The sequence below is a fragment of the Mangrovicoccus sp. HB161399 genome, from assembly GCF_013184745.1.
Classification (GTDB): Bacteria; Pseudomonadota; Alphaproteobacteria; order Rhodobacterales; family Rhodobacteraceae; genus Mangrovicoccus.
Genome location: NZ_JAATVU010000005.1, coordinates 112,318 through 164,902 on the forward strand (window position 1 = coordinate 112,318; position 52,585 = coordinate 164,902).

At 69.4% G+C, this 52,585-nt stretch carries 9 protein-coding genes (1 of these 9 cut by a window edge); 2 read left to right on the top strand and 7 right to left on the bottom strand.

The window, feature by feature from the left end:
• Positions 1-318, bottom strand: partial view of a PotD/PotF family extracellular solute-binding protein gene (locus HCC78_RS04405; RefSeq protein WP_172327524.1) — the 5' end (the start) only. Its footprint begins 816 nt before the window's first position; the window shows 318 of its 1,134 coding nt (coding positions 1-318); its start codon is at positions 316-318; its stop codon lies beyond the left edge, outside the window.
• A gap of 215 nt (positions 319-533) precedes the next feature.
• Between HCC78_RS04405 and HCC78_RS04410 the strand changes: the two genes are divergently transcribed.
• A complete protein-coding gene (locus HCC78_RS04410) occupies positions 534-1,526 on the top strand; it encodes a phosphotransferase enzyme family protein (RefSeq protein ID WP_371743774.1) in 993 nt (330 codons plus the stop codon).
• Complete coding sequence (locus HCC78_RS04415; RefSeq protein ID WP_172327525.1) at positions 1,523-2,839, top strand: aspartate aminotransferase family protein; 1,317 nt, start codon at positions 1,523-1,525, stop codon at positions 2,837-2,839. Before HCC78_RS04410 ends, HCC78_RS04415 begins: the two co-directional genes overlap by 4 nt.
• Here HCC78_RS04415 and HCC78_RS04420 read toward each other — a convergent pair.
• From HCC78_RS04420 to HCC78_RS04445, 6 genes are all read right to left on the bottom strand, one after another.
• Entirely contained in the window at positions 2,836-3,609 is a 774-nt protein-coding gene (locus tag HCC78_RS04420) for a DeoR/GlpR family DNA-binding transcription regulator (RefSeq protein ID WP_253949025.1), read from the bottom strand. The two genes, HCC78_RS04415 and HCC78_RS04420, sit on opposite strands and share 4 nt — an antisense overlap.
• Before the next feature lie 82 nt (positions 3,610-3,691).
• Positions 3,692-4,501, bottom strand: a complete 810-nt coding sequence (locus HCC78_RS04425) for an efflux RND transporter periplasmic adaptor subunit (protein ID WP_172327527.1) — start codon at positions 4,499-4,501, stop codon at positions 3,692-3,694.
• 4 nt (positions 4,502-4,505) lie between these two features.
• Positions 4,506-6,503, bottom strand: a complete 1,998-nt coding sequence (locus tag HCC78_RS04430; protein ID WP_172327528.1) for a prepilin peptidase — start codon at positions 6,501-6,503, stop codon at positions 4,506-4,508.
• A gap of 1 nt (position 6,504) precedes the next feature.
• Entirely contained in the window at positions 6,505-8,655 is a 2,151-nt protein-coding gene (locus HCC78_RS04435; RefSeq protein WP_172327529.1) for a peptidase M50, read from the bottom strand.
• A gap of 4 nt (positions 8,656-8,659) precedes the next feature.
• Entirely contained in the window at positions 8,660-10,510 is a 1,851-nt protein-coding gene (locus HCC78_RS04440) for an HlyD family efflux transporter periplasmic adaptor subunit (protein ID WP_172327530.1), read from the bottom strand.
• Between the two features lie 105 nt (positions 10,511-10,615).
• Positions 10,616-52,585 (bottom strand): proprotein convertase P-domain-containing protein, encoded by a 41,970-nt coding sequence (locus HCC78_RS04445; protein WP_216671023.1) that lies wholly within the window; start codon positions 52,583-52,585, stop codon positions 10,616-10,618.

Consider the following 52,585-nt stretch of genomic DNA (forward strand, 5'->3'; position numbering starts at 1 on the left):
GAGCGGCTTGATCAGGCCGGACGGATAGAGCTGGCCGCGCGCCCAGGGCTGGTTGAGGTTGATCAGGTCCCAGACATTGACCTCGCCGGCGCGCAGCTTGTTGATCATGTCCGGGTCGGAGGTGCCGGATTCCGCGCGCACGGTGGCGCCCGGGTTCAGGTCGCGGAACGGGCCCAGCACGTCATCGGTGTTGTAGCCTTCCCAGCACAGGATGTTCAGTTCGTCGGTGCGGGCGGCGCGGGCGGCACCGGGATGCATCAGGGGGGCAGCGCCGAGGGCAGCCAGCCCCGCGGTGAAGGACCGTCGGGAAATCGTCATCTGGGTCTCCATCTCTGTCGGACCCGCAGGCGGAGCTGCGGCTTTGTCTTGGCGGATGCTGGCCCGCTGAGCGGATGCCTGCAACCTGGCGCTTTTGGCACGCCCTGGCTGCAGGCTTCCAAATTAATGTGGTTCTAGCAAGACAAAATGTTGCAACTTCCAGATTCTATCTCTAGCGATGGAGAGGCAAGCACCAAGAACGGAGATCTGCCGCCGTGCTGTACCAGGACGCGTTCATAGACCGCCTATCATCCGGGCTAGAAAGCCTTCTTCCCGAATGGAATCTCGGCAAGGATACGTCCGTCTCGCTGCTCACCGTGTCGGAGAATGCGACGTTCATCGCCCGCGACCCGGCCCGCGCCAATCCAGTGATTCTGCGGATTCACAGGCCGGACTACCACACGGCGGCGGAAATCGAGTCCGAGCTCGCCTGGATCGAGGCCCTGCGGCTTTCCGGCGCGGTGGAGACCCCGGCGCTGGTTCCCCTCGCCTCCGGCGGCCATCTGGCGAGCTTCCGCGACGGCGTCGACACCCGCCACGTGGTCGGCTTCGAGTTCATGGAGGGCAAGGAGCCCGACGCCGATGCCGGCCTGGTTCCGGGCTTCCGCCTGCTCGGCGCGATCTCGGCGCGGCTGCACGGCCACGTCGAAAGCTGGACGCCGCCCGAGGGCTTCATCCGCAAGACCTGGGATTTCGGCAGCGCCTTCGGGTCGGAACCGCTCTGGGGCGACTGGCGCGCGGCGCTCGGCCTGGAGCCCGACGGGCAGGCACTGCTGGAACAGGTCTGCAACAAGCTGGAGGCGCGGCTCGCCGCCTACGGCAAGGGCGCCGACCGCTTCGGGCTGGTCCATGCCGACCTGCGGCTGGCGAACCTGCTTGCGCGCGACGACGGGCTCGGGGTGATCGATTTCGACGATTGCGGCTTCTCCTGGTTCATCTACGATTTCGCCGCGGCGATCTCCTTCCACGAGCTGAACCCGATCGTGCCGGAACTGCAGGCCGCCTGGCTGGAAGGCTACCGCTCGGTCCGGCCGCTGGGCCCGGAGCACGAGGCCATGATCCCCGATTTCGTCATGTTCCGCCGGCTGCTGCTGACCGCCTGGATCGCCAGCCATTCCGAGACGGAGACCGCAGCCGAGGCGGGCCACGCCGCCTATACCGAGGGCACGCTGGAGATCGCCCGCGGTTACCTGGAGGCGGAGGCATGAGCAGCGAAACGGCCGAAGTTCGCCAGATCCTCGACATGAATGCCTTCCGTCCCGGGGACAGCGCCGAAGCGGCCGTCGACCGGCGGCTGGCCAATCTCGGCGCGGCCTCGGTCCTGTTCTACCGCCGCCCGATCGAGATGGTCGAGGCGAAGGGCGCGTGGATGACCGCGAAGGGCGGCACGCGCTACCTGGATTTCTACAACAACGTGCCGTCGGTCGGGCATTGCCATCCTAAGGTAGTTGCCGCCGTGTCGGACCAGATCGCGCGGCTGAACATCCACACCCGCTATGTCGTGGAGGTGGTGGACGACTACCTGGAGAAGCTGAAGGCCACCCTGCCCGCCCAGCTTTCCAACGTCGCGATGACCTGCTCGGGCAGCGAAGCCAACGACCTTGCCATCCGCATCGCCCGCGCGGCGACCGGCGGGACGGGCGTGATCGTCACCGAGACCGCATACCATGGCAACACGGCGCTGGTGACCGAGGTGTCGCCCTCGGCGCTGAAACGCGGGTCGCTGCCCGACTGGGTGATCGCCGTTCCGCCGCCTTCGGCTGCGCATCACGGGGACGACATCGCCGACGGCTTCCGCGCCAGCGTCGAGGCGGCCCTGGCCGAGTTCGCCGCCCGCGGCATCCGTCCGGCGGCGCTGCTCGTCGACTCGATCTTCTCCTCCGACGGCATCTTCGCGGATCCGGCGGGCTTCCTCGCCCCGGCGGTGGAGGCCATCCGCGCGGCGGGCGGCAGCTTCATCGCCGACGAGGTGCAGCCCGGCTTCGCCCGGACCGGCGCGTCCTTCTGGGGCTTCGGCCGCCATGGGCTGACGCCCGACATGGTGACGATGGGCAAGCCGATGGGCAACGGCATCCCGATGGCCGCGGTCGCCGCAAAGCCCGCGGATCTCGCCGCCTTCTGCGCCGATACCGGCTATTTCAACACCTTCGGCGGCAACCCGGTGGCCGCGGCCGCGGGCCGCGCGGTGCTTGAGGCGATCGAGGAGGACGGGCTGCAGGAGAATGCCGCGCGAATCGGCGCGCTGCTGCTGGACCGGCTGCAGGACATCGCGGCGAAGGACGGACGGGTCTCCGGCGTGCGCGGCGCGGGGCTCTTCATCGGCATCGACCTGGCTGGTGACAGCGGACGTCCCGATCCGGACCTGACCGTACGGGTGATCGACGCGATGCGCGAAAGGCGGGTGCTGATCGGCGCCGCCGGGCGCTACGGCAACACGCTGAAGGTGCGCCCGCCGCTCTGCCTGACCGAGGACGAGGCAGCGATCTTCGCAGCCGCCTTCGAAGCGTCGCTCAACGCCTAGCGCAGCGGCGCCACCAGCATCTCGACCTCGCCGCGCCCGAGCGCCCGCGCAAGCGGCCCCTCGGGCGCCGCATCGCTGACCACCAGCTCGATCTCGCTCCAGGACGCGTAGCGCGCCGAGGCCATGCGGTCGAATTTCGTGTGGTCCGCGACGATCATGTTGCGCGCGCTCCGGCGCAGCATGGTGGCATAGACGTCGCCAGCCTCGATCAGCGCGTCGCTCGGCCCGTCCGGCGACAGCGCGGAGGCGCCGAGAATGGTCCAGTCGGCAGTATAGTCCTGCAGGAAGCGGATCGCCGCGCTGCCATGCATCGCGCCCTCGCCCGCATGGTAGTCGCCCGGCACCATCAGCACCCGGATCGTCGGATTCTGCGACAGCGCCGTCGCCACCGCGAAGCTGTGGGCAATGACGGTGAGATGGTTCATCTCGAAGGCGATGCGCTTGGCCAGGATCGCCGTGGTCGCGCCCGAGCCGATCATCAGCGTCTTGGCCCGCTTCAGCCGGGGCTGCGCCGCCCGCGCGATTGCCTCGCGCTCGGCGACCAGCTGCCGCTCGCGCTGCGACAGCACCGGCTCTGCAGGCGCGCGCAGCATCGCGCCGCCATAGGTCCGGCTGATCAGCCCGCGCTCGGCCAGGTCCTCCAGGTCCCGGCGGATCGTCTCGGTCGTCACCTCCAGGGCCGAGGCCAGCGCCTTTACGCGCATGGTCGGCTCGTCGGCCAGCGTGGCAAGGATCCGGCCCTGGCGCATGTCGCGTTTCGTCGGTTTCAAGCGGCGGCTCTCCCTGTCGGCGCAGGGCATCCTAGAGCCTTGCCTCCGCGGGGAAAAGCGCCTCGGCCCTGCCCGGCCGGAATCAGTTGCCGCTGCCGAGAGAGACCGCGCAATCGACCCCGGCCGGCAGGGCGTGATCCGGGTTTGGCAGCGACAGGCGGATGCTGAACGTGTCCGAGGCCGCGTCGAAGACCTGGTCGATCGACTGGATCACCGCCTCGTAGCTGCCGCCGATCGGCTCGGCCGGCAGGACCGTGGCGTTCTGGCCGATGCGGACGCTGCGGTAGATCGAGGTCGGCAGGAAGACATCGACGTAAAGCGGATCGATGGCGGCGATCTGGGCAATCTGCGCCTGGGAATGCGCGAATTCCCCCGGCCCGATCAGGCGGCGCAGGATGATGCCGTCGATCGGCGACTTGATGGTGCGCATCTCCAGGATGGCCGCCGCCCGGTCGCGGCTGAGCGCGGCAAGCTCGCGGTCCTCGGTCGCGGCGACCATCTCCATTTTGGCGGTCTTCAGCTCGGCCTCCGCGATGTCGAGATCGCTGACCGTGCCGACGTTGCGGCTGACCAGTTCGCGCGCGCGCGCCGCCTCCTTCTGCGCCAGCTCCACCCGCGCCTCGGCGATGCGCACATCGGCATCGGACTGGGCCTGCCGCTCGGACAGCGCCAGGTTGGCCTCCTCGATGGTCGCTTCCAGCCAGGCGATCGGATCGCCCTTCCGCACCGCTGCGCCGCGCGGCGCCTCGATCCGCTCGACCACGCCCTCGACCGGCGCGCCGATCTCCACAACCATGGCCGGCTCGATCACGCAGTCGCCGTAGACATCCGCCGCCGCGGGCAGTCCGGTTGCGGCCAGCAGCGCCGCGGTGAGCATGGGTCGCATCGTCATCCCCTCATTCCGTCTGCCCGGAAAAGGCGAGCAGATCGTCGATCGTGTCGTCGTATTTCAGCAGGCTCCGGCGCAGGCGCGAATTGCGCCGCTCCGCCGCGGCCTGGGCGATTCGGAAGACCGGGCGCGCCAGCAGGCCGGGCACCTCGCCGCCGGGACCGGCCAGCCTGCTGGCCAGCCGCGCGGTCCGCGGACCGAAAGTCTCGCGGATGATCTCGTCCTCGAAGCTCGGCATCATCGCGTAGCCGCCCGGATCGCCCTGGCGGCCGCAGCGCCCGTAGAGCTGCCGGTCGATCCGCGCGCTGTCATGCAGCTCGGACCCCAGCACGAAGAGCCCGCCCGCCCCGGCCACGCCCGCCCCCAGCTTGATGTCGGTGCCGCGCCCGGCCATGTTCGTGGCCAGCGTGATCTGCCCGGGCTGCCCGGCTTCGGCCACGATCTCGGCCTCGTGCTCGTCCTGGCGGGCGTTCAGCACGCGGTGGCGCAGGCCGCGCTCGGCCAGGATATCCGACAGCGTCTCCGAGGCGGCGACGGAGCGCGTGCCGATCAGAACCGGACGCCCGGTGGCATGGATGTCGGCCACCCGCGCGGCGATCGCCTGCCATTTCTGCGCCTCGGTCGCGAAATGGCGGCGCGGCTCGGCGCGGCGGCGCGACGGCCGGTTGGTCGGCACGCGCGTCACCATCAGCCGGTAGACCGACCAGAATTCGCCAGACAGCTCGCGCGCCGTGCCGGTCATGCCCGAGACCTTCAGGTAGCGGCGGAAGAAGCGCTGGTACGAGATCCGCGCCAGCGTCTCGTTGCGGCCGGTGATCTCGACGCGTTCCTTGACCTCGATCATCTGGTGCAGGCCGCGCTCCCATTTGCGGTCGCCCATGATCCGCCCTGTATACTCGTCGACGATCTGGATGGTGCCCTCGCGGAGGATGTAGTGCTTGTCGCGCTCGTAGAGATGCAGCGCCGTCAGCGCCTGCTGCGCCAGCTCCTCGCGGTGCACCTCGGCCGCCCAGACCCCGCCCCAGCGTTCCGACAGCCAGCGGATCTGCGCCTTGCCCAGGTCGGTGACGGTGATCCGGCGGTCGCGCGCGGAAATGACGAAATCGCGCGGCGCCTGCAGCCGGCGCGCCAGCGACACCGCCTGGCGGTAGGTCTCCTCCATGCCCGACAGGTCGCCGGGCCTCGAGATCACCAAGGGCGTGCGCGCCTCGTCGATCAGGCAGCTGTCGGCCTCGTCGACGATGGCGAAGCACAGCCCGCGCATCAGCGCCCGCCCGGTGCGCGGCGTGCCGTCCTTCAGCCCCTCGACATCGAGATGCAGCTTGCGGGTCTCCCGCTCCAGGATCAGCCGGTCCTTGAGATAGTCGAAGGCCAGCTGCTTGTTGGTCACATAGCAGATGTCACAGCCATAGGCGGCGCGGCGCTCCTCGGCGCCCATCCCCTCCAGCACCAGCCCGGTGGACAGCCCCAGCGCCTCGTAGAGCGGCGCCATCGTCCCGGCGTCACGACCGGCGAGGAAGTCGTTCACCGTCACCACATGGACCGGGATGCCGGCAAAGGCCGCGGCCACGGCAGGCAAGGTCGCGGTCAGGGTCTTGCCCTCTCCGGTATCCATCTCGGCGATCCGCCCCGAGAGCAGGATGCGCCCGCCGGTCAGCTGAACGTCGAAATGGCGCATGCCCAGCGTGCGAATGGCCGCGACCCGCGTGGCGGCGAAGGCCTGCGCGATCCCCGCGGCATGGAGCCCGCGCCGGTTCAGCTCGCCGCGGATCGCCGACGCCTCGGCGCGGAACTCGTGCGGCATCAGCGCGCCCAGCCGCGCCTCGTGCCGCGCCACCGCCTGCAGGAAGCCGCGCCGCCCCATCGGCAGGCGGTTGCCCAGGCGGCGCATCCCGCCCTCCAGCCCGGCGAGCATCCGGTCGAGCATCGGCAGCCGCTCGTCCTCCCGCTGGGGATAGGCGCCGAAGACCGGGCCGGGGCGGGGATGGTGCAGCGCCGGATCCATCTCAGACCCCGTAGAGCCGCAGGAAGAGCTGGCGCAGCGAGCGCCAGGCCTGGAAGCCGATCGGTTCGTAGCCGTGGTCGATCTTGACCCGCGCCCGCTGGCCGAGGAACGGGCTGCCCGTGCCCTCGTCAAGCGCCAGCTCGAATTCGAAGAACCGTTCCAGCGTCTTGCGGCCGTCCGGATCGCGCGGATCGACCGGGATCTCGCCGCCGCCGCCGGTGCCGAGCGAGGGCGTCGGCAGCGTCGTGGTGCCGCCCGGGGTCTCGCGCACGATCAGCGCCGGGACGGGATGCGTGCCATAGCCCGCGGGCATCAGCTCCACCCCGCGCGTCCGGTCGCGCACCAGCGCCACCCGGTCCTGGCCGATCATCATCCGCATCCGCCGCGTGTCCTCGGCATCGACGACATAGCCCACCAGCCCGCCCTTGCGCATGAAGCGGCTCTCCAGGTCCGAAGGGTTGGGCAGCACCACCTCGCCTGCGCGCGGCGCGGTCAGGGTCAGTTCGGCCATCCGCCGCTCGATCTCGCCGAGCTGGGCACGCGCCGCGGCCAGCTCCTCGGCGGCCAGCTCGGCCTGCACCCGGTCCTGCCGCCGCAGCGCGGCCTCCTGCGCGGACAGCGTCACGATCTGCGCCGCGATCAGGTCGCGCCGGGCCGCCAGCAGCGGGTCCTCGGCGGTCAGGATCACGTCGCCTTCGGCCACGCTGTCGCGGTTGCGCACCGGAATCGCGGTGACGAAGCCGTCCGCCTGCGCGCGGATCTGGCTCTGCTCCGAGGGCCAGGTGACGGCATCGGCCATGGTGCGCAGCGGAAAGGGCATCGCGAAGAGCAGGGCCGCCAGCAGGGCCACGATCCCCGCGGTGGTCCAGACGGCGCGCCCGCGGTTGGTTCTCAGCTTGGGGCTGTCGGACAGGAACTTCACTCCGTTGAAGATCGGCACCAGCGCCTGGGTCGTCGCAGCCCAGAAGGCGAGGATCACGCCGATGAAGAAGAACCGCCCGCCGATATAGAGGATGATCGCGAACATGATGGACAGGCGGTAGAGGAAGGCGGCGATGCCGTAGGCCACGAACCAGAACCGCTCCGAGGCCAGCGAGGTGACCGGCTCGGCCTCTTTCGAGCCGAACAGGTATTTCTGCGCCAGGTAGAAGATGTGGCTGTTGGCGCGGCTGCCCAGGTTGGGGATCTCGAGGAAATCGGCGAAGACGTAGTAGCCGTCGAAGCGCAAGAGCGGATTGCCGTTGAACAGCAGCGTCGAGACCCCGCCGATCAGCATGACGTTGTAGGCCACGACATGGGCCGGCCCGGCCTCGGCATTCAGCCAGAAGAGCAGCGCGGCCGAAGCCAGCGCCAGCTCCACCATGATGCCGATGCCGCCGATCAGCATGCGCTGCTTCTTGTCCCTGAGCGCCGAGGCGGCGGAGGCATCGACATAGGGCACCGGAATCAGCACAAGGAGCATGATGCCGATCTCGTGCACCTCGCCGCCGTTGGCCTTGACCGCGTAGCCGTGGCCCAGCTCGTGCACCGCCTTCACCGCGGGGTAGACCAGCCAGAGCACCATCAGGTTCTGCACCGTCAGCGCGCGGTCGAAGATGTTGTCGGTGATCGCGCCGAAATTCATCACCGCGAGCACGACCCCCGCCAGCACCAGCGCCGCCCAGAGCGCCATCCCGGTGCGGGTGAAGAGCGGCGCGACGAAGGGATAGGTGCGGGCCAGGAAGCGGTCGGGATCCCAGACCGGGATCCGCACGGCCAGCGGCGACCAGATCTTCTGCTTCAGCTTCTGCTCCTCCTGCCGCTTGAAGCGGCGGAACAGCTCCCGGCTGTCGGGGGGCACGTCGCAGATCATAGCATCGGCGGCATGGAGCTGGCCGAGCAGCCGGATCGCCTCGTCCTGGGTCGGCGCGCGCTCGGCCAGCTGCTCGTTGGCGAGCTGCCACAGCTGCTCGACCGAGCGCTGGCCGTCCATCAGCCCGACCAGCCGGTAGGCGGCGGGCGACAGGCGGTGCGACCGCCCGGCGGCATGGTCCTGCAGGATGTACCAGATCCGGCCGCGGTAGTCATGGCGGTGGATCTCGACATGCTTCCTCAGCCGGGGCTTCAGCTGCGCGACCCGGTACCAGGACGGGGAGAACAGGCTGGTCGCCATCGGCTTAGGGCGTCCAGGACCAGACGAAGAGCCGGGCCCAGAGCACGACGCGGCGCGTCCAGATCCAGATCAGCCGCCGTTCGCCCACCTCGATCTTGGCGACGCCCTCCAGCCCGGGGCGCAGCGCCGTCCCGGCGGGCTGCGTCAGCAGCGCCTCGGCTACGAAGACATTGGCGCCCTGGTCGGCCGCCGAGACCGGGGTGATCCGCGCCAGCTCGATGCCGATCGGATCGCCCGGCGCCGCCGCCAGGGCCAGCTTGCCGGGCTGACCCGGCGCCAGATCGCCGACATCGCGCTCGTCGGCGCGCAGGCTGACCCGGTAGCTGTCGAGCGGCGCGATCTCGAACAGCACGTCGCCGCGCTCCACCGGCGCGCCGAGCGCCTGGCTGAGATCGCCCGAGACCACCAGCCCGTCGAAGGGCGCGGTCAGCCGCATGCGCTCCAGCTGGGCATCGAGCAGCGCGATCTGCGCATCCGCCTGGTCGAGCTGCGCCGAGAGGATCCGCGCCCGCGCCCGTTCCTTGCGCGCCACGGCCTCGGAATACTCGCGCTCCTGCTTGGCCCGCTCGGTCTGCCAGCGCAGCTTCTCCAGCCGCAGGTCGGTCATGTCGAGCGCCGCCAGAAGATCGCCCGCCTGCACCCGGTCGCCCGCCCGGAACCGGCTCTCAGAGACATAGCCCGCCACCGGCGCCGAGATTGCGCGCTGGACCGTGCCCTCCAGCACCGCGTCGGCGGCGACCCGGTAGGTGCCCTTGGCGAAGATGGCGAAGGCCAGGAAGCCGAGCACCGCCAGCACCGAGAGCTTCAGCAGCGCATGGCGCGGCCCGAAGAGCGCCTCCGCCGTGTGGCGGAAGGCGTCCCAGGCCTTGGCGGGCAGCCAGCGGTCCTCGCGCCGCTTGGTGTCCAGCACCGGCCCCAGCAGAGCCGCGGCATGTTCGGCCAGCTGCACCGCCTCGCGGTCGAAGGGCGCCTCCGCCGGACGCTCCAGCAGCAGCGCGCCGATCACCCGGCTGCCCTCGGTCAGCGGCACCGTGCAGAGCGCCGCCATGCCATGGCCATCGGCCAGCGCCCTGTGCGCCCGAACCACCCGGCGCGTCGCCGAGTCCGGTTCCGGCAGGACGATGGTCGCCTCCTGGTCCACGGCCTCGTCCATCGCGGCCTCGACCGCGCGCAGGATGTTGGCCCGCCTGGAGATGTTCGCGGAATTCGACAGCGCCCGCACCTTGCAGTGCCGCCCCGACAGGAAGGCGATGGCCGCGCGTTCGCAGTTCAGCGCGCCGGCCAGCTCGGTCGCAGTGGCGATCGCCGCTTCCTGGAACCGCTCGTGATGCAGCGAGGTCGCCAGCAGCTCCACCACCGTGACCAGCGCGCTGCCGTCCTGGAGGCGGCCGCGCTGCAGCAGCGTCTCAAGCCAGGCAGAGCCCCATTGCAGCTGGTCGAGCCGGAGCTGCAGCCCGGCCTGGTCCGTCGGTTCCGCCAGCAGCGCAGCGCTGCCCCGCAGCTGGCCGCCGATCCTCACCGGCACCGCGATCACGATGCCTTCGGTCTCGCCGCTGCCAACGGTCTGGATCACCTGCCGGTCATTTCGCAGCACCGTCTCCACCGAGGCGAGCAGCGCCTTTTCCGGCCTCGCGCCCCGCGGGTGCACCGCGGCCGGTTCGAACTTGCCCTGGCCCGCCGAGGCCAGCACCACGATACCCTGCCTCAATCCGGCATTCTGGCGTGCCAGCGCATCGAGCCAGGCAAGCGCCACCTGTTCGCGGTCGCTGCTGGATTTCAGGCGCCAGAACGCATCGGCATCGAGGAATACGCCGCCGACGGGATCTCCGCCGGCCTGCCGCGCCTGTTCCGCCAAGATCTTCCCCCCGTTCAGCCGGTCAGGTCCCGGCAAATGCAGCAAGCCGCACCGATACAAATTCAGATACGAACGGAAGAAGTCTTCGGGATAAATCCAGTCCCGTCAAGCCGCTATGCGCGCCTTGCGTGTCCCGGGCAACGGTTGTGCACGCTCCGGGGCAGGCTCCGCGCGCAGCGCTGCCCGCGGGGCCGCTGCTGCCGGCAGGAGCGGCGGCAGGGCCGCCTCGGGTCCGGCTCCGTCTTCCGCTGCGGCCGGGACGGCATCCGCCGAGGCCGTCTCCGTCCCGCTGCCGCCCGCATCGCCGCCGGACAGTGCCGGCCCCGGCGCATCGAGCGGCCGCGCGCCGGGCTCGAGGATGCCGGCCATCCAGCTCTGGCCTGTCGCGTCATGGCCGAAGCCCAGGTAATGGCCGATCTCGTGGGTCAGGACTGCAACAAGGTCGATCCGGCCCACGGCATCCCGGTCCGTCGCCTGCCCCTCCGCGTCGAATTCCTCCGCCGCTTCCGGGGTCCGGTCGGCGAACCAGCCATGGCCCGCCGCATCCCGGTCGAGCGTGATCTGCGTTCCCGTCGTCACGCCCAGCATGGTGCCGCCGAGATTGCCGATGGCGGCCGAGAGCGCATCCATCGCCGCAACCTGCGCCTGGGCCAGCAATCCGGATCCGATCCACCGCTGCTTGGCCGCTTCCAGCGCCGCGGCGAGATCCTTCGGCACAAGCTGGTCGCCCTTGGACGCGCCGCTGCCCTCGGACGAGGCATGGAGCGCGCCGCTTTCGGTGATCGCCAGAGACCAGCCCGCCAGCTCTCCGCCGGTGCCCGACGCCAGATCCTCGATCCGCAGCGTCCAGGTGCCCGCCGCCACCATGCCGTCGAAGGCCGACAGCGCCTCGGCCGGGCGGAAGGTGCCGGTGTAGCTGCCGGACCCCGCCGCGATGTCCTGCCCTGCCTCGTCGTCGAACACGGTGCCGTCGAGCCCGGTCCCCTCGGCAAAGGCGACCAGCACCGCCCGCGCGCCGTTCGGGCCGATCAGGGTCAGCCGCAGGTCGGACAGGCTGCCATGGGCGAGCGTCACGGTGACGTTGACGTCGTCGATCACGAAGGCATCGGCGATCTCCAGGCTGGAGGTCACCGTGCCCTGCTCGGGCAGCGCCGCCCCCGCGCCGTCATAGCGGTGCAGGCCCGCCGGATCTTCCGCCGCCGCCGGCGCCTCCGCCGCGGCCGGCGTCCCGGCATCCGGCGTGCCGACCGCCACCGGCTCGCCTTCGGCCATCATCTCCAGGTTGTCGCAGGCGGACATCGCCTCGTAGAAGGTGCCCGTGCCCTCCAGGACGAAGATCCCGGCGGCGCCGTCGGTCACCGGCGCGTTGTAGGCATGGCCCTTGAGCACCTGGAACACCGCTTCCGGCGCGGTCGAGGACTTCACCTCGACCGAGATCGTGCGGCCCTTCAGCGTCGCCAGCATTTCGTAGATCCCGCCCTCCGGCAGCGCGACTGGCAGGAGCGCGTCGGTCACGTAGCCCCCGGCCAAGGTATAATGGCCCAGCACCGCCTGGTCCGCGCCCGGGTCGAGCACCGCGTATTTGAAGCCGCCCGAAGCCTGCAGGTCATAGACCAGCCCTGCCTTCCCTGCGGTCGAAAGCTGCGCCGAGAGCTGCCGCAGGTCGTTCTCGTCCGCCGCCACATCGGCGAGCGCCATGTCCCCGGCGGACAGCGTGACCTGTCCGTCCGCCTCCGGTTCCTCGGGATCGGCCGCGGAAAGATCGAAGACCGGCAGCCCCGTCTCCGGATTCAGCGCGGGCGCGGCATCGTCGAAGGTCTCGGTCGCCGAGAAGGTCAGCTCGGGCGGCAGGACCTGGACATAGACATTGTCGATCCGCGCCACGGAATCGACCGAGCCGATCCCCACAAGCCCGGCATTCAGCCCATGGCTGACGCCGAACTGGTCGATCCTCGGCTCGAAGACATAGGTGAAGTAGTCATTGCCGTCGACGACCAGCGTGGCCGTGGTGCCGTTGACCGACAGAAGGATCTGGTAGTCGCGGTCCGGCTTCAGCTGGCTGTTCGACTGCGCCAGTTCGTGCCAGCCCGCAGCGTCGCGGTAGCCCATCTCGATCTTGTCGTTGGAAATGTTCACTCCGGCATACTTGAAGTCCGTCGGGCTGACATAGTCGAAGATCGCGAAGGCATTGGATTTCAGCCCGGCAACCGGCTTGCCTGCATTGATGGTCGCGCTGATCTCGAAATAGCCCGGCTTGGCCGCGTCGACATAGAACACCGCCGCCGCGTCGCCGGCGGTGCCGTTCTCGGGGCCGATCTCCAGCCGCGCGCCGGTGACCTCGAAGCTGCCGGTGTCCGGCGCGAAGCCGAAGGCCGCCACATTCGCTCCGGCAGTGCCCGCATTGCCGCCGCCGGTGTTGAAATCCGCGCCGCGCAGCACGTCGCGCGCCCCGCCCGGAATGTTGCCCGGCTGCGGATCGTCCGGCGCGCCGGTCTGGTCCTGCCAGTCGTCATCGGCCTGGATCACCATGCCCAGCTCGCCGTCCGGCTCGCCCTGGCGGATGTCGTTCCAGTCGCCGCTCGTGTCCAATCCGCGGGTCGGATCGGCACCGTCGGACGCCGAAAGGTCGAGCAGGAATTCGCGGATCTGCGGCTGCAGCGCGCGGCTGACCGTGGCCAGGCCGAAGGGGGCGAAGGGCACGATGTAGCTGTTGAACTCGCCCGCCCAGTCGATCAGCCGGTCGCCGCCGGTATTGCCGATCAGCACGTCGCGCCCGGCCCCGCCGAAGGCCCGGTCCTCGTAGCTCAGGTCGGTATCCGGCACGTCGTTGGCCAGCGGATCGGCGGTACCTGCCGTGCTGCCGTGGTCGTCATCCACGTTGAGCAGGTCGTCGCCATAGCCGCCATAGGCATTGTCCTGGCCGGTGCCGCCGACGATCCAGTCATTGCCCAGGTCGCCGAAGATGCGGTCGTCGCCGTCGGTCAGCTTGCGCTCGCCGGTGGAGGCATGGCCCGGATAGGCGGTCGCCGGATCGGCGAGGTCGGCATAGGGCGCGCCCGGATCGGCCGGGTCGAAATTGCCGAACCATTCGAAGGTCGTGCCCTCGTGTTCGACCATGATCTTCTGGCGCGGGGCGTATTCGTCGTATTGCGCGAATTCCCCGGCCTGGACCCCGCCATGGTTCAGCAGCGTGCCGTCGTTGAAGGGCCGCGCGTAGTCGCTGCGCGCCGTCCCGGCAACGTTGCCCGCGCCGTCGAAGAAGGCAACCGCCGCCTCCGGCAGAGCCTCGGCCCCCGAGATGAAGTCGTCGCCCGCTCCGCCATGCAGGAAGTCGGAGCCGAGGCCGCCGAAGATGACGTCATTGGCATGCTCCGGCACGTCATGCGGATCTTCGTAGCCGAGCGCGGCATCGGTCAGGTTGAAGGGCGTCAGGTTGACCGCCTTCTTCAGCTCTCCGGCGACGTTGATCACGTCCTCCTGGAAGCCGCCGGGGGTGCGGATCTCCTGGCCGAGATCTCCGGAGGCCAGCGGGGCGACGGCGAAGAGCGGCTCGCCATAGGCGTCGGTGACGCGGCTGGTCCAGATCCGGCCGTCATCGCCGAGGATGCCGTCCTGGCCGGTGCCGCCGGAAATCCAGTCATGGCCGGTGCCGCCGATCAGGTCGTCATCCTGGCCCTCGCCGAAGATCACGTCATTGCCGGTCTGGCCGTAGGCGAAGTCGTCGCCCGCCTCGCCGTGGATCTCGTCCGCCGCGCCGATATCCGACAGCGCGGCCACCGGCTGGCGGTCGAGACCGCCCGGCGTGGTGTCGAGGAGCTGTGCCGCGCGCGCGACGATCCAGCGGTCGGAGAAGGTCTTCTGGTCGCCCGGCTGCGCCGTGCCGTCGCTGCCGCGGAAGGGATCGCGCAGATCGTAGTTGAAGCCCGCCTGCGCCGAGGTTCCCAGGCCGCCCGAGACGCTGACCGTGACGATGCGGAAGATGTTGCCGTTGTCGCCCAGGATCATGTCGGCATCGAGCGCATGGGCGGTCTCGCCGCTGTCGCCGTAGTGGTTGCGGCCAGCGAGCGCCCCGGTGGCCGGGTCCGCGACGTCCTGGCCGGTGCCGCCGAAGATCAGGTCGGAGCCGTCCGGACGCAGCAGGTCGGCCGCCGCCGGGTCGGCATCGTCGAGGCCGTAGAGGCTGGAGGAGCCGCCGATCAGGTCGTCCTGGCCCTCTCCGCCGAAGATCACGTCATTGCCGCCGTTGCCCTCGGCATAATCGTCGCCGTCGCGGTGCACGCTGCCCGCGGAGAACGGATCGCGGGTCGGGATCACGGACAGGTCGCCATCGCCGTCGCGCATCGCCATGACGTCTGCCGGCGCCGCGCCGTCCGCCTCTGCCGGGCGGCTGCCGTCCACGTCCTGGAAGACAACCTCGCCGTCGCCCTGGATCACATCGTCGCCGAGCTGGCCGAAGACCAGGTCGTCATCCGGGCCGCCTGCGATGTAGTCGGCACCGTAGCGGTTGACCGGCGTGTCCGCAGAGTGATCCAGGAGGAAGATCTGGCGGACCTGCACGCCGGTCGGGTCGAGTTCTCCGTCGTTGGAAAGGTCGCTATCGCCGTCGAACGTCACCAGCACCTCGCCGGTCGCCACGTCGTAGAGCACGCCGCTCTCCAGCAGGCGGTAGCGGGTGTTCTCGCTTGTGGCGGGGTCTCGCAGGCCGGTGCCGGTGCCGCCGCGGCGCAGGATGGTGCCGTTGTCGCCGAGGATGACGTCGTCATCGCTGGCCGAGGCGCTGCTGCCTCCCCCGGCCGCCACGTGGAAGGCCTGGGCCGCCGGGTCGAAATAGCCTGCCAGCGGCGTGTCCAGCACGGTGCCGCTGCCGATCGGCTGGGCGATGCCGCCGGCCAGCAGCGTCTCCGCCTCCAGCCGCGCCGCCACCGCGCCGTTGCCGTCGATCCGGTCGCTGCCGTCATGGCCGCCGGCGACATTGTGGCCGCCGATGATGTCGTCATCGCCGTTGCCGCCGTAGATCACGTCGCCGCCCTGCTGGCCGAGAATGATGTCCTCGCCATCCTCGCCGAAGATCAGGTCGGCCCCGCCGATTGGGAGGCCGAAGCGCGGATCCGAGGCGTCTTCCTCGGTATCGGTGACATCGGTCGCGGCGAAGGTGAAGCGGTCGGCCAGGTTGTCCTGAACCAGCGGCAGCGCCCGCGGATCGACCGCGCCGTAGCTGCTGCCCTGGCCGCGGTCATTGGCCTGGAGCCGGCCATGGTCGCCGAAGACCAGGTCGTTGCCGGCCCCGGCGAAGATCCGGTCGCCCGCGGTCCCGCCGAGGATCAGGTCGTTGCCCGCGCCCGACAGGATGATGTCGCGGCCGCCCAGTGTCGGGTCGGTCGTCGCGATCAGGTCGATGTCGCCCGGATCGGTGTCGAAGCCTTCCGTGTCCTCGCCTGTCTCCGTCGCGCGCCCGGCATCGGCGCGGGTCCAGTCGATCAGCCCGCTGTCGCCCAGGATGATGTTGACCGTGTCGCGGCCCGCCGCATCCGCCGCCTCGACGTCGTAGGCCTCCTCGTCCTTCGCCACGATCGTGTCGTCGCCGAAGCCGCCGAGGATGATGTCGAAGCCGTTGTCGCTGTTGTCGCCGTCGCCCCTGCCGGTTGTGATCTGGTCGTTGCCTCCGATCTCCGGCGCCACCGAGGTCACGAGGCCCAGCGTCAGGCCGAAGCTGCCGAAGCGGTCGGAATCGGCATCCGCCGCGCGGATCTCGCCGCTGTCGCCGAACACCAGGTTCGCCCCGTTGCCCGCGAAGATCGCGTCGCCCAGCTGGCCGCCGATCACGATGTCGTCGCCGTCGCCCGTGGTCACGGCATCGGTCCCGCCGGTCGAGGCGCCCTGGTCGGCGCTGCCCGCGCCGGCCGCCAGCGACGCGATCAGGTCGATGTCGCCCGGATCCAGATCGGCGCCGGCGCCGGCCGTGTCCGGGCGCTCCGCGGCGGTCCAGTCGATCAGCCCGTTGTCGCCGATCACGATGTTGCCGCCGTCGGCGCCGTTCGCGCCCTCGTATTCCCCGTCGCGCGCGTCGATCGTGTCGCCCGCCGCGCCGCCGATCACGATGTCGTCGTCATGGCCGGTGGTGATCCCGTCCGCCCCGCCGATCTCCGGCGCCACCGAGGTCACGAGGCCCAGCGTCAGGCCGAAGCTGCCGAAGCGGTCGGAATCCGAGAAAGCAGCCTCGATCCGGCCGTTGTCGCCGAACACCAGGTTCGCCCCGTTGCCCGCGAAGATCGTGTCGCCCTCCGCCGCATCGCCGGCGGCAGCCACGGTCTCGGTGGCAACCGGAAGACCATCCTCGCCGTAGCTCACGACGATGCCGTTGCCCTGATCCGCCGAGAGCCGCTGCTCGCCGTCCTCGCCCGCGATGACGATGTCGCCGCCATTGCCGGTGGTGATGACATCGCTGCCGCCCACATCCGGGGAGGTCGAGGCGATCAGGTCGATATCCGAGGCGTCGCCGTCGGCGCTCTCCCAATCGATCAGACCGTGGTCGCCGATCACGATGTTCCCGGCATCCGCAAGCACGTCTGTCTCGCCGTCATTGGCGGTGACGATGTCGCCGTCCACCCCGCCGAACACGATGTCGAAGCCGGTGCCGGTGATGATCTCGTCGCTGCCGCCCCACTCCGGATCCGCGCCTTCGGCTTCGCTCGACAGGCGCCCGAAGGCGATGGGCAGGGACGTCGAGGGTGCGGTGCCGTCCGCCGCGCCGGTGATCCAGCCGTTGTCGCCGAAGACCACGTTCGTCCCCGCCCCGGCATCGACCCTGTCGCCGTCCTCTTCGAGGCCGGTGACGGTCCGGGCCATCGCGCGGGTGCCGGGCAGCGGGCTGTCGGCGGCGGCCTTTCCGTCCTCGCCCGCGATGACGATGTCGTCGCCGCTGCCCGCGGTGATCGCGTCATTGCCGCCGAGCTCGGGCGAGAGCGTCATGATCAGGTCGATATCCGCTGCCCCCGACTTCAGCCCGTCGCCGCCATTCGCGGCCAGGTGGTCGCCGTCATTGGCAACGTAGTCGATCAGACCCATGTCGCCGAGCACGATGTTGCTGCCTTCGCCCGCATCGATCGTGTCGCCGTTGATCCCGCCGAAGATCCGGTCGTCGCCCGCGCCGCCGGTGACCGTGTCATCGCCGCCGACCAGCGGATCGCGGGTGGTCAGCAGCACCGGGTCACGGACCGCGCCGTCAGTCAGGTCGCCCGGCCCGCCGAGGCCGAGCCGTGCCACCAGCGCGCCTGCGGCGTCGAAGTAGTCCACCCGGCCGCGGTCGGCGAAGATGATGTCGCCCGCGCTTCCGCCCTCGATCACGTCGCCGTCCTGGCCGCCGAAGATGACCAGCGGCAGCGACGAGGCCGAGGCCAGCAGCCGGTCGATGTCGCTGAATTCCAGGTAGTCCTGGTACGCGCCCTGGCCGTCCAGCACCGTGGCGCCGTCGGCGATCTCGCCATCCTGCAGCGTGGCGGTCTCCACCCCGGCAGTCGCGCTGGCGATCTGCGCCATGTCGCGGCCGGCCAGGCTGCCGCCGAAGGTCAGCGTCAGCAGGTACCCTCCCTCAACCTCGGTCCGCGCCACCGAGAGCCCGTCGAAGAGGCTGGCATCGCCCTGGCCGTAGAGGCTGCGGAAGGCGGCCTCGACCGTGTCGATCAGCGCGGTGACCGAGATGGTGCCGCTGGCCGCCGCACCGCTGGAAAGGATGTCGGCCAAGATGACCGCGATGTTGCCGCCGCCGTCGAAGACGCTGTCGGGCACGAAGATCTGCTGCACCTCCGCTGCCGTGGCGAGATCGAGATTGGCCGTGACCGTGTCATTGCCGAGCCCGGTGTTCAGCGTGGTCCAGCTGCGGATGCCCGAGGCCTCTCCTGCGGCGCCGAGGCTGCCGTCGATCTCGATCACGTCATCGCCGAAGCCGGTCCAGATGGTCACGCCGCCGGCGAAGTCCGCGGCCGCACCGGCCCGGACCGTGATCGTCGCGGCGAGGCCGAAGAGATACAGGTCCGCGGTGGGCAGGCCGCCGTCGCGCAGCTGCGCGCGGGCCGCCTGGTCGGTGATGAGCACGGCGCCATCCCCGGCGGCGGAGCGTTCGTCGGAGATCATCAGCTGGTGGCTGCCGCCGCCCGTGTCGATGTTCAGCACGCCCTGCAGACCGTCGAGATGGCCCTCGAGGAAGTCGGTATCTTCGCCTGCCGCGAAGGCCGCGGCGGAGCTGACGAAGACCTTCTCGTTGCCCAGGCCGAGGCTCAGCGAGGTCACCGCGCTGGTGCCCTGGACATTGACGGTGTCGTCGCCGGAGCCGAGCGCGATGTCGAGCGTCTCGATGCCGTGATAGTCGATGCCGTCCTGCCGCAGCTCCATCACCGCCCGGTCGGACTGGATGCCCGCGGCCAGCGCGGTGCCGTTCAGCGCCAGGTTGGCCGCGATCTCGAATCCGCCGCCATGCAGGCTGCGCAGCACGAGCGCGGTGCCGGCGGCCTCGGCCGACCAGAACGGTCCCTCGGCATCGTTGATCGCCGCGGCCAGCCCGGCCAGCATCGCGGACAGGTCCTCGCCCGCGGCAGCCGTGTAGGAGAAGGCCGCCGTGCCGCCCGCGACAACCGCGTTGGTCAGGCTGATCGTGACCGTGTCGCCCTCGGCGACCGCGGCATCCTCGGCCACGATGTCGAAGCGGGTCGCGGCGCCTTCCAGCCGCTCTGCCGATGTCACCGCCTCCAGCGCGATTCCATCGAGCGACAGCGCCTGCGCCACGTCGATCCCCGCGATCCCCGGCAGCTCGGCGGCCGAGACCGCCACCGCCAGCACCAGGCCTTCCGCCGTTGCCGTCAGGCCGGTGGCCGCGTCGATCTCCGCCGCGAGCCCGGCCAGCGCCGCCGCGGCATCCGTGCCGGCGGCGAAGGCATGGGAGAAGTCCAGCACGCCGGAGCCGCGCAGCTCGAGCGACAGCGACAGCACGCCGTCCGCATCGGCCCTGAAGGTCTCGATGATGCCGTTCAGTTCCAGCTGCTCCGGCGCGACCGCGAAGGACAGGTCCTGCGCGCGGCCGAGCAGCGAGGTGTCGATCGACGTGGCCGTGGCACCGCGCAGGGCGCCCTGGAAGGTCAGGTAGAAGGTGTCCTCGATCTTCCGCACCGCGAAATTGTCCGTGTAGGGCAGGAAGTCGAATTCGTTGTTCGGGTTCAGGATCAGTTCCAGCGCGTCGGCCAGCTCGGCGGCGGTGATGTCGTAGGGCAGCGCCGGGGTGATGACCGTGACCATGTCGCCCTCGACATCCGGCACGTCGAAGACCAGGCGGAAGCTGCCGCCATCCGCGGCGATGCGGATGGTCTGCACCGTGTTCAGCCCCGGCTCGACCGTGCCGTCGCGCAGCGTGGCGATGAAGACATCGGCCGAGGCGCCCTCGTTGGCCACGAGATCGCTGACCGGGCTGGCCGCGCCCTCGGTGGTTGCCTGGCCGGGCGCGAAGGTGATCTCGAAGGCCCATTCGAACAGTGCGCCGTCCTCGGGGTCGCGGTCGACGGAGAGCCGCGTTCCGACCGCCGCCGCGGCGAATTCCGGCGCGGCGCCGATCGCCGCTGCCATGCCCTGCGCGATGTCGGCCAGCGTGTCGCCTGCCTGCACCGTGTAGCCATAGGCCGCGCCTCCGACGGTGACGGTCCAGATCTCGCCGGCCAGCGGCGTGCCGCCGAGCTCCAGGTCGAGATCGAAGCGCGCCCCGTCCTCGGATCCGTCGGCGAAGGCGATCTCGGTCTGGTCGATCCCGGCATCCTCGCCGGAGAACACCACCGTGTAGAGGGTGGAGCCGTCCAGATCCTCGGAGAGGACGCGCAGCGAGGCGCCGCCGAACAGCGCCGAGAGCTTCGCCGCCAGCGCGGCGGCGGTGGTGCCGAAGCCGACCGAGACATAGGCGGCCCCGGCGGTGCGGCGCACGCCCTCGGCACCGTCATCGGCAAGGCCCGCATCCGTGCCGTAGCCGTCGGCGCGAAGCGTGAAGTCGCCGCCGGCGGCCTGGACCTCAATGGTCTGCACCTCGGCCACGGTCGGCATGTCGAGCCCCAGGATCGTGCGGCCGGTCAGGACCATCGCGTTGGCGGTGGTGTCGCCGGAATCGTCCAGCTCCATCCGGTCGGTGCCCGCGCCGCCGTCGACCGCAACCAGCCCGGTCAGCTGGTCGGCCAGGGCCTCGTCGGACCCCAGCAGCACCGTGTCGTCGCCGTCGCCCAGCAGGATCTCGACATGGCCGTCCGCCGTCTTCAGCTCGACCCGGTCGTCGCCCGCGCCGGTATCCAGCCGGGTCTGGCCAAGATGGGTGCTCTCGATGACGAAGCTCCGGTCGTCGCCGCGGCCCAGCTCGATATCGACCACTTCGAGCCCGCCATAGGTGATGCCGCCCTCGAATTCCTCGCCGCCGATCACCGTGCGACCGCCCATGCCCAGGCCGGTCAGCCGGTCGGCGGTCAGCACCGCGGCATTGTCCGCCACGCTGCCGCCGTGGAAGACGTTCATCACGTCGACCTGCTCGGCCTCGTCGACGCGCACATTCGGGTTCACCGGCCCGTAGAAATAGTCGTCGCCCGCCGCGGGCGCGTCCGGCACGTCGCCGCTCAGACGCACCTCGGTGCCCGAGACGACGGGCGACAGGCCGGAACTGATCCGGTTCGCCAGGCCGCGCGTGACCGTGGCAACGCCCGCCGCCCCTGCCGTGACCGGCAGGACCGCACCGTCGACGGTCAGCGTCCAGAGGCTGCCCTCGGCAACCAGGCCGGGCTGGTCGAAGAAGAGCGCCGCAAGCACCCAGGAGACATCGGCAAACTCGCCCTTCAGCGGATCGGGACGGCCCGAAATGACCGGCGCCGCCGTGCCCGCCACGGCCACGCCGGCCTGGAAGCTCGCGCCGCCGTCATTGACGATCTCCAGCTTGGCATCGCCCAGCAGGTCGACGCGGATGCCCGCGCTGTATCCGGCCAGGGCATCGATCTTGGCCGCCAGGCCGGTGATCAGGGAATTGGTGAAGAGCGCGCCGTCCGGAACGGTGTAGGAGGTCTGGACGGTCCCGCCGGATTCGTCGGTGAGCGTGACCGTCCAGGTCTCGCCGGTGGACGAGACCGCGCCGGTGGCCGACAGCACCAGGCGCTCCCAGAACAGGCTGGCCAGATGCGGGTCGTCCTGGTCGGGACGGCCCTCGAATGTGACATAGCCGCCGCCGAAGGCGTCGACCGCGCCGCTGCCGTCCGGATCGACGGTCAGGCCCAGCTGCACCGGATCGCTCTCGGAGCCGAAGGACAGGATGTCGGCATTGGTCTCGACCACGTCCACGCGGGTGCCGAAGGCCGGATCGGCGAAGAACGCCCCCGCCTGGACCGAGACCGCGAAGGCGGAGGTCCCGTCATCCGCGGCCGCCGCGAAGGCCAGCGCATCGCTGCGGGTCAGGACCAGCGCATCCTCGGAGACCGACAGCAGGTAGCCGCCCCGCGCCGCGTCGCCGAGCGCGTCATAGGCCGCGGCGAAGCCCGACAGCGCCTCGGCCAGGCCCTCCCCGGCCTCCAGCGTCACCGCCAGCTGCAGATCCGGCGCGCCGCTGCCGCCTGCCGCTCCGGCGGTCAGCGTCAGGACGCGCTGCGCGCCGGTGGCCGCCAGGCCGGACAGGTCGACCACATGCTCCTCGGCCAGCGTGCCGGAGAGGAACAGCAGCTCGTAGAGATAGTCGTTGAAGCGCGGATCGAAGCCGGGCCGCTCGCCGTAGAGCTCGTTGACGTGATAGGCGCCGCGGTCGGTCAGCACGTAGGTGTCGCCGTCGATCTCGAAGCTGTCGAGCTGGCCGTCGGGCAGCGGATAGTTGGTCTCGCCCGGCAGGCGGAACGGATCCTCGAGGAAGCGCTCCTCGGCCACCAGCACGCCGCCCTCGATGACCAGCGGGCCGCGGATTGCGTCGACCCGCTCCTCGAAGGCCGCGAAGACCAGCGCGTCTCCGCCGTCGACGAAGCTGTCGTCGATCGCCATGACGCCGACCTTCTGGGCGTCGGACCAGTTGTCCTTGCCGAAGACCACGAATTGGCGCAGCGCCATCCGGCCCAGGGTGAAGGGATCGGCCGTGTCGGTCCGGGCGATCCCGACCGAGGCGGAGTTGGCGTCGAAGATCTCGCCGAGGCGGCTCTGGATGGTGATGACCCGGCCGAGCACGGTCACGTCCCATTCCAGCGGCTGCGACAGCGTCAGGTTCAGGTCGTCCGCCGCGACGATCTGCGCCGCCAGATCCGCCGCGACGCCGGCCAGGGTGTCGCCGAAGGCCACGTCATGGCTGAACGTGTCGCCGCCGAAGGCCAGCGTCCAGGTCTCGCCCACCGCGACGCCGCCGGTCAGCTCGATCGACAGCTGCTGCTCGAGCGCCGCATTGCGGGACACCTCGATCGCGGCGCCGCCGGTCGTGTCCGGGCTGACCGACATCTCGACGAAGAACCGCGCCGTGCCGCCCGCCGCGTCGAGGATGCGGATCGCGCTGCCCGATTCCAGCGCCGCCAGGTAGCGGCCGCTGGCCAGGCCGTTGATCCCGTCGGCCAGCGCCTGGGCGACCTCGCCCAGCGTCGTCGCGGCATCCGGCACCCGGAAGGAGACCGTCTCGGTGGCCAGGACGTTGCCGTCGCCGTAGAGCACCAGCTGCCAGGTCTCGCCCTCGGCGACCAGCGTCGATGCCGCGGAGGCCCCCGCATAGCCGAGCGAGACAAGCGCATTGGAGGTGGCGAGCCGGACCTGGACCTCCTCGTTCTCGCCGAAATTGTTGTCGGCATTGAAATCGTCGTCGGAATTCAGCGTCCGCGTCTTCAGCGGCGTGACTTCGACGGTCACGGTTTCGTCGTCCTCCAGCGCATTGCCGTCGGCATCGAAGCCCGGCACGCCGGTCAGCAGCAGCTCGTAGCTGTCGACCATCGGCGCATAGGGCGTGGCGGAGGTGGAGGGATACTCGGTCAGCAGGTTCTGCGAGATCTCGTAGAGGCTGGTATCGTCCGGGGCGACGGTCCAGGCATCCGCTGCGCCGTTGCCGTACTGGACGGTGTAGGTGGAGGTCTCGGGATCATAGCCGGTGATGATGCCGCTTTGGCCCGCGCCCGCTCCCTCGACAATGGTCAGCACCTTGCCGATCAGCGGCAGCTGGTCGGGGTTGGTCTCGTAGCGCGGGATCGAGATGTTCAGGTCGTAGCTCAGCCCGGTCTGGACATACGGCAGGAATTCGATCTCGCGGCCGTCCGGTCCGTCGGTGATCATCGCCGAGGTGACCCGGACGTCGATATCCGCCAGCGACCCGATATCCGCCGCGGTGAAGGTGTAGGTGATGAAGGGGTCGTCCGCCGTCACCGAGCCCGGATCGATGCCGCTGTAGTCGTCCTCGTCGAGGACATAGTCGCCGTCGGTGTCATTGCCGCCCAGCCAGGAACGCTCCAGCAGGGTCCTTGTGCCGCCAGAGACCTTGTAGAGCTCCAGCACCGGCACATAGGTGACCTCGAGCCGGTCATAGACCACCACCGGAACCTCGTAGGTGATCTCGAAGCCGAACAGGTTGAAGACGGTGATCTCCTGGATCTCGACGCGCGGCACGTCGATCACCTGGGTCAGCGGCACCACGTTGTCGATGTCGAAGACGGTGGTTATCGCGCCCTGGCGCTCCAGCAGGAACTTGAAGGGCGCGTCCTCGGTCCCGGAGCCGTCGGCCCGCTGGCCCGCGGTGCCGTCATAGATGCGCAGCAGCGGCGTCACCGCGGAGGCCGACAGCGTGTTGCCGGAGACGCCGCCCTCGGCATCGGTGACCGAGGTCGCCACCGTGAAGCCCACCCCGCCGTCGCGCGAGACGGTGAAGCTGCTGCCAGCGGGCGTGCCGGCCGAGAAGAAGCCGTGATCCAGCCCGGCCGCCAGCGCCGCGGCCACCTCTTCGGAAGTGTCGGTCGTGCCGTCCACGGTGACGCTGGCAGTCCGGGTCACCGCGCCCGCCGTCAGGGTGACCGTGAAGACGTCGCCCTGGGTCACGTTGCCGACGGTGATCGTGCTCTCGCTGTTTTCGACCTCGGCGACCAGCTCCTCATGGCCGGTGGAGGCATCGTTGATCGCCGCCGCGACCAGGCTGGCGATCTTGGCGGCGTCGCGCTCGGACACGTCCAGATCGCCGGCGGCAGGCAGCGCGATCTCGTAGCTGCGGCCGTCCAGATGCAGCGTCCAGATCTCGCCGCCGACATATTCGGCGTCGATCCGGTAGTAGAGCTCGTCATAGAGCGGCGTGTCGGCGCTGGTCTGGACGGTATCGGCCGAGGACGTGTCCTCCGGCTCCGGGACGACGCGCTCCAGCTTGATCGCCCCAAGATCCAGCGCGTCGCCGTTGTCCGCTGCATAGGTCACGGTGATCTCGTCGCCGGTCAGCTCGGCATCTGCCGTCACCCGGCCGCCGGAAGCCGCCTCGAGGATGGAGTCGATCTTGGCGGTAATGCTGCTGCTCGGGTCGGAACTGCCGACCGTCACCGGGCTTGCGTCGCTGCCCACGTAGATCCGGTCACCGGCATCCACTGCGGAGAGGAAGGTCAGCGTCTGGCTGTAGTTCTCGTCGATCTCGCCGCGCAGATCCATCGCCCCGGCCAGCTCCGGCGAGGTTACGGAGTTGACCTCGAAGCTGACATCCGTGGTGCCGGATATCAGTGCGAAGAGCGTGTCGCCCAGCAGCGCGGTGACCGCCCCGGAGACGCCGGATTCCACATGGTCCGCAAGGGCGGCAAGGAAGTTTTCTTCCGTGGTGTCTCCGTCTGCGATCGCCGTGCTTCGGTCGAACACCAGCGTGCCGGCCGGAGTCTCGACGGGCGTCGTGCCGGCGAAGAAGGAGACATCCCAGATCTGGCCGATCTGGACGATGTCTGCCAGATTATCCACGGCGAGGCCGCGGAAGGTCCCCTGCGGGTTGATGCCGGTCGCTGCCGGCGTGCCGCCGTCGACGCTGACCTCCGCCTCGCCGCTGCCATCCGCGACAGTGGTGACGTGCTCCTCGGCATTGGCGCCCTGGCCGACGGTCTTGGTGCCCGAGAGCGAGATGGATACTTCGCCGCTGGTCTTCGTGGACGCGACATAGAGGATGCTGCCCTCGGCCCAGGCGACATAGCCGCTGATCGCCGCCCCGTCGATCGCCTCCGCCATGGCGGCGGCCAGGTCCGCTGCGCTGTCGGCACCGTCGACATCGACATCCGTGCCGTCCACGCTGACGGTCCAGTCGCTGTCCGAATTCGGCACGCCGTCAAGATCGAGGGACCGGACGCGCAGCTGCTCGCCGAAGATGATGCCGGTTGTCGAGGGATCGGCAGCCTCCTCCACGGTCAGCGCGACTGAGAACACCTTGTTGCTGCCGCTGACCGTCAGCGTGCCGCCCGAGCGGGTCACGCTCAGCGGGACGGTCTGGGTGATGAATTGGCTGCGGAGATCGGCAGCGACCTGCGCCAGCACGTCGGCGCTGCGCTTCATCTCGTCGGTGACGGTGGTCGAGGCAACGTAATCGGTCCCGTCCAGCGTGACCGTGGCCACCCAGATCTCGCCCGGCTGCGCGTCGCCGGTCAGGCGGATCTCCGCCCCGCCGTAATGGGCCGCCGCGACGGTCTCGCGGGCAAGCGTGCCGCTGCTGTCGCGCGTCGCCGCCACCGACCCGGTGATCTCCACCTCGCCCCCGGGAGTCTCGCCGGTGATCGTGACCTTGACGCTGAAGGCGGCACCGGCGGAATTGGCGATCCGGACCGTCGATCCGTCGCTTTCGGCGAGGTAGCTGCCGAGCCCGTCCAGCGCCTCGGCCAGGGCCGTTGCCAGGCCGTCCGCAGAGACGATCCCGTCCGCGCCGTATTCGATTTCGTCCGCCAGCGCCGCGCTGCCGTCATCGAGCTGGATGCGGTAGACATCGCCAGCCGCCGCCGTGCCGGCCAGCGCGATCTCCAGCGCCTCGCCGTCCAGCGCCGTGCCGGTCGAGAAGAAGATCGGGCTGCCGTCGCCGTATGCCGGCTGGGTGCTGCGCACCACCTCGCCGACCGAGGCGATCGAGTGCTCCAGCCCGATCACCGTGCGGCCGGTCAGGTTCACCCCCCCGGGATCGGTGACGATCAGGTAGACCTCGCCCTCCCCAACCGTCACGACGTCGATGTCGCCGGCCGAATAGCGGGTCTCCTTGGAGAGGATGTCGGTCTTCAGCGCCTTGGCGACCCCCTCGGCGGTGGTTTCGCCGGTCGCGGTGAAGTCGGCATAGCGCAGGCCCAGCGTGAATGTGTCCGAAGCCCGGATCGGGTCGAAGCTGCCGTCGCCGTCTGCATCGGTGGCGCCCGTGATATGGATCGCGACCTTGTCGTAGAACTTGTCGCTGTTCACCGGCGGATTGGCCGCGGGCACGGTCGAGCCGGTATCGGTGGAGACCTGGTCGCCGCTCAGCGTCACGCGGAAGATGTCGTCGGTGCGGTCGCCCGAGCCCTTGATCACCGCATAGGGCACGAAGAAGTCGATGCCGCCCTCGGGCTGGTTGCCGATGTCGGGGTTGTAGAAGGTGAAGAAGCTGGCGGTCGGGTCGATCAGCTGGAAGCCGAGCTGCCGCTGCGCCGCCTCGTCCTCCTGGGTCGGCGCGGCCTCGAAGAGGAAGCCGTCCACCTCGCGGCCCTCCAGCGAGACATGCAGCGTGTAGTCCACGCCCTCGGGCAGGGCGCGCCCGGCGATGGCATTGTCCACCTCGATCACGTAGAGCCCGGTTTCCTCGAAGGTGTAGGTCAGCAGGGACTCGTAGAAGAAGGCGCCGCGCTGGCCCTCTGCCGGGGTGTCGTAGAAGGAGATGATCGAGCCGGTCGCCAGAAGCTCTTCCTGCAGCGCGCCGTCACTGTCCTCTTCCAGCCGGTAGAGCCGCAGGATCGAGGCCCAGAACTCGGGATCGCTGAACTCGAAGGCGTCGTCGATGTCGAAGATCGCCCGCAGCTTTCCGCCCGGCACCAGCATCGTGTCGTCGATGTTGAAGCTGAAGTAGTCGGCCTCGCCCTCGCCTTCGCCCATGATCGTCAGATGCGGCAGCGTGATCAGCGTCGGGTCGAGATCGCTCCGCGCCACCTTGCCGATCGCCGGGACGTCGTTGTCGTTCCAGTCGGCCAGGTCGAGATCCTGGGCCGAGAAGATCGAGTTGTTGGTGCCGTTCTCGTCGATCACCGCGACGCCGAAATCGCCCGAGAAGGTGACTTCGTTGCTGCCCGCCCCGGTGACGATGTCCGGATCAGTGCGGCCGTCGCCGGTGCGGACATAGCCGCTGCCCAGCAGCGCCAGCTCGGTCGGCTCGATCACGACGGTCGAACCGCCGGTCTCCAGCACCAGCACGCCGGGCGCATCGTCATCCGTGATCAGCACGTCCATCACCCCGGGCAGGGTCTGGTCGCGGTTGCCGCCCGCCTCGAAGCCATAGCTGCCGCGGTCTTCGGCGAGGGACGCATCGGTCAGGTTGCCGCCAAGATCCAGCGTCCAGGCATCGCCCTCGGCGACCGGCGCCACGACTGCCGGAACCTGCAGGAAGAGCGTCTGCCAATGGGTGGCGGACAGCACCGAACCTGCCCCCAGCGTGCCGCCGGTCTCCGACGTAACCGCGTCGGCCGAGGCTTTGCGCTGCAAGATCACCGAGAAGGCGGACACTTCGGACAGGCCCGGCGCCTTGCGGACCGCCAGCACGTTTCCGTCGCCTGCCAGGGTCGCACTGGCAACATCGAGCGACAGGCCCGCGTTGATTTCGCCCTCGATGCCCGACAGCGACGTGAAAACGGTGAAGCCGGTAGCGGAGGTGATCTGCAGGTAGCCGGCCAGCACGGTCACCCCATAGCCGAGCCCGGCAGACTCGATCTCGCCCTTCAGCCCGGTGGCAATGTCCTGGACCGACGTCTCCGTGCCGTCGGCCGTGAAGGCGAATGCCTGTCCGTTCAGCTCGACCGTCCAGGCGACGCCGGCCTGGAATTCGTCGGCCGCCATGCCGATGAGCGCTTCGGTCATCAGCGGCGAGGCGGCATAGCGCCCCGTGGAGATCATGTCGGCCGCCAGCTGGCGGGTGACCGCGGCGAAGCTGCCCGCGGAGACCGCGCGGAATTCCTGCCCGTCGAGATAGACGAGGAAGGTTTCGCCGAGCGCCGGGATGCTCGTGCCGGAGGCCGCCTCGAGCTCCACCATGGCCAGGTCGTAGGCGCGCTGGCTCTGCGCCGCGGCCGCCAGGGCGGTGCCTTCGGGATCGGTGGCCTCGGCCTCGAAGGCGGCGCCGTCCTCGATCATCACGACGCGGCCGGCCGCGGCGGAAGAGATCACCGCGCCGCCATGGGCCGCCGTTCCGGCCACGTCGAAGGAAATCGTCACCCCGGCGGCGGCATCCGCCGCCACGATGCTCAGCACGGCCGTGCTGCCGACCTGCGAGACGCTCGCCCCGGTCTGCGCGCCGAGGCCCGAGAAGAGCGCGGCCAGCGCCTCGGCGATTTCCGGCAGCGTGTCGGTGACGGCATCGACCACGACCGCGCCCGAGACGCCGCCGACGGTCAGCGTCCAGACATCGCCCAGCTCCGGCGCGAAGTCGCGCGAGGCGGTGGCGCCCGGCTGGGCGAGGCGCAGCACTGCCGAGACATAGCGGTCCTCGGCCACGCGCAGCTGGCTGCTGTCGCCGTTGAAATCCGCCGCCAGGCCGGAAGCGACCTGGTCGGTGGTCACGCCGAGGAAGTTGTCGAGGTCGCTGCCGCCGTCATCGAAGATGTAGTGGCTGATCCGGGCATAGTGGTTGCCCTCGTCCTCGCTGTCGTCCAGCGCCGCGACCGAGATCGCCTGGCCGCGGTTCCAGGCATTGGACGCAGTCTCGTCGGCCGAGAAGGTCACCGAATAGGACTTCACCAGCCCGCTGTCGTCGATCACCGTCACCGCACTGGTGTCCAGCAGCTCGATGTCGTCGCCCTCGATCTCCAGGAGCACGCGGACATCGCCGGTCGGCTTGCGGGTCAGCACCAGGTAGTAGTCGTCGGTCGCCGAGATGGTCAGCGGGCTGCCGTTCTCGGCAACGATGGTGCGGTTCTCGCGGTCCAGCGCATCGGCGCGGGTGGTGCTGTCATAGGCCGGGTTGTCGGCGGCGATCAGCAGCGCGGCGGAGTCGTTGTCGACCACCTCGACCACCACGCCCGGCACGGCCAGCCCGTCATAGGCATCGCCGTCGCCGCCCTGGCGGCCCTCGACGACCGTGTGCTGGATCGTGTAGCCGCGGGTGCCCTCGGCCAGGCTGTCCTCGGGGGCGGTGACGGTCAGCGCCTGCGGGATCCACCAGTTGGTGCGGTCGAACACCACCGTCGCGCCCACATCCGACCCGTTGATCCGGATGCCCTGCCCGCCTGCCAGCGTCTCGCGTTCCGACAGCGCCACCGGCGCGGCGGTCACCCGCACCGTGTCGAGCGGCGAGCGGGTCAGGACGATCTGGTAGCTGTCGACGATCAGGTTGCCGTCGGCATCCGGTCCCTCGAAGACCCTGAGCGGCCCGCCGTTCTCCAGCACGATCAGCCCGGCCTCGTCGTTGTCGCCGATCTGGGCCACGACGTCCTGGGTGAAGATCGCCATGTAGCGCGAGTTCAGGTCGTCCGAGGTGACCTCATTCGAGATCAGCCCGGAATGTCCGGCGAGGCTGTTGGACACCACGGTGATGGCGCCGCCCTCGGTGATGCCCTCCAGCCGCGCGCCGCCGATGTTGAACGTGTCGGAACCGAGCCCGCCGATGATCTCCACCAGCACATTCTCGGAGGTCGACTGGATGAAGAACGTGTCGTTGCCCTCGGTGGCATCGACGGAGACCTTCTCCACCGCGGTGTAGGAGATGAACAGGCCGGCGCCGAAGACCCCGTCCTCGGTCACCACGAAGTCGTCGCCGAATTCGGTGCCGATCACGGTGATCGTGTCGAAGCCGTCGCCGCCGTCGATCCGCACCGGGGCGTTGACGTTGAAGTCGATGAAATCCGCGCCCTGGCCGCCGTTGATGTTGGTGAAGGGCGCCTTCGGATCGTTCGGGTTGACCTTGACGAAGGCGCGGATGCGGAAGGTGTCGTCGTCGTTCTCGCCGAACAGGAACAGCTCTGCCTTGTTGGAGTAGACCGTGAAGCTGTCGTTGCCGTCGCCGCCGAACAGCGTCGAGCTGATCGAGATGCCGTTCGACAGGAAGCCGCGGGTCGTTTGGGTGGTCTCGTAGTAGTCCTCGGGGACCAGGCCGTTATACGGATTGTCCTCGTCGCGGGCCGAGGCATAGACCTGTCCGATCTGGAAGGTGTCGTCGCCTGCATCGCCGAAGATCACCAGCGGCGAGGCATTGTCGTCGAGGATGAACGTGTCGTCGCCCGCACGGCCGAAGACCTGCACCGCCCCGTCGATCGAGCTGTCGTATTCGATCCGCTCGACCGCGCTGGAACTCGTCGGCAGCCGGGTTTCCGCATCGACCTGTATCGCCGCAACCAGCCCTGTCGCGCCGCCCGGCGCATCCTGGTTGGCGCGGAACAGCAGGAAGTCGTCCTCGTCGGTGGCGAAGATTCTCAGCTGGTCGATGCCGTCGCCGTCATCGGCCACCCGGATTTCCGAGCTGCCGAGGCCGCTCAGGCCGATGTCGTAGGTGTCGTTGCCGCCCAGCCCGTGCAGTTCCAGCACCGACTTGATGCCGTTCTCGAAGGTCTGGCGGCCGCGGATGTCGTAGTTCACCTTCACCACGTCATGGCCGTCGCCCAGATAGACCGAGGTGAAGCCGGTCGTGCCGCCGATGGTCAGCACGTCGTTCGACTCGTTGTCGATCTCGGTCTCGTCGCCGGTGAAGACCACGGTCAGCCCGGCGTGGGTGTTGCCGATGTGGAAGCCGTTGTTGCCGTCAGACAGGTGCAGCAGCAGGCTCTCGAAGCCCTCGTAGGCAATGCCGATCTGCACCCCGATGCCGGTCAGCAGGTCCTCGGCCAGCTCGCCGCCCAGGTCGCCCGCCGTGTCGTTGTCGTCGCGGATCACCAGCCGGTCGAGCCCGGCATCGGCATCGCCGCCCTCGAGGCTCAGCAGCCCGGTGCGGATGTAGTTGGCCGAACGCGCCACCTGGTCGACCGCGGTGACCAGCTCGTCCGGCTCGCCGACATAGATGCTGTCCGCCCCGGTGCCGGCATCGACATCGGTCCGGCCGTCGGTGCGGCGGATCTCGATCGTGTCGTCGCCGCCGAAGCTGTCGAGCGTCACCTCGTCGCCCGCATCCGTGTCGACGATGGCGAAGCTGTCGCTGCCCGATCCGAGGTTGATGTTGATCCGCGCCAGGCCGGCATAGGTGATCCCGGCCCCCGACAGGCCAAGCCCGGTGACGGCCGACGGGGTCAGCGCGCCCGACTGGTCCGCGGCATCGGCCGTGTCGTCGATGTTCAGCGTGTCGGCATCGCCGTCATAGCCGTCGCGGATGCCCTGGCCGTCGATATGGATCAGCGCATCCATCGTCTCCAGCACGCCGCCGGCATTCGCGGTCTCGCCGCCCAGCATTGCGTTCGAGCCGATGTTGTAGGTGTCGTCGCCGTCGCCGCCGTAGAAATAGGTCGGAATGTCGGCCGAATTCACCGCCGCGCGGTCGCGGCCGTCGAAGGTGTTGAACTCGACCGCCGCGATCCCGGAATAGTCGATCCCGACCGTGTCGATCCGCGGCGTGCCGGTGCCGAGCTCGGCCAGTGCCACCAGGATCCGCGGCGCGGCATCCAGCGTCATGTCGTCCGAGCCGCCGGTGGCGTTCACCACCAGCTTGTCTGCCACGGTGCCCGAGCTGTCGGCGACGGCGGCGGTGTAGCTGTTCAGCCGCGGGGTGTTCAGGATGACATGCTCGGCCGTGCCGCCGGTGCTGCCCGCGGTATCCAGCGCCACATGCCCGCTCCAGGCGGTGACCGCGCGGGTGGCGACGGTGGCCCCGGCGCTGCCGATGCGGATCCGGCCGTCGAGGTCGTTGACCACGAAGCTGTTGTTCGCCGCCGCGCCCTGCAGCCGGGCGATCTCGAAGAGGCCGGCGATGTCCTCGACCACGCTGTCGCCGCTCCAGCGGTCCGCCCCGTCGGTCAGCTGGGCCGAGACGGATTTCGACGCCAGGAAGGCGGTGCCGTCCGCCGAAAGCAGCGCGCCCACCACGATGCGGTTGCCGAAGAGCCCCATGTCGCGGTCGAAGAACTCGAACAGGGTGTCGGTGCCGCCCGCGTCGAGGAAGGTGTCGGCGCCGTCGCGGCCGGACAGCTCGTCATCGCCGAGCCCGCCGTCGATGACGTCGGCATAGCGCGAGCCGTAGACCGTGTCGCTGCCGCCCTCGCCGCGCAGGATCAGCGCCGCGCGGTCGGCGGTCACGCCAGCGGCCACCATCGCGCTGTTCGACGGGTTGGCGGCGTCGCCGGCGTCGATCGCGTCATTGCCGCCGCCGGCCAGGATCTCCACCGTGTCCCGCTCGCTGCGGACAGTGTTGACCACGTCGATCACCACGTCCTGCGGAGCGGCCCCCGAGAAGCTGGCGGAGACGCGCAGCACGTCGGTGGAGGGGATCGGGTCGTCGGCGGCATCCGTGGTCAGGGTCGAGACCGCGAAGCTGTCCATGCCGTCCGTGCCGTAGATGCGGATCAGGTCGGCGGCCCGGTCGGGCGAGACCAGCACGTTCGGCACGGTCTCGTTGCGGCCGAGTTCCTCGTTGTAGACGGTCTTGGTGCCCGAGACGGTCTCGGTCTGCCCGGCATCGGCGACCACGCGGGCGATGCCCGTGCCGTTCAGCGGATGCACGTCGATCCGGTCGGCGCCGCCCAGCATGCGCAGCTGCACGGTCTCGACCCCGGTGCCCTGGATCCGGTCGTAGCCCGCCGCCGCGTTCCCGACGCGGTAGCCCGCGCTGCCGCCGACCGTCGCGCTTTCGAGCGCCACGTGATCCGCCGCGGAGCTGCCGGTCAGCTCGATCGTGTCGGCATCGCCGCCGCCGAAGATCTGCACCAGCGCAGCTTCGCCGAGCAGCAGCGTGAACAGGTCGTTGCCCGCATCGCCGTAGAGATCGTCCTCGCCGCCGCCGCCGTCGATCTCGTCGTTGCCCGCGCCGCCATGGATCGTGTCGCTGCCCGGGCTGCCCATGATCAGGTCGTTGCCGCCGCGCGCGCTGATGGTGGCCCCGGCCGCGCTGGTGACCATGATCAGGTCGGTATTGGCGCCGCCGTAGATGGTCGAACGCCCGGCCGCCGCGCCGATCTCGATGATGTTGAGCGTCTCCGCCCCGCTATCGGCGCTGCCCGTGATCGCCCGGCCGCGCGGATCGGTGGCAATCGCCCGGTCGCCGTAGATCAGCGCCTGGCCGCTGCCCTGGTGGTCGATGATGTCGATGCCGCTGCCGCCGTAGTACTCGATGTCCGAAAGCACGCCCTCGCGCACCGTCAGCTGGTCGGAGCCGTTGCCGCTGTCCATCACGATGCCGGTCACGCCGGAGAAGGTCTGCGAGCGGCCCGAGAAGGTGACCTTGACGGTTTCCGCACCGGCGGCGCCGCCGACATGCTCGATGATGAAGGTCTCGTTCTCGGAACCCGCGGCCAGGCCCCGCTGGGACGCGCGGCTGCCGCTGTTGAGATAGAGCACGCCGCCCGTGAAGGTGTAGGGGTCGGCCTGGCTGCCGGCCAGGTAGATCGGCTTCGGCAGCTCGATATAGCCGATGGTGAACTCCATGCTCACCTTGATCTTGACGAACAGGATCTTGACCGAGGCCTTGGCCTTCACCACCAGCTCCACCCGGCCGGTGCCGCCCGCGGTCACCGAGAAGCTGAAGCCGACGCCGCCGAAGGTGATGCCGAAGGCGCGCAGGTCGAGGCTGGCCGAGGCCGAGAGCCCGAAGACGTAGTCGCGCATCACCAGATCGTTGTTGCCGGTCACCAGCTTTGCCGCGGCCAGCTGGTCGGCGGTCTCGATCTGGTAGAGGAAGACGTTGAAGTTGAACTGCCCGACGAGGCCGAAGCTGGACGAGCCGAGCACCAGCCGCCCGTTGAGATTGATGTCGAAATGGCCGCGGCTGTCGAACCAGCCCCGCGCGCTGAGCGTGGCGATGCCGAAGAAGTCCATCGAGGCGTTGAAGCTGAACTTCCAGTAGCCGTTGACCACGCTGATCGTGGCGCCGGCCTCGAATTTCAGGACCTTGAGGATGGCGATGTTGCCGTAGATGTCGAGCAGGAAGCTGTTGCCGGCGATGCGGATGCCGTTGAGCGTCTTGGCGCCGTTCGTCGTGTTGATCTGCAGCGTGCCGCTGGCAAGGATGTCGATGATCCCGAAGATGTCGGCGTCGATCTCGATCTGCAGCGCCAGCGCGATGCCCTTGTCGGAGCCGGTATAGAGCCCCGCCCCGCCCGAAGCCGCGACCTCGAGCCCGCCGAGCTGCAGGTTCAGGTCGAATTCCAGGATGAAGTCGCCGTTGATCAGGTTGATCCGCATCGAGCCCGAGGCCGACGCGAAGCCGGCGAATTCGATCACGCCGGCGAGGTAGAGCTCGAACTCGCTGTCGACGGTCACGGTGCCGGTGGCGAACTCCACGTCGACGTCGCGCCCTGTGGTGTTCAGCTCGAATTTCGCCGTGGCCGAGATGTTCAGGCCGAAATCCGACAGGAACCCGGTCGTGCCCGCGTCGAAGGCGGCGTAGAGCACGATGCCGTCGCGGGCGAGGCCGAAGAAGACCTGCGACTGCACGCTGGCGAGGCGCAGGATGTTCAGCGTCACCTCGCCCTGGATGGTCAGGAAATACCCCTGCGGCGCCGGATCGCTGTCGAAGGCGACCTCGAACCGGCCCTGCATCGAGACAACCGGACCCAGCTGGATCGTGCCCGCGACGACCAGGAGCAGGTTGGCATCGCCCAGCTCGGCATCGCCGCGGACGAAGCCGTCCACATCCGTCGCCGCCAGGAGCGCCATGCTGGAGTCGGGTGCCGCATAGCCGTCGTCGCCGGGATCGAGCTCGGAACGGGTCAGCACGGTATCGGAGAGCGTGACCGGCCCGTCATAGGAGTTGATCTCCAGCATGATCGAGCCGCTGATCTCGAAATTCGGGTTGTCGCCCACCGCCAGCGCCAGGATCGCGCGGCCGTAGATGCCGGCATCGCCGGAGCTGTCGGGCGCCTGTGCTCCGTCGGTGACCACGATCAGGTCGAGCTGGCCGCTGAGCCCGCCGATCCCCTCGATCTGCATGCTGACCGCCGCCTGGATCCGCTGCGTGCCCTCGCTGAGCTGCAGCTCGATCATGCCGGTCATGTTCAGCGTGTCGAACAGCGTGATCGTGCCGAAGATCCGCGCCACCAGATAGACTTGGTGCACGCCCTCGCTGTCGGAGCCGTCAGAATTCGGGATCGAGCCGTAGATGGTGATCACCGGCGGCAACGTGGTCAGCAGCGAGATGAACTCGGCGGGCACCTCGAAGACCTGGTCCTCCTCGGTGGTGTTGACGATGATCGTCACCTCGCCCCGGAAGGAGAAGATGCCCTCGATCCCCGAGCCCTCCTCGCCGCCGGACAGCTCCAGAGTCGCCATCAGCGCCAGGCCCTGGTGCTCGCCTTCGAGGTCGATGACGACGAGGCCGAGGAATTCGCCCTGCAGCAGCGAGCTGTCGCCCTCCGAGGTGCCGCCGATCTGGGCGTTGCCCGAGGCGAATACGGTGATCCGCTCGCCGGTGACCTCCAGGAAGAACCCGCCCTGCACGGTGACGAAGGGATTTTCGGGGTCGTTCGGCTCGGCCACCACCAGCGAGCCGAGGATCGCCACCGAGAAGCTCTCGGGCGCCAGCTCGAAGGTCTGCTCCTCGGCATGGAGGTTGAACTGGGTGGTCTCGCCGCGGTCGTTCCAGATGATGAAGTACTGCTTGCCGCCGTCGTCGATGCGCCACTGCTTCTCGATGCCGGTATTCAGGATCAGCGTGATCTTGGCCTCGTCGGAGAAGGTGATCTCCTCCAGCAGGTCGCCATCGCCCGGCGCGGCATTGTGCGCGGCGATCGCATCGGAAATCGCGGTCTTCGCCGCGGCCGACAGCGCACCCTGCGCGAACAGGCTGGTGCCCAGCTGCGACAGCAGCGCCGGGTTCAGGTCGGGCGCGACGATGTCGCCCGGGATGCCTTCCAGCGCGATCTTCTCGACCTGCTCGATCCCGGTCGTGTTGATCTGCAGCGTCGCCGAGCCGTCGAGGAAGATGCCGGCATTCTGCAGGAAGTCAAAATTCGTCTGGATCTTGGCGATGCCCCAGAAGGCGGCATCTCCCGGCTGGCTGCCGCTTTCCAGCACGAAGCGCGCGGCGGCCGAACCGATGTTGCCGAGGCGGAAGATCTTGACGGTGCCCGCCGCCGAAAGCGTCACCCGGTCCTTCAGCTGGCCATCGCCCTTGAGGACCTTGCCGACCTCGAACTTGGCCTCGCCGCGGATCTGCAGCAGCGGCTCCTCGAGGAATTCGCCCAGCTGGTAGGTGATGCCGCCGGAGATCTCCATGTAGAAGACCCGGCCGACCTCGGTCGCCGAAGTCGGGTCGACCTCGTCCTCGCGCAGCTGCTCGATGATCTTGAAGGCGCCGCTGCCGGCCAGGGACTCGTTGCCAGCCCGGTCGTTCCAGCTGCCGGCCTTGAAGGCGACCGTGGCCTGGCCGGTGGTGAAATCGCGGCTGACGTAATAGCGGTAGAGGTCGCCGCCGAGCGCGGTCGGCGCGGTTTCGTAGACGGTGACGGCTTCCGCGCCGGTGCCCGTGATCTCGATCTCGGTGCCGTCGAGGCTGTCTTCGTCGATTGCGAGGGTGGGGTCGGCCTCCGCGTCGCCTGCCGGATCGAACCGGACATCCACATAGCTGCGGAGCATGGAGGCTTCGATGTCGAGCGCGGTGCCGTCCTGGAATTCCGGGGCGCCGCCGGCGATGGAGATGCCGCTGGCATAGGTGAGGAGGATTTCATCGCCCGCGCCGGCCGTGGCGGGATCGAGCGCGACTTCGATGACGATCGGCAGGTCGGGGCTGCCCGGAGGTCCGCGCGCCGTCACGCCCGTGACCGTGACGCCGCCCGCAGCGGTGAAGGAGGCAGCGCTCAGGCCCGACACGTCGATCAGGCCGCTGCTGCCCAGGCGCAGCACGGCGAAGAGCTCGTCCGCGCTGGCGCCCTGCTGGACTTCGGCCGCCTGGTCCTGTGTCAGCGCGCGGATCTGCGCCCCGGCGCTGTCGAGCCAGGAGAAGCTGCCGCCGATGAACTCCACCACCACGTTGCCGTCGTTTTCCGAGCCCGCGAAGGTGCCGGTGGTGAAGTAGCGCACGATGTAGTCGGCGCCGTCGCGGCCGACGATCACCGGCGCCTGCGACTCGTCGAGATAGAGCGTGCCGGTCTCGCCATCGGCAAGGCTGAGGACGATCTCCGGCGCCAGGTCGGTGACGCTCGCCTCGTCGAGCGCAGCGGCATAGCTCGGCGCCTCGAAGGTCACGTCGACATAGCCGCGCTGGTTGAGGTCGTTGACATCCGCATTCGATCCGACCCCCGGATCGACCAGTTCGCCGGCGAGCTGCACCAGCCGGAACCCGTCCGACCCGCCGCGTGTCAGGTAGACCGCATCGCCGTCCTCCGCCGCGTCGATCCCTTCGCCGTCAAGATCGGTGGAGGCGAAGCTGTCCTCGATGAAGGTGACCTCCACCGCTCCGGCCGCGAAATCGCCGGTGACGAAATAGCGCCAGAGATTGCCCTCGATCCGGACCGGCGCCAGGCCGGCGGCCAGTGCGGCACTGCCCAGGCCAGCGCCCGACAGCGCGAATTCGGCCCCGGCATCGGCGATGCTGTCGGCATCCATCACCCCGCCCGCGGTCGGGAAATAGCGGATGTCGATGAAGCCGGTGTCCAGCGTGGAAACGTCCGCCCCGGCCACGGGGCCGTCGGCGGTGCTGGCCGTTCCGCCGCCATAGGCGTAGCTGCCCGCGATCAGGCTGACCGCCGGGCTGTCGCCCTCTGCCGGGCTGCCGGTGGTGAAGTAGCGGAAGACATAGGTCGTGCCGCTCTGCGAGATCAGGACCGGCGAGCGGGTGGCATCGAAGGCCGCATCGGTGCCCGACAGCGCGAATTCCGGATCGAGATCGGTGACGCTGTCGAGATCGATGGCGGACCCGGCCGGCACGGTCAGCGCCAGGTCGATGAAGCCGCGGGCGTTCAGCGCCGCCGGCCCGGTGCTGCCGCCGCTGGCCGGATCGGCCAGCTGGGCGCGCGGCCCCTCGACGGTGAAGCCGAAGCTCTGGGAGCGGCTCTGCGCGCCGCTGTCGTCGCGGAAGGCGTTCTCGCCCAGGCTGACCGTGACCTCGCCGATGCCGAAGCTGCCCTCGAGATAGAAGCGCCAGGCGCCCGCCGCGTTGAGGTGCGGCTCGAAGCCCGCCGCAGTCGAGAAGCTCATGCCGGTGGCGCCGCTGCCCGAGATCGAGAACTGGCCGAGGTCGAAGGAGGTGTCGAGCGCCACCGTGCTGCCGCCGACCGAAGCCGTGGGCGACAGCGCGATGTCGATGAAGCTCTTGTCGCCCGCGGTGACGTCCGCCGCATCGCCGAGGCTGGACGGGTCGGTCTCCAGGTAGCCCCAGCTGTCCTCGATGATCTCGATGCCCAGATCGGCCAGCGTGAAGGCGGCATCCGGCAGGTCGGCGGCGAGATCGGCGGTGCGGATGCCCACGGTCACCGAATATTCGTAGGTCGCGCCTTCGACGAAGCGCGGCGCGCCCTCGCCGATCGAGGCCACCCAGATGTCCCCGCCGGACAGCCCCGCGGTCTCGTCGGCGATGCTCAGCGCGAATTCCGGCGCATCGTCGAAGATGCTTTCCGAGTTGAGCGCGAAGAGCGCGCTGTCGATGCCGGCGTCGAAGGCCGAGAAGTCGATCCGGATGTTGAACTGGGCCGTGGCGAAGGCACTTTCCAGCGCCGGGGACACTGCCTGGGTCAGCAGTTCGGCGGTGATCGGCACGCCCGGATCGGCATCGCCCGGCTGGACGAAGACCGGATCGGCCACCGCATTGGCGGCATCCGCATCGACGAATCCGTAGCTGCCGTCGACGAAGCTGACCGTCAGCGCGCCCGCTTCGGCAGGGTCGCCCGCGAACTCGCCGGAGATCCAGAACCTCACCTTGCGCGCCGCCGCATCGACCACCACCGGCGGCTCGCCGTTATTGAGCGTGACCGAGCCGAGCGCGCTGCCGGACAGCGCGATCTCGGCGCCCAGATCGGTGACCGTGCTCCAGTCGATCGCCATGCCGGAGGGCGCCTCGGGGAAGACCACGTCGAGGAAGCTGCGGCCGTTGATCTCCACCACGTCGATCGCCGCGCCCTCGGTCGGGCCGGCCAGCGCCGCCTGCGGGCCGAGGATGGAGAAGACGTGGCTTTCCGCGGCGCTGGCGTTGAAGGTCGTGTCGGTCCAGCCAGCGCCTGTCGCGGCGTCGAAGGCCAGGATGTCCACCGTGACGTCGCCCACCGCCCAGTCATGGCCCCCCGCCAGGGCGTAGAGGAACTGGGTCGCGCCCTCGCGTGCCAGGAGCAGGTGGTAGTCGTCGCCGTCCAGCTCGACCACGCCGTCGCCGTCGAGGTCGTATTCCAGCTCGGTCGCATCCGAATTGGGATTGTCGCCGATCACGCCGTCATTGTTGTAGTCGGTCTCCGGATCGAAGGCGATCTCGGCATAGCTCGGCACGCCGAAGGCATCGACCGTCTGGGTCACCGCGATGGGCGTGCCACCGGCCGTGGTGCCGGACACCGCGATTTCCGCGCCCGCATCCAGGATGGAGGCATAGTCGAGCCCCGCACCGGTCGCCGGCGTGAAGGTGACGAGGACCTGCTCGCCCGCGGCCAGTCCGCCATATTCGGTGGCCCGCGCGACATTGACGTCGATGCCGGGCGTCTCGGAGGAGAACGGACCGGCCACGCTGCTGCGCGCGGTGTCGAGCGCGAAGGACGAGCTGGAGGCGGCATTGCCGATGCCGGTGCTGTCGGTCCAGCTGTCCGCATCGAAGACCGCGCGGTAGCTGCCCGGCTCCAGCAGCAGGCCCGCATCGGTGTCGCCGAGCGAGAAGCGCAGGATGCCGCCGCCGAGCGCCATCGGAGCGCGGTCGCCGGCGCCGTCAAGCTGCAGCCCCGGAACCTCCGTCCAGGTGACGGTGCCGCCGCTTTCGGTCCGGCGCTCCAGCCGGAAGCTGAGCGAGCCCTGGGCGGCGATCGAACGCAGCGCGGCATCGTCGATGCTGCCGCCGATCCCGGCCACCAGCTTGACGTCGATGAACGGCCCCATCACCAGCGCGATCGCCGCGGATTCCGGGTCGGCGTTCTGCGGGTTGCCCTCGTTGTCCTCGTAATAGCCCGCATCCGAGAACACCTCGGCGCCGTCATTGCCGAGATAGCCCCAGCTCTCGCGCAGGAAGCGGAACTGCAGCGAGTCGCCCGGGGCCAGCGTGCCCAGCGTCCAGAATCGGAAGGTGTTGCCAGAGACCAGCATCGGCGCCTGGGCATCGTCGAGCCGCAGAGTCGAGCCGTGGCCGCCCGACACGATCAGCTCGATCTCCGGCGTGGTGTCTGTGACGGTTTCCACCGCCAGGGTCGCGCCGTCGATCACCGGGAAGGCGACATCGACATAGCCGACCCCGTTCAGGTTGCCGATGCCGGTGGTGGCGTTTTCCTTCGGCCCGGCCAGGCGCTGCGTCGGCGCGGTTGCCTGGTAGTCGACGGTGGTCAGAGTCACCTCGTTTCCGAGCGGATCGCGGAAGCCCATCTTGAACCGGCCGTCGATGGTCAGCAGCCGGATCTGGTCCGGCACGTCGGCAAGGAAAAGGATCGTCGCCTCGCCCGCCGCGATCCGCGACAGGTCGGCATAGAGCCGTCCCGAGACCGACAGGTTGTCGGCGGCGAAATTCAGCGTGCCGATCAGCAGGATCTTGCCGTCGGTGGAGAAACGCACCGTGACCTGGCCGTTGAACACTGCCTGGCTGGCATAGACGGTGAAGACTTTGGCGCTTCCGGTCAGCAGCATCGGCGAGGTGAAGGCGGCGAAGAAGCCGTTCATCGCCGGGTTGGATTTCACCAGCTGGTACTGGATCAGGACCTGGCTCTTCACCGAGGCCAGCCAGTTGTCGACGGTGACATTGGTCGGCAGCTGGAAGTCGGAACCGCGCAGCTCCTCGGGCTGGTCGATCGAGGGCAGCGTCTTGAAGAACTCCACCCCGGCGGAGAAGTCGCCCAGCGACAGGCCGGAATTCGGCTCGATCATTACTGGCACGTCAGCATTGATGAAGACGCCGAGCGGACCAAGTTCCGAGATTGCGAAACGGATGCCGAAGCCGCCGAGGCCCGCGATGGTGATCCCGCCCTCGACGCCCACGAAGAACACGCGGTCCTCGACCTTGGTGGTGAAGTCGTTGACGCCGATCTCGCGGCCCTGGGCGTCGATCTTGATGATGCCGCCGATCAGCGCGCCCGACACCTCGCCGCCGAACAGGTTGCCCGAGAGCCCGACGCCGATCGAGCTGATGCCGATGATCGGGAACTTGCCTGCCAGCAGCAGCCCGACATCGATCTGGATGCCCTCGATCACGCCGCTGAACTGCACCGTGGAGACGCCCGGCAGGCCGGTCACCGCCGCAGAGAGCGTCAGGACGAAGTCGGTCGGGTCAGCCTGGATGTCAGGCCACTGGATGCCGATCGCGGTGATCCGGACCGGCAGGAAGCTCGGCCATTTGAACGCCTCGCCGGTGGCGGAGCCCACGCCCAGGAAGACGCCGAAGCCCGCCTTGGTGACGAAGGTGCCGTCGCCGAGGAAGGCGAAGTTGCGGCCTTCGCCCGACAGCTTCAGCGAGCCGATGGACACTTCGGCGCCGACGGCGGTGAAACTCAGCAGCTCCTCGTCATCGCCCGCGGTGGTGTCGAGGAAGAGGTCGGTCGAGGTCAGGGTCAGCACCGGGCCGACCTGGATCCGCAGCGTGTCGATATTGGCGGAGAAGCCGATGATCCGGTTGTCGCCGAAGATCAGGCTGAGCCGGATCGCCTCGGTATTGTTCGGCACCGCGCCCGGCTCGGCCGAGAGCCGGTCGCTGATCCGCGCGCTGACCGTCTTGCCGGGGAAGAGCGAGGCGCCGCCCGAGGCCACGAAGATCGCGCCGTCGAAGCTGACCTCCTCGCCGAAGCGGACCGAGAAGTTTTCCACGCCGACGCGGATGTCGTCGAATTCCAGCATGCTGCCGAAGCGGATCTTGCCGCCCGAGCCGCTGCTGCTCTGCATCTGGTTCGACCCGGCGGAATCCGGCGTGGTCAGCGAGGGATCGTAGATCAGCGTCGCCGTGCCGATGTCGAAGCCGTTGGCATAGACGGTCAGGCCCGGCGTGGTGACGCCGCCGGCTGCCGTCGGGTCGATCGTGCCGACGATGCCGAGCGCGGGCACGGTGATCCGCGCCTGGAAGATCTCGACCAGCTTCTGGTCACCGCCGCCGTCCGGATCGTACTGCACCAGCACGCCCGCCGCGGCGACATTGACGATGTTGGGGATGTCGACCTCGAGGCTCTGCACTTCGATCTTGAACTTGCCAGTGGCGCTCATCGCGTCCAGAGGCGAGGCCGAGCCGTCGATGATCGAGAAAATGTCGACCTCGACGTCGAACTGCACCATCAGCCCCCGCAGCACGGCGCTGATCCCGCTGGTCTGCTGCTGGCTGCTCTGCTGGCCGTTCTGGCTGGAGAAGGACAGCGCCGCGATGTCGGCGCCGATCCCGACCGTGACCACGAGCCCGCCGCCGGAGAAGCCCAGCTTGGCGATCGAGACCGAGGGCGCCTCGATATAGAGCGGGCCGAGCGAGATCCCGTCCTGGCCGGTGCCCGCCGCTTGCTCGCTGGCCGAGACGGTGAAGCGGTCCGTGGTCTCGAAGCTCGCCAGCGCGCCGCTGGTGCCCGTGACGGTGACCGCACCTGCGAGGAAGCGGAAATTCACCTCGCCCGCGGCGAAGATCTGGTTGTTCTGCGCGCCCGCCTTGGCCGAGAGATAGACGCGGTACACGCCCGGCGTCGATGTCTGGGCGACAGGCGCGATCTTCAGTGCCGAGCTGCCGCCCAGGGCATCGGTGCCGAGATCGAAATTCGCTGCGCCCGCGCCGCTGACGATGATCTTCGAGATGTCGAAGGCGACCGTGCCCTGTTCGGGCGCCACCACGCGGATGTCGATGTAGCGCAGTCCGCCGGTCAGCGGGCTGGTGGCGGCGATGCCCTGGTTGTTGGAGCTGCTGCCGTTGAGCACATCGGCGGACACCGTCTGGCCGGACAGCGGGCTCAGCAGCTCGATATAGGGGTCCAGCGCCTCGGCCTTCTTCGCCGCCAGGGAGTCGGGGAGCAGCAGGAAGCGCTCCACTTCGCTGGCCAGCCCGCGGCCCCCGGTATCGGTGACGCTGCCGGCGATGAAGGTGACGTCGACCGTGGTCTGGCCGGTGATCGAGCCGGTCGGCCCGGTGACGATGGAATAGCGGTAGACCGGCCGCGTCGTGGTGCCGTCATCCACCCGCACCCCGGCGCCGTTGACCACGATCCCGCCGGTGAGCACGAATTCCGGCGCCGCATCGGTGATCGAGCTTTCGTCGATGACGATCTCGTCGCCGTTGAGGTCGTTGTAGAGCGCATTGGTGTTCTTGTAGGCGACGTCGACATAGCCCTGGGCCATCAGGTCGCTGACCGTCACCCGGTTGTTCAGCCCCGGCGAGACCAGGTCGGCCTGGACCGGCCGCAGCGCGGAAGGCGGCGTCGCGACGGTGGTTTCCGCCCCGAAGATGCCGAAGCCGGTAACCCGCCAGTCCTCGAGGTTGAAGCCCGATCCCGCCCCGAGGCTGAACCGCGCCGCGCCCGAGACCGAGATGATCTCGTCCATCTCGCCGCCGTTTGGCGCAGAGATCGCGATGGTCGCCTGGGCCACGTCGACATCCATCCGCCCGGTCGGCGCGCGGGTGAAGATCAAGAGCTCGCTGGAGATGGTGACGATGCCGCCGAGATCGAAGACCAGATCGGTGGAGCGCACTTCCTCCATGTAGCCCTGCGAGATGCCGACCGCGAGCGGAGCATCGTCCCCGCCGGCATCCGAGGGCGCGGCGGGCAGGTCGACATAGTCGGTGATCACCTGGCCGGAATTGTTGATCCGCACGGTGACCGTGCCGGTGACCACCAGTCCGTCGATGCCGATGACGGTGGCGGTGCCGGTGGCGAATATGGCGAAGCGGTCGTCGGTGGTGGCGGCGGTTCCGTAGGTGAACTTGTAGGCCGCGACATTGGCCCCGCTGACCAGAACGCCGATCGCAGTGTCATTCAGGACCCCGTCGGCATCGCGCAGCGGGTTGCCGTCCTCGATGAAGCCGACGAAGAGTTCCACGTTGCGCGCGGCATAGAGGTCATGCTCGGGCGCGGAGCCGGCCGGGAACCCGTCCGAGGTCTCGTAGGCGGTGCGGCCGCCGATCAGGCCGAAATCGCCGGTCAGCTTGAAATATGGCGCGAATTCGATTGCGGCATTGGCGATGGCGAAGGAGAAGACATTGGCGGATGTCGGGAAGCGGACCGAGAAGGTGGCGCTGCCGACGGTCATGGTCACCGCCGGATCGATCGCGCGGCCGGAAGCGTTGAACTCCACCACCGCGGTGCCGCCGAGCGCCAGGCCGAGGCCGGGATCGTCAAAGTTGGCGGTGACGGCGATCCGTCCGGCGACGCCGCCGGTGGTGGACTGCTGGCCCGCCAGCGACGGCAGGAAGATCAGCACGCCCTCGCCGTCGGTGAATTCGAAGGTGCTGTCGCCGTTCTCGATCGAGACGCCGACATTGTCGAAGCCCACGCGGACGATCTTCTCGGCGCCGACCGTGACCTGCTCGAAAACGAAGCTGCCGGTGATCTCGGCATCGGGGGCGTCGCCCTGCTTGAACTCGACCGAAAGCTTCAGATCCTCGCCCGCGACCCGCAGGTAGGGACCGGCCGGCAGGTCGAGCACGATCAGCTCGTCCGCCTCGTCGGTCTGGCCGTCGCCGTCATCGTCCAGCCCGTTGCCGGTCAGGTCGAAGGTCTCGTCGACCCGCAGGCCGGTATTGTTCAGCGCGATGCTGGCACGGCCCGAGAAGGCCAGGCGGACATTGTCGTTCTCGTAGCGCAGGGCGTTGTCGAGCAGCGGATCGGCATTCTCCTCGAAGCCGACCTCGAGCGAGCCTGCCATGCCCTGCGGCGTCAGGAAGACCAGTCCGGCGATGTCGGGACCGAAGGAGAGGAGCGGGTTGCCCTCGACGTCGCTGCCGAGATCGAGCGAGACCTGGGTGACGGCGATCTTGGTAATCTGGGCGCCGCTCGGGCGGAAGGCCTGTTCGAAGGTGGCCTGGGCGCCGAAGGCCACGTCGTCGATTTCGTCGCCATCGTAGTCGAGGGCGAAATCGACGCGGCCGGATGCCTGCAGCAGGCGGTCCTCGAAGCCCAGCGTGATGCCACCGCCCGAGGAGTCGGTCGGAACGAACAGCCCGGTGCCGGGCGCATCGCCGTTCCAGCCGGTCGCAAGGAAATCCACCACCGGCGGGGGGCTGGTCTGGCCGGTGCCGCCGGTGCCCGTGCCGCTGCCCGCCGAAGAGCCGTTGACCGCGATGCGCAGGCTGGAGGCGCTGGCCGAAATGCCCGGAACGCCCACCAGCTCGATTTCGTCCGCGGTCGCCTGCAGCGCGTAGTAGCTGCTGCGGTCGGTCGCCAGCGCAGGCTTGAACAGCGCCACCGCCAAATCGACGTCGGAAACCGCCAGGCCCAGGGCACCCGCCGCGGCGGCCTCTTCGTCCGTCGAGGGACGGAATCCGCTGTCCTCGCTGCCGTCGGCGACGAAATACGGGCCGCCGTCGCCGACGAAGATGTTCACGCCGCTGCCGCCGACCAGAATCGAGGACATCGATTTCGCGGTGGCCGGGCTGTCCGACAGGGTGACGCTCTGCGATCCGCCCTGGACGAAGGAGAAGTTGCCCGAGACATGGACGTAGCTGCTGATCTGGATCAGCGCGAAGCCCGAGACCCGCAGGAAGGCGTCCTCGAAGCCGATCACCTCGTAGCTTTCGGCGCCGGTCAGCACCAGGAGCCCGTCCTTCACCGTCGCCCCGTCCGCGGGGTCGGTGTAGTCGAAGGAGGCCGCGTAATCGATCACCGGCGCCTCGGTCCCCGCGGCCAGGGCCGGATCGCTGCCGCGGTTCATCTCGAGCACCATGTTCTCCGCGGCCAGCGTCAGACCTTGGACGCCCACCAGCCGGGCAGAGCCCTCGGCGCGCACCGTGGTGAAGCTGCGCGCCGTCGCCGCCTGCGCCGCCGGAACGGCCTCCTTGGCCAGAACCAGCGCGAGGCCCGCATCCTCCAGCGCGACGCCGATCGCGGTATCCGCGCCGGTCACCGTGCCGTCTGCATCGAAATAGGGACCGACCCCGGCGAAGACATTGACGCTCGAGGCGCCGACCTGGATCGCGTTGACCGTTGCCGTGTCCCCGTCCGACAGGGTGACGGCAAGGTTGTTGTTCTGCTCGAAGGCGAAGTCGCCCATGACTTGGACGAAGACATTGCCCTCGCCGTCGCCGATCTCCAGCAGGACCGAGCCGAAGACGCGCAGGACCTCCGTGCCGTAGCTCAGCACCGTGCTGCTCGCCGGCCCGGTCGCCACGGTCAGCCCGCCGCCCGGCAGCGAAGTGAAGTCGATCACCGGCTGCAGCGTCCCTGCAGGCGAGCCCTTGGGCGGCGCAGCCTTGTTGATCTCGACCGACAGCGTGCCGGCCAGCGTCAGTCCCGGCACCCCGACCAGCTGGGCCGCGCCGCTGGCGCTCATCGCGAAATAGCTGGGCTGCGCCACCGCCGGATCGGCCACGGGCTTGAACAGCGCGATGGCCAGTTCCTCGACCTCCAGCGACACGCCGACCGCCCCGGCCTCTTCTGTGCGCTCGCCGGCCCGGATCACGCCGTCGCCGTCCAGATCCCGGGCAATGCCGGCGAAGACCGTGACGTCCGACGCGCCGATGGTCAGCAGCGAGGCATTGAACGCGGTGGCCGAGCCTACGGAGCGCACCGAAACGCTGTCGCGCTTCTCGATCGCCATCTGGCCGGACACGAAGACGAAATCGGAGATGGAGATCTCGGCGTCCGCCGTGACCCGCAGGATCTGGCTGGTGACCAGGATGTCCTGCCCGCCGAGCGAGACGATGTCGTAATCGCCAGACACCGAAGTTCCGCCCGTCCAGTTGCCGTCGATGTTCACCGCCTGGGTCCAGTCAAGCGCCGCCAGCGACGGGTCGAGCACCGAGGCCGCCTGGTTGATGTCGAGCGTCGCGGTGTTGACCGTCATCGAGAACAGATCCTCGAAGCCGACAAGCTCGGCCCCGCCCAGCTCGGCGGCCATTGCGGTGAACTTGCGGTCGTCGGCGGCCGGGTCCTGGGCCGAGATGCTGGCCAGGACCACCGTGCCGGAGGCAAGCGCCAGGCCCAGGCGGTCGTCGGGGTTCTCGGCGGGCAGGCCGACGAAGAGATCGGTGACGGAGAGCCGCAGCGCGAAGAGGTTGGCGTCATCCATGTCGCCGCTCTGCGCCGCCGGGGCGAAGGTGCCGTCGCTGTCGACATCGACATCGACCACGCCGGTGATCACCTCGAACCCGGCATCGGCCACGACGAAGCCGAAGGCATCGAGGCTGAGATCGCCCGAAAGCGCCATTCCGGCGGAGGTGAAGTCGATCGCGATCGGGCTCTCTTCCGGGCCGACCGCCACGGCTTCGGCGGTGAAGGTGCCCGCATCGAAATCGCCCACCTGGCTGGTCCAGTCGAGGGCGGGAACGCCGTCCGCGGCGCTCTGGTTGATGGCGATGTCGAGATTGTTGAGGATGACGATCAGCTCGTCCGGCAGCCCTTCGATCGTCGCGCCGGTCAATCCGGCTTTCATGGCTGTCCAGCTGCGGGTGTCTGACGGGGCGGTTGCCCGGTCCGGAGCTATCTGGGCGATCGCGAGGGACCCGCTGCCGACCGAAATGCCGACGCCCCCGGGAACGCCCACGAACAAGTCTTCGAGCGACAGGTAGATCGCGGTCAGTTTCGCCGCCTCCAGGTCGCGTTGCGTGATGTCCGTCGCGGTCGGCGTCCAATCCGCAGAGCCGACATTCACGTCCGCCAGCGACTGCTCGAAGACGAAGCGGGCATTGGCGCGCAGCGCGTTGAAGGCATTCAGTGTCAGCGCCCCCTCGGCACGCAGCCGCGCCTCGTCGAAGTCGATCGGCAGGCCGCCGATGCTGAGGATGTCGCCCGCACCGCCCAGCACGCCGTCGCCGTCGAGGTCGAAGGCCTGCGTCCAGTCGAGCGCCGTTGCCGCCTCGCCGGTGACAGGCACCGTGCCGCTGGCCTGGTTCAGCTCGATGCCGAGGCTCGTGGCCTCGATCGCCAGATCGTCCGGCAGCCCTTCGAGCCGCGCATCGTTGATCGAGGACACCACCGCCATCCAGCTGCGGCTGTCCGGCGCGCCGCCCTCGGCCACGGTCGGCTTCAGCATCGCCAGCGTCACCCGGGCGCCGGTGGCTTCGCCGCCCAGCTCGAAGCGCACGCCGTCCTCGACACCGATGAACAGCGTCTCGACCGACAGGTCGACGGTCAGCAGGCTGGCCCCGGCCAGGTCGGCAATCCCGTCTCCGTCGAGATGGACATCGATCAGCTGCGACTGCAGCCCGAAGGAGGCCGTGCCGCCGACGAAGTCGAAGAAGTTGAAGGACACCGTGCCGCCGATCTCCAGCAGCTCGCCCGCCAGGACGATCGGGGTGCCGCCGACCACGATCGCGTCCGCCGCGAAGGCCATGCCCGCAGCCGCATCGGCGCCGGCATCGACCTGTGCCGTCCAGTCGAGCGCCGCCGCGGCCAGCGCCGCATTGGTCGCCACGCCGCCCGACGCGGTGTTCAGCACCACCTTCAGGTCGGTCGCGGTCAGATCGATCCCCGCCAGCGGCGCGCCGTCCACCTGGAAGGAGGCCCCGGCGACATTGGTTGCCACGGCAAGGTAGCTGCGGGAATCTCCCGGCACGACTGCCGGGTCGGCGCTGATCGAGGCGACCGCCAGACTTCCGCCGGTGACCGAGAACCCGGTGCTGCCCACCCCTGCGAACAGCTCGCCCACGGTGACGCTCAGCGTCAGCATGTTGGCATTGTCGAGGTCGGTGCCGCCAGCCGGCGTGAAGATCCCGTCGCCGTCCGCGTCGACATCGACCCGCGACAGCGACATCGCGAAGCTGCCGTCGAGCCGCACGACATCAGCGACGTTCAGCTCCGCCACCGTTCCGGACACGGCCAGGGTCTCGCCCGCCAGCGTGATTTCCAGCCCCGGGGCGCCCAGCGGCTCGCCCGGATCGACGGCAGCGGCGGCGAAGGTGCCGCCCGCATCGAAGCTGCCCGTGGCCGCGGTCCAGTCCAGCGTCTGTGCCTCGTCGCCATTGCCCGGAACGCCATCGGCGTCGCCCGAGGCCTGGTTGATGTCCAGGCTCAGATCGGTGAAGTCGGCGGTGATCACGTCGATCCCGGCCAGCGACGCCGAGCCGATCGAGGCCCGCGCCGCCATCCAGGACCGCGTGTCCGGCACCGGCGGCGCCACGGCGGGGACGCCGGGCGCCAGCAGCGCCAGGCCCAGCTGTCCGCCGGCAATCTCCACGCCGATCCCGCCGGCACCGGCGAAGAGCGCCAGGTTGTCGAGCCCGAAGAGCAGCAGCGAGGCATCCTCCAGATCCCCGGCGCTCAGATCGCCGCTGCCGTCCAGATCGACATCGGCGCTCTTCTTCGTCAGCGCGAAATCCGCCGACCCGGTCAGGAAGCCGAACAGGTCGAGCGCGGCGCTGCCTGCCGCCACCAAGTCGATATCTGCGGTGAGACCGGCGAAGTCGGGCAGCAGGCTGCCGGTATCGTCGCCCGCGGCGGTCCAGTCGATCTTCGACACCGGCGTCATCGCCGCGCCGCCCGAAGCCCCGTTGAAGAGCACGCTCAGCCCGGTGGCGTCGAATGTCAGGATGTCCTCCAGCCCGGTCAGCCCGGCGAAATCCGCCGAGGCCGAAAGCGCGGTCCAGCTGCGGGTGTCGGCCGCATCCCCGGCGACCTTCAGCAGCGCCAGGTCGACGTCGGCCGTGTCCACCGAGAACCCGATGGCATCATCGGTGACCAGGCGGCCGTCGGCGTCGAAATAGGCCCCGGCCCCGGCAAACAGCGACACGCCGTCGAGCTCGATCGACAGCAGCTGCGCAAGCGCGATGGTCTCGCCGCCGAGCGCGAGGTTTTCAATTTCCTGCGTCGCCACCTCGAAGGCGCCCTTGGCAAACACGAACTCCGACAGCGAAAGCTCCAGAACTCCGCCAACCGAGAAATCGTCCGCCGCGCCCAGTCCGCGGAGGGCCGAGGACGGATCGATCAGCGACAGCCCTGCCCAGTTCAGCCGCGTGCCATCCGCCGCCGCCATGTTGAGGCGGATCGAAAGGTCGCGCACGGCCAGCTCGAAAATGTCCGGCAGGCCCACCAGCCCGACCAGATCCGCCCCGGCGGCCAGACCGGTCCAGCTCCGCGGTGCCGCCAGCGCCGGATCCTCGCTCACCACCGCCATGTCGAGCGCGCCGCCATCGACGCGGAACCCGACCGCATCGGACAGATCGAGGCCGCTTGCGGTATCCGCCCCCACCCCGACGAAGATCGTCGCGTCGCTCAGCGCGAAGGACATCATGCCGGCATTGGCCAGAGGCGCGGCAATCCCGCCTGCCCCGTCATCGATCGTCAGGCCCGAGGACAGGGTGAGCGCCAGATCGGCCTCGACGAAGACCAGGGAGGAAATGTTCAACAGTGCCGTCCCGGCGATCTCCAGCTCGGTCGTGGCCGCCAGCGCCGCCAGGCCGGGGAGATCCGGCGCCACCGACGCCCAGTCCGCGCCGGACAGATTCGCCGCCCCGGCCCCCGATGCCGCGTTGCGCAGCGCCGAAGCCGAGGACAGCGACAGATCCACCTCGGGCAGGCCGACCAGCCCGGCGCTGCCCAGAGAGGCCGCCATCCCGGTCCAGGACGCCCCGGTCGCCGCGCCCGCCGCGTCCAGCTCGCTGAGCGACGCGAAGGCCAGCGTGCCGCCCGAGACGTAGAAGCCGGTCGCCCCCGCCGCCGCCAGATCCGCCGCCGCCGACCCGCCGGCCAGCGCCGCCATGCTGCCGCCGAAGCCGAGGAACAGGTCGAGCGCGTCGGCGCCGCCCAGCTCCAGCGACATCAGCGCGCCGGTCGTGCCGCTGCCCGGCAGGAAGCCCGGCGCCAGCCCGCTCTGCAGCTCCAGCGAAAGCGAGCCCTGCGCCAGGACCGACCCGGCGATGTCCAGCTCCGCCGTCCCGGCGATCTCCAGCTCGGTCGTGGCCGCCAGCGCCGCCAGGCCGGGGAGATCCGGCGCCACCGACGCCCAGTCCGCGCCGGACAGCTTCGCCGCCCCGGCCCCCGATGCCGCGTTGCGCAGCGCCGAAGCCGAGGACAGCGACAGATCCACCTCGGGCAGGCCGACCAGCCCGGCGCTGCCCAGAGAGGCCGCCATCCCGGTCCAGGACGCCCCGGTCGCCGCGCCCGCCGCGTCCAGCTCGCTGAGCGACGCGAAGGCCAGCGTGCCGCCCGAGACGTAGAAGCCGGTCGCCCCCGCCGCCGCCAGATCCGCCGCCGCCGACCCGCCGGCCAGCGCCGCCATGCTGCCGCCGAAGCCGAGGAACAGGTCGAGCGCGTCGGCGCCGCCCAGCTCCAGCGACATCAGCGCGCCGGTCGTGCCGCTGCCCGGCAGGAAGCCCGGCGCCAGCCCGCTCTGCAGCTCCAGCGAAAGCGAGCCCTGCGCCAGGACCGACCCGGCGATGTCCAGCTCCGCCGTCCCGGCGATCTCCAGCTCGGTCGTGGCCGCCAGCGCCGCCAGGCCGGGGAGATCCGGCGCCACCGACGCCCAGTCCGCGCCGGACAGCTTCGCCGCCCCGGCCCCCGATGCCGCGTTGCGCAGCGCCGAAGCCGAGGACAGCGACAGATCCAC

Coding starts and splice junctions, on each gene's coding strand:
- HCC78_RS04415 (WP_172327525.1), top strand. CDS start 1,523: ATGAGCAGCGAAACGGCCGAAGTTCGCCAGATCCTCGACATGAATGCC.
- HCC78_RS04430 (WP_172327528.1), bottom strand. CDS start 6,503: ATGGATCCGGCGCTGCACCATCCCCGCCCCGGCCCGGTCTTCGGCGCC.
- HCC78_RS04425 (WP_172327527.1), bottom strand. CDS start 4,501: ATGACGATGCGACCCATGCTCACCGCGGCGCTGCTGGCCGCAACCGGA.
- HCC78_RS04435 (WP_172327529.1), bottom strand. CDS start 8,655: ATGGCGACCAGCCTGTTCTCCCCGTCCTGGTACCGGGTCGCGCAGCTG.